Annotated in this window: 52 protein-coding genes, 1 tRNA gene and 2 pseudogenes; 32 read left to right on the forward strand and 23 right to left on the reverse strand. The window is 50.1% G+C overall.

The features are described 5' to 3' along the window. Positions 1-23: 23 nt before the first annotated feature. Together M2403_RS19185 and M2403_RS19190 are read left to right on the forward strand one after the other, a co-directional pair. Positions 24-108, forward strand: a tRNA-Leu gene (locus M2403_RS19185). 165 nt (positions 109-273) lie between these two features. After that, positions 274-1,542, forward strand: coding sequence for a phage integrase central domain-containing protein (locus M2403_RS19190; RefSeq protein ID WP_259230522.1), 1,269 nt, complete (start codon positions 274-276; stop codon positions 1,540-1,542). Between the two features lie 174 nt (positions 1,543-1,716). On the opposite strand, the gene M2403_RS19195 is transcribed toward M2403_RS19190, so the two are convergent. Genes M2403_RS19195 through M2403_RS19220 form a run of 6 tightly spaced genes read right to left on the reverse strand, consistent with a single transcriptional unit; the run spans position 1,717 to position 5,688 of the window. Next, positions 1,717-4,053: a primase-helicase zinc-binding domain-containing protein gene (locus M2403_RS19195; protein ID WP_259230523.1), complete on the reverse strand. Its 2,337-nt coding sequence runs from the start codon at positions 4,051-4,053 to the stop codon at positions 1,717-1,719. An 11-nt stretch (positions 4,054-4,064) separates the two neighbouring features. Continuing rightward, positions 4,065-4,406 (reverse strand): DUF5375 domain-containing protein, encoded by a 342-nt coding sequence (locus M2403_RS19200; protein WP_259230524.1) that lies wholly within the window; start codon positions 4,404-4,406, stop codon positions 4,065-4,067. Next, the gene (locus M2403_RS19205) at positions 4,403-4,666 is read right to left on the reverse strand and encodes a hypothetical protein (RefSeq protein ID WP_259230526.1); all 264 of its coding nucleotides are present in this window, start codon (positions 4,664-4,666) and stop codon (positions 4,403-4,405) included. The genes M2403_RS19200 and M2403_RS19205 overlap by 4 nt, the downstream gene beginning before the upstream one ends. Beyond that, positions 4,663-5,187, reverse strand: coding sequence for a host cell division inhibitor Icd-like protein (locus M2403_RS19210; RefSeq protein WP_259230527.1), 525 nt, complete (start codon positions 5,185-5,187; stop codon positions 4,663-4,665). Before M2403_RS19210 ends, M2403_RS19205 begins: the two co-directional genes overlap by 4 nt. Before the next feature lie 13 nt (positions 5,188-5,200). Then, on the reverse strand, positions 5,201-5,431 hold the full coding sequence (locus tag M2403_RS19215) for a hypothetical protein (RefSeq protein ID WP_217172779.1): 231 nt from the start codon (positions 5,429-5,431) through the stop codon (positions 5,201-5,203). Continuing rightward, entirely contained in the window at positions 5,428-5,688 is a 261-nt protein-coding gene (locus M2403_RS19220) for an AlpA family transcriptional regulator (protein ID WP_259230533.1), read from the reverse strand. The genes M2403_RS19215 and M2403_RS19220 overlap by 4 nt, the downstream gene beginning before the upstream one ends. Positions 5,689-6,246: 558 nt before the next feature. On the opposite strand from M2403_RS19220, the gene M2403_RS19225 reads away from it, so the two are divergent. The 4 genes from M2403_RS19225 (at position 6,247) to M2403_RS19240 (ending at position 9,578) form a co-directional block, all read left to right on the forward strand. After that, positions 6,247-7,032, forward strand: a complete 786-nt coding sequence (locus M2403_RS19225; protein WP_259230535.1) for a hypothetical protein — start codon at positions 6,247-6,249, stop codon at positions 7,030-7,032. Between the two features lie 9 nt (positions 7,033-7,041). After that, positions 7,042-7,215 (forward strand): ogr/Delta-like zinc finger family protein, encoded by a 174-nt coding sequence (locus M2403_RS19230; RefSeq protein WP_259230590.1) that lies wholly within the window; start codon positions 7,042-7,044, stop codon positions 7,213-7,215. Between the two features lie 886 nt (positions 7,216-8,101). Next, complete coding sequence (locus tag M2403_RS19235; protein WP_015698806.1) at positions 8,102-8,515, forward strand: protein gop; 414 nt, start codon at positions 8,102-8,104, stop codon at positions 8,513-8,515. 1 nt (position 8,516) lies between these two features. Next, positions 8,517-9,578: a beta family protein gene (locus M2403_RS19240; protein ID WP_015698805.1), complete on the forward strand. Its 1,062-nt coding sequence runs from the start codon at positions 8,517-8,519 to the stop codon at positions 9,576-9,578. 31 nt (positions 9,579-9,609) lie between these two features. Here M2403_RS19240 and M2403_RS19245 read toward each other — a convergent pair whose 3' ends face one another. Further along, complete coding sequence (locus M2403_RS19245; RefSeq protein WP_259230538.1) at positions 9,610-10,410, reverse strand: sce7726 family protein; 801 nt, start codon at positions 10,408-10,410, stop codon at positions 9,610-9,612. A 435-nt stretch (positions 10,411-10,845) separates the two neighbouring features. Here M2403_RS19245 and M2403_RS19250 point away from each other — a divergent pair, with 435 nt between their 5' ends. Further along, on the forward strand, positions 10,846-11,475 hold the full coding sequence (locus tag M2403_RS19250; protein ID WP_259230540.1) for a hypothetical protein: 630 nt from the start codon (positions 10,846-10,848) through the stop codon (positions 11,473-11,475). A gap of 684 nt (positions 11,476-12,159) precedes the next feature. Here M2403_RS19250 and M2403_RS19255 read toward each other — a convergent pair. Beyond that, a protein-coding gene (locus M2403_RS19255; RefSeq protein WP_259230541.1) for an IS3 family transposase occupies positions 12,160-13,280 on the reverse strand; the annotation gives its coding sequence in 2 pieces (ribosomal slippage) (positions 12,160-13,022 and positions 13,022-13,280; 1,122 coding nt in all). A gap of 60 nt (positions 13,281-13,340) precedes the next feature. On the opposite strand from M2403_RS19255, the pseudogene M2403_RS19260 reads away from it, so the two are divergent. Next, positions 13,341-13,472 (forward strand): annotated as a pseudogene (locus M2403_RS19260) (peptidase); the annotation flags it as partial. A 44-nt stretch (positions 13,473-13,516) separates the two neighbouring features. Here the strand turns inward: M2403_RS19260 and M2403_RS19265 are convergent. Further along, complete coding sequence (locus M2403_RS19265) at positions 13,517-14,182, reverse strand: hypothetical protein (protein ID WP_259230543.1); 666 nt, start codon at positions 14,180-14,182, stop codon at positions 13,517-13,519. Positions 14,183-14,372: 190 nt separating this feature from the next. On the opposite strand from M2403_RS19265, the gene M2403_RS19270 reads away from it, so the two are divergent. Then, positions 14,373-15,284, forward strand: a complete 912-nt coding sequence (locus tag M2403_RS19270) for an alpha/beta hydrolase (protein WP_259230545.1) — start codon at positions 14,373-14,375, stop codon at positions 15,282-15,284. Positions 15,285-15,379: 95 nt separating this feature from the next. Here the strand turns inward: M2403_RS19270 and malG are convergent, their stop codons facing one another. The 3 genes from malG to malE form a co-directional block, all read right to left on the reverse strand. Next, a complete protein-coding gene (gene malG / locus M2403_RS19275) occupies positions 15,380-16,270 on the reverse strand; it encodes a maltose ABC transporter permease MalG (protein ID WP_112286742.1) in 891 nt (296 codons plus the stop codon). A 13-nt stretch (positions 16,271-16,283) separates the two neighbouring features. Next, the gene (malF, locus tag M2403_RS19280; RefSeq protein ID WP_208950980.1) at positions 16,284-17,828 is read right to left on the reverse strand and encodes a maltose ABC transporter permease MalF; all 1,545 of its coding nucleotides are present in this window, start codon (positions 17,826-17,828) and stop codon (positions 16,284-16,286) included. Positions 17,829-17,898: 70 nt separating this feature from the next. Further along, positions 17,899-19,098 (reverse strand): maltose/maltodextrin ABC transporter substrate-binding protein MalE, encoded by a 1,200-nt coding sequence (malE, locus tag M2403_RS19285; RefSeq protein WP_259230550.1) that lies wholly within the window; start codon positions 19,096-19,098, stop codon positions 17,899-17,901. Positions 19,099-19,474: 376 nt separating this feature from the next. On the opposite strand from malE, the gene malK reads away from it, so the two are divergent. The 8 genes from malK (at position 19,475) to gdhA (ending at position 27,467) form a co-directional block, all read left to right on the forward strand. Then, complete coding sequence (malK, locus tag M2403_RS19290) at positions 19,475-20,584, forward strand: maltose/maltodextrin ABC transporter ATP-binding protein MalK (RefSeq protein WP_120133221.1); 1,110 nt, start codon at positions 19,475-19,477, stop codon at positions 20,582-20,584. Positions 20,585-20,610: 26 nt separating this feature from the next. Further along, the gene (locus tag M2403_RS19295) at positions 20,611-21,909 is read left to right on the forward strand and encodes a maltoporin (protein WP_165061444.1); all 1,299 of its coding nucleotides are present in this window, start codon (positions 20,611-20,613) and stop codon (positions 21,907-21,909) included. A gap of 226 nt (positions 21,910-22,135) precedes the next feature. Next, positions 22,136-23,032, forward strand: a complete 897-nt coding sequence (gene malM, locus M2403_RS19300) for a maltose operon protein MalM (RefSeq protein ID WP_259230552.1) — start codon at positions 22,136-22,138, stop codon at positions 23,030-23,032. Between the two features lie 222 nt (positions 23,033-23,254). Beyond that, positions 23,255-24,094: an AraC family transcriptional regulator gene (locus M2403_RS19305; protein WP_259230553.1), complete on the forward strand. Its 840-nt coding sequence runs from the start codon at positions 23,255-23,257 to the stop codon at positions 24,092-24,094. 51 nt (positions 24,095-24,145) lie between these two features. Then, the gene (locus tag M2403_RS19310; protein ID WP_165061452.1) at positions 24,146-24,583 is read left to right on the forward strand and encodes a DUF2000 domain-containing protein; all 438 of its coding nucleotides are present in this window, start codon (positions 24,146-24,148) and stop codon (positions 24,581-24,583) included. Positions 24,584-24,649: 66 nt separating this feature from the next. Beyond that, entirely contained in the window at positions 24,650-25,348 is a 699-nt protein-coding gene (locus M2403_RS19315) for a phosphatase PAP2 family protein (protein ID WP_152327267.1), read from the forward strand. A gap of 175 nt (positions 25,349-25,523) precedes the next feature. Beyond that, positions 25,524-26,009 (forward strand): methylated-DNA--[protein]-cysteine S-methyltransferase, encoded by a 486-nt coding sequence (locus M2403_RS19320; RefSeq protein ID WP_152327266.1) that lies wholly within the window; start codon positions 25,524-25,526, stop codon positions 26,007-26,009. 114 nt (positions 26,010-26,123) lie between these two features. After that, positions 26,124-27,467, forward strand: a complete 1,344-nt coding sequence (gdhA, locus tag M2403_RS19325) for an NADP-specific glutamate dehydrogenase (RefSeq protein WP_259230554.1) — start codon at positions 26,124-26,126, stop codon at positions 27,465-27,467. 70 nt (positions 27,468-27,537) lie between these two features. Here gdhA and M2403_RS19330 read toward each other — a convergent pair whose 3' ends face one another. Next, positions 27,538-29,808 carry a TonB-dependent siderophore receptor gene (locus M2403_RS19330; protein ID WP_259230555.1) on the reverse strand — a complete coding sequence of 757 codons (2,271 nt, stop codon included), beginning with the start codon at positions 29,806-29,808 and terminating at the stop codon, positions 27,538-27,540. A 233-nt stretch (positions 29,809-30,041) separates the two neighbouring features. Between M2403_RS19330 and fes the strand changes: the two genes are divergently transcribed. Next, complete coding sequence (gene fes, locus M2403_RS19335) at positions 30,042-31,373, forward strand: enterochelin esterase (protein WP_405047841.1); 1,332 nt, start codon at positions 30,042-30,044, stop codon at positions 31,371-31,373. On the opposite strand, the gene M2403_RS19340 is transcribed toward fes, so the two are convergent. From M2403_RS19340 to fepB, 4 genes are read right to left on the reverse strand one after another with little or no spacing between them, the layout of a single operon-like run. Continuing rightward, positions 31,362-32,165 carry an ABC transporter ATP-binding protein gene (locus M2403_RS19340; protein ID WP_259230558.1) on the reverse strand — a complete coding sequence of 268 codons (804 nt, stop codon included), beginning with the start codon at positions 32,163-32,165 and terminating at the stop codon, positions 31,362-31,364. The two genes, fes and M2403_RS19340, sit on opposite strands and share 12 nt — an antisense overlap. Further along, entirely contained in the window at positions 32,162-33,190 is a 1,029-nt protein-coding gene (gene fepG, locus M2403_RS19345) for an iron-enterobactin ABC transporter permease (protein ID WP_259230559.1), read from the reverse strand. Before fepG ends, M2403_RS19340 begins: the two co-directional genes overlap by 4 nt. Before the next feature lie 2 nt (positions 33,191-33,192). Next, on the reverse strand, positions 33,193-34,227 hold the full coding sequence (gene fepD / locus M2403_RS19350) for a Fe(3+)-siderophore ABC transporter permease (protein ID WP_256443926.1): 1,035 nt from the start codon (positions 34,225-34,227) through the stop codon (positions 33,193-33,195). An 11-nt stretch (positions 34,228-34,238) separates the two neighbouring features. After that, on the reverse strand, positions 34,239-35,207 hold the full coding sequence (gene fepB / locus M2403_RS19355; protein WP_259230591.1) for a Fe2+-enterobactin ABC transporter substrate-binding protein: 969 nt from the start codon (positions 35,205-35,207) through the stop codon (positions 34,239-34,241). 277 nt (positions 35,208-35,484) lie between these two features. Between fepB and tssD the strand changes: the two are divergent. The 3 genes and pseudogenes from tssD (at position 35,485) to M2403_RS19370 (ending at position 36,872) form a co-directional block, all read left to right on the forward strand. Beyond that, a pseudogene (tssD, locus tag M2403_RS19360) lies at positions 35,485-35,975 on the forward strand (type VI secretion system tube protein TssD). A gap of 1 nt (position 35,976) precedes the next feature. Then, positions 35,977-36,357, forward strand: a complete 381-nt coding sequence (locus tag M2403_RS19365; RefSeq protein WP_152327259.1) for a tlde1 domain-containing protein — start codon at positions 35,977-35,979, stop codon at positions 36,355-36,357. Then, positions 36,354-36,872, forward strand: coding sequence for a hypothetical protein (locus tag M2403_RS19370; RefSeq protein ID WP_165061471.1), 519 nt, complete (start codon positions 36,354-36,356; stop codon positions 36,870-36,872). Before M2403_RS19365 ends, M2403_RS19370 begins: the two co-directional genes overlap by 4 nt. A 311-nt stretch (positions 36,873-37,183) precedes the next feature. Here M2403_RS19370 and M2403_RS19375 read toward each other — a convergent pair whose 3' ends face one another. From M2403_RS19375 to M2403_RS19385, 3 genes are read right to left on the reverse strand one after another with little or no spacing between them, the layout of a single operon-like run. Then, positions 37,184-37,915: a hypothetical protein gene (locus M2403_RS19375; RefSeq protein ID WP_259230562.1), complete on the reverse strand. Its 732-nt coding sequence runs from the start codon at positions 37,913-37,915 to the stop codon at positions 37,184-37,186. Then, the gene (locus M2403_RS19380; protein WP_259230564.1) at positions 37,915-38,934 is read right to left on the reverse strand and encodes a tyrosine-type recombinase/integrase; all 1,020 of its coding nucleotides are present in this window, start codon (positions 38,932-38,934) and stop codon (positions 37,915-37,917) included. Before M2403_RS19380 ends, M2403_RS19375 begins: the two co-directional genes overlap by 1 nt. Before the next feature lie 2 nt (positions 38,935-38,936). Continuing rightward, positions 38,937-39,518, reverse strand: coding sequence for a phage repressor protein CI (locus tag M2403_RS19385; RefSeq protein WP_259230565.1), 582 nt, complete (start codon positions 39,516-39,518; stop codon positions 38,937-38,939). 140 nt (positions 39,519-39,658) lie between these two features. Here M2403_RS19385 and M2403_RS19390 point away from each other — a divergent pair, with 140 nt between their 5' ends. The 8 genes from M2403_RS19390 to M2403_RS19425 all read left to right on the forward strand — a co-directional run bounded on the left by M2403_RS19390 (position 39,659) and on the right by M2403_RS19425 (position 44,200). After that, complete coding sequence (locus M2403_RS19390) at positions 39,659-39,880, forward strand: regulator (protein ID WP_112152073.1); 222 nt, start codon at positions 39,659-39,661, stop codon at positions 39,878-39,880. A 29-nt stretch (positions 39,881-39,909) separates the two neighbouring features. Further along, positions 39,910-40,419, forward strand: coding sequence for a phage regulatory CII family protein (locus M2403_RS19395; protein ID WP_259230566.1), 510 nt, complete (start codon positions 39,910-39,912; stop codon positions 40,417-40,419). A gap of 9 nt (positions 40,420-40,428) precedes the next feature. Beyond that, the gene (locus M2403_RS19400; protein WP_259230567.1) at positions 40,429-40,632 is read left to right on the forward strand and encodes a phage filamentation protein Fil family protein; all 204 of its coding nucleotides are present in this window, start codon (positions 40,429-40,431) and stop codon (positions 40,630-40,632) included. Positions 40,633-40,634: 2 nt separating this feature from the next. Next, on the forward strand, positions 40,635-40,961 hold the full coding sequence (locus M2403_RS19405; RefSeq protein ID WP_259230568.1) for a hypothetical protein: 327 nt from the start codon (positions 40,635-40,637) through the stop codon (positions 40,959-40,961). 7 nt (positions 40,962-40,968) lie between these two features. Then, entirely contained in the window at positions 40,969-41,400 is a 432-nt protein-coding gene (locus tag M2403_RS19410; RefSeq protein WP_259230569.1) for a hypothetical protein, read from the forward strand. Between the two features lie 73 nt (positions 41,401-41,473). Next, positions 41,474-41,734 (forward strand): DUF2732 domain-containing protein, encoded by a 261-nt coding sequence (locus M2403_RS19415; RefSeq protein WP_259230571.1) that lies wholly within the window; start codon positions 41,474-41,476, stop codon positions 41,732-41,734. Beyond that, positions 41,735-43,891 (forward strand): replication endonuclease, encoded by a 2,157-nt coding sequence (locus tag M2403_RS19420; RefSeq protein ID WP_259230572.1) that lies wholly within the window; start codon positions 41,735-41,737, stop codon positions 43,889-43,891. 102 nt (positions 43,892-43,993) lie between these two features. Further along, a complete protein-coding gene (locus M2403_RS19425; protein ID WP_259230573.1) occupies positions 43,994-44,200 on the forward strand; it encodes a hypothetical protein in 207 nt (68 codons plus the stop codon). On the opposite strand, the gene M2403_RS19430 is transcribed toward M2403_RS19425, so the two are convergent. The 3 genes from M2403_RS19430 to M2403_RS19440 are packed head-to-tail and all read right to left on the reverse strand — an operon-like array spanning position 44,183 to position 47,309. After that, positions 44,183-44,497, reverse strand: coding sequence for an ogr/Delta-like zinc finger family protein (locus M2403_RS19430; RefSeq protein ID WP_129952942.1), 315 nt, complete (start codon positions 44,495-44,497; stop codon positions 44,183-44,185). The genes M2403_RS19425 and M2403_RS19430 overlap by 18 nt on opposite strands. After that, positions 44,494-45,525, reverse strand: a complete 1,032-nt coding sequence (locus M2403_RS19435; RefSeq protein ID WP_259230574.1) for a phage portal protein — start codon at positions 45,523-45,525, stop codon at positions 44,494-44,496. The genes M2403_RS19430 and M2403_RS19435 overlap by 4 nt, the downstream gene beginning before the upstream one ends. Then, positions 45,522-47,309 carry a terminase large subunit domain-containing protein gene (locus tag M2403_RS19440; RefSeq protein ID WP_259230575.1) on the reverse strand — a complete coding sequence of 596 codons (1,788 nt, stop codon included), beginning with the start codon at positions 47,307-47,309 and terminating at the stop codon, positions 45,522-45,524. The genes M2403_RS19435 and M2403_RS19440 overlap by 4 nt, the downstream gene beginning before the upstream one ends. A gap of 150 nt (positions 47,310-47,459) precedes the next feature. On the opposite strand from M2403_RS19440, the gene M2403_RS19445 reads away from it, so the two are divergent. The 3 genes from M2403_RS19445 to gpM all read left to right on the forward strand — a co-directional run. Then, on the forward strand, positions 47,460-48,299 hold the full coding sequence (locus tag M2403_RS19445; protein WP_259230577.1) for a GPO family capsid scaffolding protein: 840 nt from the start codon (positions 47,460-47,462) through the stop codon (positions 48,297-48,299). A gap of 65 nt (positions 48,300-48,364) precedes the next feature. Further along, positions 48,365-49,399 carry a phage major capsid protein, P2 family gene (locus tag M2403_RS19450; protein WP_259230578.1) on the forward strand — a complete coding sequence of 345 codons (1,035 nt, stop codon included), beginning with the start codon at positions 48,365-48,367 and terminating at the stop codon, positions 49,397-49,399. Positions 49,400-49,401: 2 nt separating this feature from the next. Beyond that, positions 49,402-49,829, forward strand: a 428-nt coding sequence (gene gpM, locus M2403_RS19455) for a phage terminase small subunit (RefSeq protein ID WP_259230579.1), incomplete at its 3' end; no start/stop codon positions are given.

A 49,829-nucleotide genomic window follows, 5' to 3' on the forward strand; every position in this document is an offset into this window, starting at 1 on the left:
GTTTTCCGCATACTACTTTCAGTGCCGAAGTGGCGAAATCGGTAGACGCAGTTGATTCAAAATCAACCATCGAAAGATGTGCCGGTTCGATTCCGGCCTTCGGCACCATTAACTAGTTCGAGAACGTCCGTAACAGTCCATAAGTTACTGAAGAAAAAGCCGAAAGGCTTTTTTTTTGATCCAAATTCGTCCGAGAGCATCCGTTGACATCCCGATCTTTTGGGGGTCACAATGGGGGTCAGCTTGGTTCGATAAAGGATTGACCCCCAATTTATGGCTATCACCGACATAGCAGCCCGCACAGCAAAGCCCCGCGAAAAAGAATATAAACTCACAGATGCTTATGGACTCTACCTATTAGTCAAACCTAATGGTTCTAAGCGCTGGTATCTAAAGTATCGTTACGAAGGTAAAGAAAGCAGAATCGCATTTGGTGCGTACCCTGTTGTAACGCTATCGAAAGCAAGAGAAAAACGGGACGAAGCAAGGGCATTGCTCGCTGATGGAATCAGTCCAGCAGCTCAAAAAGAGACTAATAAATTAGAAGCTATTCATGACACGCTCACCTTCGAAAAAGTTGCGCGAGACTGGCACGCTACGAACAAGAGATGGTCTGAAGGCCACGCGATAAGGGTTATGCGCGATCTGGAAAGAAATATCTTTCCTGCAATCGGTAATTGGCATATTGCTGATTTAGAAACTAAAAACCTGCTAGTTCCTTTAAGAGAGGTTGAATTAAGTGGACGTTTAGACGTTGCTTCTCGATTACAACAACGCATTACTGGAATCATGCGCTTTGCTGTTCAAAGCGGTCTAATATCTCGCAATCCTGCACAAGATTTAGCTGGAGCAATTACAACTCGTAAGGCTGTACATAGACCTGCTTTAAAACTTGAGCGCCTTCCGGAACTACTCAATCGACTTAATTCTCATAGAGGGAGAGTTTTAACTGGCTTAGCGGTCAGGTTGACTCTCTATGTATTTATTAGATCGAGTGAGTTGCGTTTTGCTCGTTGGGAAGAAATTGATTTCAAAAAGGCTCTTTGGACAATACCAGCCGAACGAGTGCCGATCGAGGGGGTCAAGCATTCGCAACGAGGTTCCAAAATGCGTACTGTCCATTTGGTTCCTCTTTCGTCGCAAGCATTATCCCTGCTTGAGCAAATTCGAGATCTTAATACAAAGAACGATCTTGTTTTTCCTGGTGATCATCATCCACATAAACCGATGAGCGAAAACACAGTAAACAAAGCTCTTCGTTCTATGGGGTTTGATACTCAAACAGAAGTGTGCGGACATGGCTTTAGGGCGATGGCATGTAGTGCTTTGGTTGAGTCTGGATTATGGTCTACAGATGCAGTTGAGCGGCAAATGAGTCATCAGGAACGTAATGGAGTAAGAGCTGCTTATATTCACAAAGCCGAACATCTGGAAGAGCGTAGGCTGATGGTTCAGTGGTGGGCTGATTACTTGGATCTAAATCAAGAGCGACATACAACTCCTTATGAGTATGCGAAGGTCACCAAACAAAATAGATCCTAAAGCTCAAATAAAAGATTTATTAGAAAAGTGTTCACAGTGTTCACTTTTCTATTTATTCATTATATTTCAATTGATTATGTAGTGACTACCTTGTGCTGAGCTGTTCATTCCTGTTCACTTTCAAGTGACCACCTACCTTGCCATATGAAAAAACCGGCCTGAGCCGGTTTCTGTTCAAACTTGATTGATGTCGCTCTTTGGCAACCAATCAGCTTCGCAGTCCTCGTTTAATATCAGATTGGTTTGCACGCCCTGATTAGTCTTTCTCTTTAAAAATTCAATCTCATACTCTTTCATCGTTTGCGGGATGAACTTACCGAAGAGTGAGAGATTGATCGGGTGTTGATGGCCGCGCGCCTCCATAAATGACAGATAGGCGTGATAGAGGTATTTGCGAGGATTTGACGGGCGTATGTTTCCGTTGCCCATATACAACCCACTGGGTGCCTGAACCGCGAGCAGGTAGCCGCAAAAATCGACCAGTGAATCTGAACTTCGTTTGATTTCCAGCGCTTCGTCGGAGTTTTGCTGTGCTTCCAGCAGTGCGCGGGCTTCGCCAGGCTCTGCAAAGCGTCCCATCAGATGGCGGACAATTACTGCGAGCTCCCCCTCTATTTTCTCGATCAGTTTTGGGTCGCGTTCCTTAGCCGATATGACTTCGGGGAAGGTAATGATCACCCGCCGACGCGATACGCCGCCGCTACGGTCGCTGAACTGCATCGGGTTGTTGTTCACTGCCAGGATCACCGCCGGAATATGTGCTGAATAAGCGTCACGGTATTTCGGGTCAATGGCTACCGCATCGCCGCCGGTGATGGCTTTAATCCCTGCACCGTCGCCGCTCCATTTCTCCTGGTCGGGTAAGATGATCAGTGAGTATCCCACCAGGGAAGCCCGTTCGCGGGAGGACTCCAACGTTTCGATGCTGGCGGAGGTGGTATTGTCATTTCCTGCAAGCATGCGCGCTATGGCTGCCATGACGCTTTTACCGCTGCCGCCTGGTCCTGTCACTTCAAGGAATAATTGCCAGTCATACCGGTTCGCCAGAACCATGAAAAGTGCCGCGAGAATGCGCTCTTGCTTTTCGCTTTGCTGGTTTGCCGCCCGCGTCAGCCATTGCCAGAAGTGAGGGGCATGCTCGGCAAGATTTTCCCCTGGCTTGGCCTGCGAATAATCCACGCTGTTGACGGTACGCAACCAATTATCTTTGCGGTGAGGGCTAAAACTTCCGGTACGGGTGTCGAAAACGCCATTGCGAAAACCAATTAAGTGACGTGCGGGCTTGCTCATTTCAGGCACCATGAGCTTTAGGGTTTCGATCATGCCGCTAATGAGGGGCGCTGAAAAAGGCGCTTGTGCTTTCTGAAATAGAGCGGCAATTTCACGGCTGAGGATCCTGTGCGGCAATACCAGCCAAGCCCCGTTCTCATAGCGGCAAAGATCTTCCCCCACCGTAGGCATAGCCAGACGGTGTTCATAATGGACTATCAGCAGTTCACACTTCTCACTCTGGCTCATGGCCTTGAGATCGGCATCACTGACCGTTTCAAAGGGGCTTTTAGGAGATTGCAGAGTAAAAGCGCGGAGCTGTTCCAGCGCTTTGTCACGACCTTCCTGTATATATACATCGTTCCAGTCACCGGTGATTAAGGGGATCGCAACTTTCCCGCTGACTAGATTTGCGGCTTCTTTCGCTTTCTTCTGTCCTGTGCCGTTATCATCATTATCTGCTGCCATTAGCAGCACGGCGTCAGGGTATTTCTCCCGAAGGCACTCAGCCAGATGAGGGAAGTTATTGGCACTCAGTGCCACACACACGGTTTCACCCGTCAGCGCATGTATTGTCAGGCCGGTTGCATAGCCTTCTGCCATCCAGATAACAGTGTTGTCGTTCCCTTCAAAATGATAAGCAGCGCCGGTAACCTGTCCACCCGCAAGCATGCGTTTTTCCCCCGACTCGTTAATGAGCTGGGCGTTGACCAGGTTGCCTGACAAATCATAAAGCGCAATGACCAGGTCACCCGCCGCGAAATCTACGCCGCCTACCCGCAGGCCGTTGCCCTGTAAGGTCAGTGCCTCCTTATCCGCCCAGCCTTTTTTCTCCAGATAGGCATTGCCTGAAGCTTTGCGGGCTGCATTTACCAACATTTTCGCCTGCACGGCTGCCTTCTTGCGGGCATCGTCTTTTTGCCGTTGAACAGCGGCCTCGTCGTGATGAACCACAAGTGGCTGAACCTCTCCCAGAATCTCAGCCACCTTCACTGCGGCCTCTTTCGTGGTGATATCCAGCGTTTTCGCAACCAGGTTTAATCCGTCACCTGCACCGCAGTGGTTACATATCCAGGTGCCTCTTCCTGCCTGATTATCGAAGCGAAAGCGGTCTTTGCCCCCGCAAACAGGGCAGGCTGAATGATGCCCGTGAGGGGCAACGGTTATACCCAGCGCGGGCAGAAGCTGAGGCCAGCGCCCTGTCGCGGCGCTCACGGTGTTTTTAACAATCATTTGTGTCATGTGCGCCTCTGTCAGTGCAGCGTGGTATCAAGAGTGGTGTGAAGACAAGGCCGGAAAAGCTCGTCCATCATGGATTCTCCCAGCGGTGTCAGGCGGGGTTTTGCCACCAGAATATCGGGCTGCACCATGTCGCGGAGCATGGCGCAGGCGATGTCCATACCCAGCTTTGCGCCGTGCTGACGGACGTAGTAGCTTTCGACTTCTTTAGCGATGGTCATTTGCAGTTCATCAAGCGAGTAGCCGGTTTCAACGCCGTAGGCGGTACAGGCGTCGAGATAAGCCTGTGCGAGGGCGCGCCGGTAGAGGGCGGTGAGCACTTCAACCGGCAGGCAGGATTGCTGAGTCGTATTCATTCGTAGACATCCTCCATTTGCGTTTTTATGGCGGTCTCGCAGGTGTCTACCACTTTGCCAAGCTGGTCAGTCAGCAGCGCAACAACGGAGGCCATGGAATTCAGCTGATCGCCGCTGGGTATATGCCCGAAGGTGTCCTGAGTATCAAGCATGTCGAGGAACATCACGCCGACGTTGTGCGCATGTTGCAGGCGCAGGAAATCAGCATGCGGAATAGGGTAATGGGTGTTGGGGAAATAGAAGGACGCGAGCTTGTTCATGCGGCCTCCTGGGCTGGCAGGCGACCGGCAAAGCACAGCACATAGTCGCGGGCTAAAAGGCGACGGGCAGAATGTTCATTGTCGGCGGCGGAGCGCAGCATACAAACCGGCGCTTTAGGTTCAGCACGGCGAACGGCGGCGAACAGGAACGTAAATTTAGGGTGTGGCGTGATGAGGGTTGTAGCCATGGTGGCAGCCTCCATTGAGTAATGGTTATTGCTACCACCGAAGTTTCCACGCTTATGGGTGGTAGCCCAGACGGGGGTGGAAATACCGGCCTCAATGAATACCGGCCAGCCCGAAGGCTGCCCCGCCTGAGCTACCATTGTTTGATAAGCACAGCGGTTAAGAAACCACTGTGCAAAAAACAGGTGCGCTGAGGCATCGACATAAAAAAACACGCCAGGCGCGTGTTGTGTCGCCATTGAGTTGCTCGGGTTTCCACGCCCGGCCGCCGATTTTGCGGCAGCACAAAAACTATAGAGCAGGGGCTCGCCAGAGAAAAGCCTTTTTTGAAGCATTAGCCGTTTCTCCTTAGCAATCGGTCAGGACTTGATCGGACTGCTGCGGATTTGATCGGAAGTGTGAATCATCCTCTGAACTAACGCCTTCGGCTGCTACGGATAACACACCCAGGGTATTGCTGGTAAACGCAGGCAAAGGGTTCTTTCTGCCGCAGGCGGCAGCTATCAGGCCTTCAGCAAGATAGGCCGCCTCTTGTGTATTGAGCTGGATATTATGATGACCTACAGACAGAGAAATCATTGCATGGTCTCCTGAGCGCGTGCGGCGATGCGGTCATTCATCCAGCCCTCTATTTCGGAAGCCAGCCAGGCCACGTTCTTGCCGCCGAGAGAAATCTGGGCGGGAAATTGCTGACGGCTGATTAAGTCGTAAAGGGTGGAGCGGGACAGGCCAGTGGTGTGGATCACTTCCGGCAGTCGCATAAAGCGATCGCGTGGGTATGCCGGTGGCATCGCAGGGGCAGAGGAAGGGGACGTATTTTGAGCGGCGGAGAGCATGGTGCTACCTCATATTTGTATCCGGCTGGACGCGACCAGTACCGGCTGTTTCGTTAAGGAGCCCCCTATTGTGAGAATATTTTTTCGTTTAGCAACAAGTGGTTGCCACTAAAACTTTTAGAAGAGAGTGCTTGTTTTTTCCTGGTGACATCAGGTGACACCAGACAAAATGCCAACTAATGCCAATAGATGCCATTGTTACCGGGTTGGTTATTTAATGAACACAAAACAAGCTGTTTTAACGATTGATCATGTACCTATTAATAGGAAAAAAGATTAATTTATTTTTGGCTAGCCAGTAAAAGACTTTTGCAGAGAGTGAATAGTAGTGAACAGTGAGTGAATACCTTCAGATGAGGTGTTCACTGCTTAACTTAATAATTTTATTATATTTTATTTTATAGTGAACAGTAGTGAATAGTATTTATAGAAATATAAACTCTCCCCGCTTACTATCCCGCCCGTTGTACCAGCGCTGAGCAAACGCCATCAGATAGAAATGTTGTGCCAGCCTCCACACAATATCCTCACATTGACAACACATTGCTGAGGTATGCCATGAAACCCGATTCAACCAAAACCGTCGAAGCCGTTATCCAGGACTTTCTTCAGGTCAAAGCCGGTCACAACGAAAATCCATCATCAGGAAACGCGGTAGGTGCTATCCAACACTTTGAGCAGGCCAAAGCGGCGTTTGCTGAGAAAAAGCGTGCACTTGATGAAATTGAAAGTTCGATTGCCCGATGCGCCCAGGAAAAAGAAGCGGCGAACAGCGAAATCAAAGAGAACGAAGAGAGTTGGCGTTCGCGTTTTCGCAAGTCACGCGGGGTTATGACTGACGAACTCAAGAACGCGCACAGTCAGCGGGCTATTCAGCAGGGATTAGTTAAAGAGTTCGATGACCTGATTGAAGAATTGAATGTCGAGAAACAGTCGGCGATGTTGCATTGTGCTAATGCTGGGGGAGCGTTAATTAGCGCCCACCGCAGCGCACTGAATGCCTATGCTGATACACAGTGGCGCATGGCCATCAACCATCTCAGTCCGGCGCTTGTGCGTGCTGTAAAACTTAAACTTCTGGCGTTATCCACCGTAAGTTATCAGGAAACACAATCCGGTCATTATGTAGAGCCCGCCAAGATTATCAGCGCTGAAATTGGCAACGCGTTAGTCGGTGCGGCTCACATCGGTCAGTTCAACATGGATGCAGAACCTATGTTGGAGAAAATCGGGATGCATTCTCCTGCGCTGCCTGGTGTCGATATGGCGCTATTGCAAAGCCCGATAAAAAGGCAATTACTGGCACAAAAACTCTCCAAGAGAGTCGATTCAAACAAGGAGTAACAGCAAATGATGCGCTGCCCGCTTTGCAGCTCGGTTTCTCACATTCGCACAAGCCGTTATATCACCGAACAGACAAAGGAGTCTTATTATCAGTGCACCAGGCTGGAATGTTCATGCGCATTTAAAACAAATGAAAGTGTCAGTAAAATCGTTAAAAAAGAAAATCTGAAGCGGAAAATATAAATTTCAGCTCGTTTTAATTCCCCAAAAAATAATCTCAAGTGCCGCTTTCGAATAAGGCGGCATTTTTCATTAATGCAGTGTAAACCCGTCCCTCCGGACAGCCTTTTCTCTGGCTAGCCTGTCCTTGTGAGCTCTGCATGCATAGGGTGCATGGTTTTGCATGCAATCCGGCGTGCTCAAAAGGGCTCAAAACCCTTGCTACACGGGCTTTCAGAGGTTTTACTTCATGCATTAAAACCAGTGAGCTAAGTCAGCAGCGGGCAGGCGGGGAGAATTGCGCGCGCCGAGGTAGAGCGATACCCAAATGATATCTGATTGGCGGGAATCCTTTGAAACTAAAGTTCTGGATTACTTATCAGAAAAACCCAAGAAGCAGATTATTAATTTAAAACATTGGATATTTAATTGCATTCTACGGTTTAAAGTATTGTTACTATATACCAGAAGGGTTCTGCAGCTTAGAAATAGAAATAGAAATAGAAATAGATTATGTGATAACTAGAGATAGTCATCTATTCAGTTAGTAAACTAAAGTGCTATGTGTCCAGATAGGAGCATGATTTATCATGTGCTACATACATATCAAAAGCTCCCCACCTACATGAGTTTTCTAGGAGTCTGTGAGGTACATGCGAGAAATAGTCAGATAAGGGTATGGAGATCGCATAGTAACTAGTTAGCAAGGTTATATTTCAATTATGAAAGTATTCAAGGGTGAGTCAGATTTGTTTAACTCAAGAGTAGACCATCATGAATTTAACTTATTGATTTTAATGATTTTATCATTTCATGGTTATACAGGGAAGAAAGTATGCACATTAAGCTTAAATATGTAATATTCTTATAAAGGTAAGTTTGACAATCTTAGGAAAAAGAGAGTGGTCGAATGATAAATCATGTCTATGGAATTGTTGGTCTAATAAGTCTATTTATAGCTATAGCAACAAGTTATATTAGAAACCAAAGTATATCTCAGTGGTTTCTTGTTAGTGCCGGCTGGTTTACTGTACTAATAATAGGCTACCTTACACAGCGCAGTATTCGAATGATAATTAAAACTAATAAAGAGGCGATGGAAGCAAAGGATATAATTACTAGGGATATACTCGAAAACAACAATAAGTTGAGCAGGGAGTTATCAGAAAAGAATCAAAAATTGATTATAGAACTAGCCTCAATCTCTGAACAAAAAGAAAAAATGGAAGGTATAGCTGCATATCTTGCAACACAAAATCCACAGATAAATGCAATACCGCGAGCTTTAGGAAAACAAGACTCTAGTGATTTGGGAGGGGTGTGAAATGAAAGTAAATTTTGATGATTACTCGTATTATCCTGCACTCAGGACGCGTGCGGCAGAAATTCTAGGTTTAAGTAAAGTTGCTAGTGATAAGAAAGAAAAAATATTACCTGTAATAACTTTAGGTAAATGGCCAAGATCGGATGAAATACAGGTCTCCTTAGATAAAACAATAGAAGCAATGGATGGTAATCCATTCATTTTGGATGTCACACAAGAAAATAAGCATCACTGTAACTCAAGTTTTGAATTACTATCACCAGATAGTAACTTTAAAAAATGGATCGATTTTTGTTCACAGAGCGAAAGTATTGTTCCTATTGTACAGATGCCTGACTCTGCAAGATTGAGAGATATTTCTCTTCAAGCCAAAATATTGGAAAGAGAGCGTGGATCAATAGCATTCAGAATTCGTAATCTGAATACTGATATTAATAAAGTACTTAGTTCATTAATCTCTCTTGATAGACCAGAAAATGCACTTGTCTTTATTGATTTGAGTTATATTAGGGGTAATATTTCGATCGCAACATCCGCTGCAATAAGTGCAATTAATCAAATAAGAACTGAGATTCCTGAGGCTATAATAAGTGTGCTAACAACTAGTTTCCCAAATTCTGTTACTAGTTTTTGTCGTGCAGATGGCCAGAGTGGTTTTATTGATATAATTGAAAGAGACTTTCATCAAGCCATTGGCGGACAAAGCGTAGCTATCTATGGTGATCATGGTTCTATCCACTCCGTTGTATACGACGAGGTTGGAGGAAGATATGTTCCTAGAATTGATGTGGCATTGGATGATGCATGGTATTTTGAAAGAAGACCAGGCATTGACTCAAAAGGATATATCGATGCAGCTAGGGCGATCCTTAGTTCATACCCAAATTATCAAGAGGATGATTCATGGGGAGCAGAAATGATACGGAATGCTTCTCTTGGTGAGATATCGGGAATGGGAAGTCCTGCTAAATGGATTGCGGTACGAGTAAATTTACATATAACGAAGCAAATAGATTTGTCAAATGCGCTAAAATATATTTCTGAAGATGATGATATATTTTGAATTTGATGTGTAAAGTAAGGGGAGAGATCCCCTATTTTATAACTCTTTTCAGTACATTCTGGGGGATGACATTGATGTCACCGCCATGCTTATTTATGAAATCCTCAACGTCAATTTTATGGAAACTCAAGTTAGATTGAGTACTAGAATTAGATAATACATTTAAGTAGATGCTCTCGAGCTCCTTCTTTTTTTTAGCTTTACTTAATAAATTAAGATCTTGGTTTGTTATTTTTTTATTTTGGATTAGCATGCCTACATAACTATCAGATGTTTCTTGATAGCGAGTCTTGATGGCTCTTAAGGTAAAGTCTCGGATTTTCGCTAATGATATATTCTCAGCTAAATTTTCAAGATAAGATCTACTTGAACCATTTTGAGTGTAAATCTCGTTTTCTAATAAAATTTTTGCGAGTTCTTTTTTTAATAAGAAACCTAAGAATATTCTCTTATTATTAATATTAGAGAGCCTACCCCGTTGAACTACCTTGAATTTAACACCTCGAATAGTATTTGAAAACTCTATAATGCCAACGTCGGGTTGTACTTTCTTTGTTACTTCATAAGTGAAGCGCGAAGAGCAAACCACGGTAACCTTTTCGAAACGAGATGTAAATGTAGCTAACTGGCCATCCAATCTTTTAAGAGTGTCAAAATCGCTTTTTATTTCAAATGCTTGTAGGTGCCCGTTGGCTATAGCTAAATCAACACGACGGCTCCAATTAGCGACCACCATCTCATTAATGAGTGTGGCATTCTCTAATAAACCTTTATTATATAGCCAATTAATCAAGGCTACTTTAATATCTTGTTCTCTCAATAAATCAGACATCTTGTATCGACCTGGTAAAATACTTTTTTTATTATAGCAAACAAAACAATCGCTATCCATTTATATTTAATTAATGCTATTAATTACAATGAGCTATAGAATAGATAGGTATGATCTCTAAAGCTTAAATTAGATGTTTTGCTGCGTGAAGAAATCACATTCAACGATATTAATAAATATTAACCGAGTGAACTAAAATCACCTAATTCTTATGGTTATTTATCGGGTTATGATTGTCCGGAATTTTAAGGGCTTAAGTTTATGTGGACATTTACATTATCTTGATTATATTGCTATTATAAAATATGTAATTTAAAGGCTAAAAGTACTATTCTTAATTTTGAAAGGTATGGTTTTTGGTCGGATATACAGTGTAACGATCGTACTGGAAGATACTATGGCATTTATTGCATCCTAATAATAAGGTGGTGTGGTATGGCAAGCTTTTTCTCGGAGCGAACAGCGGAATATTCACTTATACCAGCTGTGATTGGGGTATTGGCCAAAAATAATTCAAGGATAGTACCTATCTATTTTTGGAGAACTAGAGAAGGAAACAATATATCTTTAGCTCAGAACTTATCAGGTCGTGTTAAAGTTTTGGCAATGTTTGCTAGACGACCAAAACTCTGTGGAAAAAATGGCTATGTCTCCGGAAAAGTAAACAAAAACATTTTACGTTATGCACTCCATGCACGAAAATACGGTGTGGCTACTATTTCAGGATTTATTTCCGTTGATTCTATTATGAATCTCTCGAATGAAGATAGTTATGTTTGGTTTGATTTGAGTAATAGTAAGCATTCTATTAATGATGCTGAGTTTTTTTGTAGGGCAAACAGCAATGAGATACTTGAGATGAATGAGTTTTGCAGTGATATAAATATAATTAATAAAGATGATATATCTTGCTTGATAGACGCTATATGTAAACCATTAATATGGCAGGAGTGTATTGAAGTTATATCTGAGTTAAATAAGATAACCTATTCAGATAACAACGGGTACTTTGGTCGATTTTTGGGTGGAGGCTATAGGCCTGTTTATTTTCTGATTTTCGAATAATATATTCACGTTATGATGAGTTGATTTTTTTTGGTTTTTGATTCACTTTAATTGGTTTCATAAATTTTAGTTATTTGTAGTAGCACTCTTTAAAAAATTATTTCTAATATTTAAGGTGGTAGGGAATTTTAAACTGAGAATATCATAATTCTGAAACCTGATTTTTGAGGAATGCCAGTTTGAACTATCGTTACTTTGACTATTACAGTATGACACGTTCAATATTTGAACTGTTAAACGAAGCTATTAATTATTTATCTCAACGACTGGTAAACCTTAGTCGCCACAGAGGAAAATTACATAGTTAGTTCTGATATCAAATTTGGTGGTCATTTTGGTGGTCAATAAATTATTTTTTATGTTTTTTTATTTTAATTTCAATGGTTTGACTTTTTTATTCGAGTCCGGCCTTCGCACCATTAGTATGAAAATCAAGTCACCCACGGGTGGCTTTTTTTATACCTGAAATCCTTCCCTTCTCTTTTTATCCCTATGTGTAATATACGGAAATTAAAAAATCCATTATGTAGATGCATTTCTAGCCTGAACGATATCCCTTCTGCTATGCGGCGTGTCATGAATACCTGAGTTGAAGATGGCATGATCTATTCAAGAACAGTACAATCCCCCTATCTATTTTTGCGCGATGTCTCGCTGACCTGCCCCCAAGGTTAGATACAACGCTCAGTTAGTAATGTCGGATCCTTCACTCTCAGAATTACCCTTCCTCCAGCCCACCGCAAATTCAGACGGCGTCTGATAATTCAGCGCTGAGTGCGGGCGGCACTCATTATAATCCTGACGCCATTCACTGATAATTTTCCTTGCATGACTGACGTCACTGAACCAGTGTTCATTCAGGCATTCATCGCGAAAGCGTCCGTTAAAACTCTCAATGAATCCGTTCTGTGTCGGCTTGCCGGGCTGGATAAGTCGCAGCTCCACGCCATGCTCAAAGGCCCATTGATCGAGCGCGCGGCAGGTAAATTCCGGGCCCTGATCAGTTCTTATCGTCGCCGGATAGCCGCGAAACAGCGCAATACTGTCCAGAATACGCGTGACCTGCACGCCTGAAATCCCGAAGGCAACGGTTACAGTCAGGCACTCCTTCGTGAAGTCATCCACGCAGGTCAGGCTCTTGATCCTCCGACCGGTCGCCAGCGCATCCATGACGAAATCCATCGACCAGGTTAGATTGGGTGCCGCCGGGCGGAGCAGCGGCAGACGTTCTGTTGCCAGCCCTTTACGTCGTCGTCTACGTTTTACCCCCAGGCCACTGAGATGATAAAGCCGGTACACGCGCTTGTGATTGACATGAAGCCCTTCGCGGCGCAGCAGCTGCCAGATGCGGCGGTAGCCAAAACGTCTGCGCTCCAGTGCCAGTTCGGTGATGCGTCCGGATAAGTGCGCATCTGACGCCGGACGCTGCGCTTCGTAGCGGCAGGTCGACAGGGACAAAGCTGTCAGCCTGCAGGCACGACGTTGCGACAGACCGGTCGCATGACACATCAGTACCACGGCTTCCCGCTTCTGGTCTGTCGTCAGTACTTTCGCCCCAGAGCCACCTGAAGCGCCTCCTTATCCAGCATGGCTTCGGCCAGCAGCTTTTTGAGTCTGGCGTTCTCTTCTTCAAGCGACTTCAGGCGCTTAACCTCGGGCACCTCCATACCGCCATACTTCTTACGCCATGTGTAAAGCGTGGCATCGGAAATGGCGTGCTTGCGGCAGAGTTCACGGGCGGATACCCCGGCTTCAGCCTCGCGGAGAATACTGATGATCTGTTGGTCGGAAAAACGCTTCTTCATGGGGATGTCCTCATGTGGCTTATGAAGACATTACTAACATCGGGGTGTACTAATCAACGGGGAGCAGGTCAAATCTTACTGCCAATGGCCTCCGCGATGGATATTCCATCGGTTCCAGCAGAACTGTTCTCAAAATTCCAAATCAGCTTCTATTCAGAACCTGTTGATGCAGTTTATAAAGCTTTAGGATGAGCTAGCATAAAAGCAGACTACATAAAGTAATTCCACAGCCTCGCTTAAATTTTCGAGGCTTCGGATTTAATTTCGAGTGCTAACTCAGTCAGTGCGATCATCCGGTCATATCGCATTATTAGTTGGTAGAAAAATATTGAGATGAAGGTTAGCCCTATATACCCGTAAGCGATAGCGGTTACCCAATTATAAGCACCTGGGATTTTGATTAATGTTGCTATGGTAGCCACGACGCCAGGAAGAATACCGAACTTATCAATAGGTCCGATCATAAGTGTCATTCGTTTTTCCAGACATGTTCTTTCATGCTTGACCTCTAAAATTCCTAGTCGCAATTCTTCATTTTTCAATTTAGTGAGGTATGGGAGATATTTCCCATCTATAAAAAACTCAGATTTTATATTGAGATCAACTGAATCACGAAAAGGCAGAGCAAATGACCTCTTTATTTTTGCTCGGTGTGAGTAGATTTTATATGCATTCATGACAGGAAGAGTGATATAAGCTAGTAGAAGTAGAACTATACTTGATAATTTAATCCAATCATTTTTAGTTATATGATAGATAAAAGCAAGTGTTACAGAAATGGCAACTAACACAATACACAATAGCAGGATAAATACGTCAGAGTCATGTTTTTCTTTTTTTACTCTCTTTCTTTTTTCTTCAATCTCAATTAATTTTAATATATTAAGGTATTTAGTGCTCATCATTATATCCTTATGTTTTTTAAAATAACCGAGATATTCTATCTTATTTGATTTATTTTTGCACAATCATCGATATATATAATTTATTTTCAGATTGGGGTTGATCATTAGTTATAGTAGCTTCAAGATATTTCCTCTTTCCGATAGCCGCATTACAATCCTAAATTCCCCCCACACTCAGGAAGCCCCCATGCCTCTGGAACCCGAAATCGCCTCCCTCGTTAGTGATTTTATCGCCGCAGGTCGTCCGTCATCACGCAGTCAGACTTATGAGGCACGTCGTGCCGGGTATATTGATAGCACGGTTTTAGCAGGGGACATTGAGCAGCGCGTAAATGTTGAAGATGTGGTTATCGATGGCATTTCATTGCGCGTTGTGTCGCCTTCAAATGCGGATGAAATACTGCCTGCGGTGATCTATTTTCATGGCGGCTGTTTTGTGAGTGGCGGTTTTGCGACGCATGATAATCAGTTGCGTCAGCTAGCCTTTTTCAGCGGCTGTCGGGTGATTGCGGTTCAATACCGTTTGGCACCTGAGCATGTTTATCCGGCAGCGCACGATGATGCAGAACGTGCTGCAAATCTGATCCGGGAACATGCCGGGAGGCTGGGTGTTGATCGCCGCCGCCTTGCCTTTGCGGGAGACAGCGCGGGCGCACATATTGCCCTTATAACAGCGCTTCGTCTGCGCGATGCGGGGCAGTGGTTGCCTCAGCAATTGGTTCTGATTTACCCGATGATTGACGCCACTGCGTCATCTGCCAGCCATCAGCGTAATGGTTTTGATTACGTCCTCACCAGCGACACGTTGCTCAGCGGTTTTGAAGCTTATTATCCTGACACGGATTTTATGCATCCCGAAGTCAGTCCGTTATGGCGTGATGATTTCTCCGGGCTGCCGCCGGTGCATATCATGACAGCCGAATACGATCCGTTATGCGATGAAGGTGAAATGTTGTTTACCCGCCTGACGGAACAGGGCGTCAGCTGCACAGCGCAGCGTTATCCGGGCGTTATCCACGGTTTTTTCCAGCTTGGCGGAATCAGCCAGACGGCGCGAAATGCCATGCGCGATATCGCAGCCCGCCTCAGCACTCTGTAAGCCATGAGTTTTCAGACAAAAAAAAGCGGCCTGTCAGGCCGCTGAAGACACAGGGAATCAAACAAATGGAACAAGCGCATTAGATTTTAAAACAGTTAACCTTTCACCCCGCCTGCCGTCAGGCCGCCGACCAGCCAGCGTTGGGCTATCAGGAACACTGCCGTAATCGGGATGGCAGACAGAATTGCGGCAGCCGCGAAGTCGCCCCACAAGTAGTTTTGCGGGTTGAGATACTGCTGCATACCCACCGCCAGGGTGTAGCTGTTCACGTCGCGCAGTAACAGCGATGCTACCGGCACTTCGGTAATCGCAGCGATGAATGACAGAATAAAGACCACTGCCAGAATCGGCACCGACAGCGGCAGCAGCACCAGGCGGAAGGCCTGCCACGGAGTGGCACCGTCGAGCGCGGCGGCTTCTTCCAGCGAGCCGTCGATGGTTTCGAAATACCCTTTGATGGTCCAGACGTGCAATGCGATGCCGCCCATATACGCGAAGATCACGCCGCCGTGGGTGTTCAGCCCGAGGAACGGCACGTACATGCCGAGGCGGTCGAAGAGGGCGTATAACGCCACCAGAGAAAGGACCGCCGGGAACATCTGGAAGATCAGCATTCCTTTAAGCAGCGAGCTTTTACCGCGGAATTTCATACGGGCAAAGGCGTAGGCGCAGGTAGTGGAAAGCGCCACGATCCCGACGGCGGTGATCCCGGCGATCTTGATCGAGTTCCACAACCACAACATGACCGGGAAGGGTGGCGGCGTAATGCTGCCGTCACTGTTGGTCACTGCAATTCCCAGCGCCAGTTTCCAGTGATCCCATGAGACCTGATCGGGGATCAGGCTGCCGGTGGCGAAGTTACCCGGCCGCAGGGAGATGGCGAACACCATCAGCAGCGGGAACAGGATCAGCGCCAGAAAGCACAGCAGCAAAAGATGCGTCACCAGTAATCTGACTTTTTGCGACTTAGGTTTAACCATGGGCATTTTCTGTTTCTCCTCAGTCGAATTTCATGCGTGAAGCTTTCAGGTTCACGATAGCCAGCGCGCCCACCAGCAGGAAGATCAGCGTGGCAATCGCCGCCGCCAGCCCGAAGTCCTGCCCACCGCCGCCTTCGAAAGCGATGCGGTAGGTATAACTGACCAGCAAATCGGTATGACCGGCCGGTGTGGTGGTACCGAGCATGTCCGGGCCGCCGTTGGTCAGCAGCTGGATCAGCACGAAGTTATTAAAGTTAAAGGCAAAACTGGCGATCATCAGCGGCGTCAGCGGCTTGATTAACAACGGCAGCGTGATGCGGAAAAAATTCTGCATCGGTGTGGCCCCGTCCATTGCCGACGCCTCATAAAGATCGTCAGGAATGGCTTTCAGCAGGCCCATACACAGGATCATCATGTACGGATAACCGAGCCAGGTGTTGACGATAATGATCATGCTTTTGGCGGTCCACGGATCACTGAACCAGGCCGGTTTGATACCAAACAACGCGCTGAGCATCAGGTTGATTTCCCCGAAGCTCTGGTTGAATAACCCTTTGAAAATCAGTATCGAAATAAAAGCCGGAACCGCATAGGGCAGGATCAGCAGGATGCGGTACGCTGCTTTGCCTTTCAGCTCTTCCCACTGCACGACGCAGGCCAGCACCATGCCGACGGCGACGGTCAGCACCACGGTCAGCAGCGCGAAAACAATCGTCCAGACGAAAATAGACAGGAAGGGTTTTTGGATCCCTTCGTCATGCAGTACACGCAGGAAATTTCCCCAGCCGATCCCGACGGTAAAACCGGGGCTGAGTTGTTCGGCCTGCCATTCACCCTGCGAATTCACTGCCTGATAGAAACCGGTTTTCATGTTCGGGCGATAAATCGTGCCAGTCTGTACGTTGGTCAGCTGCTTATGGTCTTCGCCCAGCTTGTACAGCGGCTGCGTGCCGGAGAACTGGCGCAGGGAACTCATGCGCAGCGTTTCGCCGTCGGGTAAGTGAGCCGAAAGCTGGCCCAGCGCCGCCCGGTTTTGAGTTACTACGCGCAGCCCGGCTTTTTCAGCAGAAGGGGCAGTTTGCGGAAGCATCTCCAGCGTTTGTGGCGCAGAAGCGTTAAAGGCGAAAGGTGGCGAAACCAGCGTTTCGCTGTCATCGGCCGACGTCAGCGCCAGCTGCCATTTATCACCTGCCGGATAGAGGGCAAAGTTCAGCGCTTTTCCGCCCTGAAACTCACGTCCCATCAGAACGGACTGCGCACGTTCGAACGTCAGCTGGTTGGTGCTGCTGTAGTTGGTGAAAGCGATCGCGATGGTACAAATCAGCGGGAACAGGACAAACAGCCCCATTCCTGCAAGTCCAGGGTAAACGTAGCGCCATGAATACGCGTGACGGTTACCGTAAATGTATAAGCCGAGGCTGGACAGTATCAGCGTCAGAACGGCAAAAAGGGTTTCACCCTGCGCATACATCAGCACGATCAGATAACCGGTAAAGCAGGCGAGCAGGCTGATCACCAGCCATTTTAACGCAGTGCTGAACGGCCGTTTTTTTCGAGCATTCATAGGGAAATCCTTTTATTCACGGCGCGGAACCCGTGAGTCCCGCACCGTTCATTGAGCTAATGCTTCGGCATTACTTGGTAATGCGTGTTTCGACGTCTTTCAGGGCTTGAGGAACAGTCTGACGGCCATTTACTGCGTTGATGATGGCGCTGCGTTCTGCGTACCAGAAGGCGCTCATCTGCGGAATGTTTGGCATGATTTCGCCATTCTTGGAGTTAGCCATGGTAGCGGCGATGCGCGGATCTTTTTCCAGCTGTTCCTGATACGTTTTCAGCGCCACGGCGCCCAGTGGTTTGTCTTTGTTGACCAGAGCCAGACCGTCGTCGGTGATCAGATAGTTTTCCAGGAACTCTTTCGCGAGTTCTTTGTTCGGGCTGGCGGCGTTGATCCCGGCAGTCAGTACACCGACGAACGGTTTAGACGGTTTGCCGTGGAAGCTCGGCAGCAGCGTCACGCCGTAGTTGATTTTACTCTTGTCGAGGTTTGACCATGCCCACGGGCCGTCGATGGTCATCGCGGTCTGGCCTTTGTTGAACGCGGCTTCGGCAATGGAATAGTCGGTGTCGGCGTTGATGTGTTTGTTTTTCACCAGATCGATGATGAATTGCAGGCCAGCCTGAGAACCTGCGTTATTTACGCCGGTGTCTTTGATGTTGTATTTGCCGTTTTCATACTTGAAAGCGTAACCCCCGTCAGCGGCAATGATTGGCCAGGTGAAGTACGGTTCCTGCAAGTTCCACATGATGGCGCTCTTGCCTTTGGAGCGCAGCTCTTTGTCCAGCGCAGGGATTTCTTCCCAGGTTTTTGGCGCTTCTTTGATGATGTCTTTGTTGTAAATCAGCGACAGCGCTTCGACCGCAACCGGGTAGCCGATCAGCTTGCCGTTAAAGGTCACGGCGTCCCAGGTGAACGGGAACAGTTTGTCTTTGAAGGCCTGATCCGGGCTGATTTCAGCCAGCAGGCCGGATTGTGCGTAACCGCCAAAACGGTCGTGCGCCCAGAAGATGATGTCAGGGCCGTCGCCGGTGGCTGCCACTTGCGGATATTTTTCTTCCAGTTTGTCCGGATGTTCTACCGTGACTTTAATGCCGGTGTCTTTCTCAAACTTCTTACCGACTTCCGCCAGACCGTTATAGCCCTTGTCACCGTTGATCCAGATGACCAGCTTTCCTTCTTCTATTTTGGCAAACGCGGAAGATGACAGCACCAGGGTAGCCAGCGCCGAAAGTGCCAGTGTATTTTTCACGATCTTCTTAATGCTGAGGCTCATAATCCAGTCCTTTTATTCCTGTTAGGAGTCGGTTTTCTTCCCGTCTTAGACGGAAAAGGCAAGGTACGACGCCAGTGTGGATTTAACCCGTCAGGGCTTCATCATCCCCCCCTCTACGCCCCCGTCCCTCAGAATGTGATCCCGCCGACACTCTCAGGCGTTATGTGGCTTATCACTCAAAAAAATGGTTCGTTTTTTGCCATTCAGATCACGAATTTGATTTTTGACGTGAACTTTCATCCGGTTGCATGAATTGGTCATCCTCCCTGCTCCTCCCCCATGAAAAACTTTGTTACGGATGATTACGCTTAACCGCTAATCCTTCACTCTTCGTTGCATTGAGATTTCCCGCTGGCAGCAAGTACAGGAGTTCAGGATGGCGAGCGTTTCCCTTAACAGCGTGTACAAAGCCTTTGGCGAAACCGTGATTTCCAGCGACATCAATCTGGAAATCGAAGAGGGCGAATTTGTAGTGTTTGTCGGGCCATCGGGCTGCGGCAAATCGACGTTGCTGCGCATGATTGCCGGCCTGGAAGACATCACTTCAGGTGAGTTAAAGATTGGTGATAAACGTATGAACGAAGTGCCACCTGCGGAACGTGGGATCGGCATGGTGTTCCAGTCTTATGCGTTGTATCCGCATTTGTCCGTCGCTGAAAACATGTCTTTCGGCCTGAAACTGGCGGGCGCGAAAAAAGCTGAAATCAACCAGCGGGTGAATCAGGTCTCCGAAGTATTGCAGCTGGCGCATCTGCTCGACCGTCGCCCGAAAGCGCTTTCCGGTGGACAACGTCAGCGCGTGGCGATTGGCCGTACGCTGGTCGCTGAACCGACGGTATTCCTGCTCGATGAGCCGCTTTCCAACCTCGATGCCGCGCTGCGTGTGCAGATGCGTATCGAGATTTCCCGTCTTCATAAACGCCTGAAACGCACCATGATTTACGTGACGCACGATCAGGTCGAGGCGATGACGCTGGCCGATAAAATCGTGGTGCTCGACGCCGGACATATCGCGCAGGTCGGTAAGCCGCTCGAACTCTATCACTATCCCGCCAACCGTTTTGTCGCCGGTTTTATCGGCTCTCCGAAAATGAATTTCCTGCCGGTGAAAGTCACCGGCGCTGAACCTGCACGCGTGCAGGTCGAGTTGCCAAACCGTCAGCAGGTCTGGCTGCCTGTCGAAGGCACCGACGTGAAAGTCGGCAGCAACCTTTCACTGGGTATCCGTCCTGAACATCTTCTGCCAAGCGACGTCGCGGAAGTGACGCTTTCCGGTGAAGTCCAGGTCGTCGAGCAACTGGGTAATGAAACACAGATCCACATCCAAATTCCGGCAATTCGTCAGAACCTGGTGTACCGCCAGAACGACGTGGTGCTGGTAGAAGAAGGTGCAACATTCGCCATCGGGTTGCCACCACACCGCTGCCATCTGTTCCGCGAGGACGGAACTGCATGTCGCCGGTTACATCCCGAATCTGGTGTTTGAAAGCACGCGATCCCCTACAGGAGAAAATGATGATTACAATGCGTAGTTCTTCCCTGGCGCTGGCAGTGGCTGCCGGAATCCTTTCTACACAAGCAATGGCAGTAGATTTTACCGGTTATGCCCGTTCGGGCATTGGCTGGACGGGCAGCGGCGGCGAGCAGCAATGTTTCAAAGCGACAGGCGCTGACAGTAAATACCGTCTGGGTAACGAGTGTGAAACCTATGCGGAGTTAAAACTCGGTCAGGAAGTGTGGAAAGAAGGGGATAAGAGCTTCTACTTCGACACCAACGTAGCATATTCCGTATCACAGCAGAACGACTGGGAGTCAACCGATCCGGCTTTCCGCGAAGCAAACGTGAAGGGTAAGAACCTGATCGAATGGCTGCCGGGCTCCACCATCTGGGCCGGTAAGCGTTTCTACCAACGTCATGACGTTCACATGATCGACTTCTACTACTGGGATATTTCAGGTCCGGGTGCCGGTCTGGAAGATGTGGATCTGGGCTTTGGTAAATTGTCTCTGGCAGCGACCCGTAACACCGAAAGCGGCGGTTCCTACGGGTATATCGCCGACCAGCGTAACGAAGTGCCAACGTCCAACGACGTGTTCGACGTTCGTCTGGCAGGCCTGCAAACTAACCCGGGCGGCGTGCTGGAGTTAGGCGTGGATTACGGTCGTGCCAATGCGCGTGACGGGTATTCCTTCGCAGACAATGCGACCAAAGACGGTTTCCTGGTAACTGCGGAACACACGCAAAGCATCTACAACGGCTATAACAAATTCGTACTGCAATACGCCTCTGACTCCATGACCGATCCGGGTCAGGGCGCGGCAAACGGCCACTCCAACGGTGCCGCTATCGATAACAACGGCAGCATGATCCGCGTTCTCGACCACGGTGCCATCGACTTCAACGATACCTGGAGCCTGATGTACGTGGCGATGTATCAGGACGTTGACCGCGATAACAATAACGGGACAACCTGGTATACCGTCGGTGTCCGTCCAATGTACAAATGGACCCCGATCATGAGCACCTTGCTGGAAGTCGGTTACGACAACGTGAAATCGCAGCGTACCGGCGATCGCAACGGTCAGTACAAAGTCACCCTGGCGCAGCAATGGCAGGCTGGCGACAGCATCTGGTCACGTCCGGCCATCCGCGTGTTTGCAACCTACGCAAACTGGGATGAAAAGTGGGGCTACGACACTGACAGCGGCGCAAACAATGGCTTAGCGATGAACGACACCAGCACAAGAACCTTCAGCCGTGGTAATGACGATGAAGTGACATTTGGTGCCCAGATGGAAATCTGGTGGTAATTCTCTTTGTCCTTTGAGCCGCAGGTGCGTTAGCTGCCCTCACTCACCCCGGTCACATACTTGTGTATGCTCCCGGGGATGAGTTCAGTTGCCGCCTTCCTGCAACTCAAATGACGTCGAGAATCTTTGCCAGTTTTCAAAAGTACAAGCAGTAAAGAAGATGTGCTGGCTGGCAGTTGTCCGCTGATGACCGCCAGCCTTCATGGTGATTTCAAAGGAAACAATAATGAAAAAGAATCTGCTGTCACTGTGTCTGTCGCTGAGCCTGCTGGCTGCTGCACCTGCGGTCGTGAATGCTGCGCAAAATGATGCGAATACCGCTCCGGCGATTTCCAGCCAGACCTTACGCAACCTTTCATGGACGCCGCTGGTTCCGCCAGTGACGCAGGATGTGACGCTTGGAACCTCCAGCGCACAGATTAATCAGGGTCAAATTGAGGGTGCCGTCGGGGCATTTGCATTGCCTGCCGACCGGGGTTCACTTGAAATTACGCTGACCAGTATCGCGACCGGTAAAACCGTGTATGCGCCAAATGTTCTGGTGCTGGATGAGCAGATGCGTCCGGCAGCTTTTTATCCTTCCAGCTATTTCCCGTATCAGAAACCAGGCATCGTTTCCAGCGACCGTCTGGAAGGCACGCTGAAACTGACGCCTGCACTGGGCCAGAAACAAATTTATCTGCTGGTTTACACCACCCGTCAGGATCTGGCTGAAACTACGCAGATGGTGAACCCGGCGAAAGCCTTCGCCGCTGGCGTAGGTAACGCCGTGCCGGATATCCCGGATCCGATTGCCCGTCACACCCCAACCGGTACGCTGAGCCTGAAAGTCACCGCTGAACAGAAAACCGGTAACGTGATGATTGGTCAGATCTTCCCGTCATCCGCACTGGCGGCCGCTGCGCCGGTTGTGGTCGGCAGCACACAAGCTCCGGCACCTGCGGCTGCTCCGGCAAAACCCACTGAGCCCATGCTCAGCGATTCAGAAACCTACTTTAACGACGCGATTAAGAAAGCAGTGAAAGCCGGAGACGTTGATAAGGCCCTGAAACTGCTCGATGAAGCCGAACGTCTGGGTTCGAAAACTGCCCGTAAAACCTTTATCGAAAGCGTGAAACACTAAGTTTTCTTAGCTCCTCCTCCTGCGAAGGGGGAGGTTGGGAGTGGGGTTTAAGGGCTAACACTTTGTTTAAAGACATTTTAAATTCTTGATTTTGAACTTAATACTCCACCCAACCCTCCCCTTCGCAGGTGAGGGAGCACACCGTGCCATACCACAATATCTTCATTTCTTTTCCTCCCTTCTATTTGTTACCCTGTTGTTAATTCATTCAGCGGGGGATCTATGGCGTCTGCAAACTGGGTCGATTTATCGAAAGATAAAGACAGCGGGATCGAGACGATCCACGCCCATTTCGAAGGCCATGCGTACGATCCTCACTGGCACGACAGCTATTTAGTCGGCGTTACCCAATACGGATTACAGCAATTCAGCTGCCGTCGTCAGAAACATCAGAGCCTGCCGGGTAAAGTGTTTATGCTCGAGCCGGGCGAAATTCACGACGGCGATGCGGTGCAGCCTGGTGGTTTTACGTACCACATGTTGTATCTCGACCCGCAATGGCTGGGCCGCGAACTGGCGGCACGACGCGATTCCCTTTCTTCTGCCGGTGACCCGAGTTTCGAAAATACCTTAGCGCAGGATCCGCAGCTGGCGCAGGCGACGTCACTGGCGTTTCAGGCGCTGCATGGCAAAGACTTGCGTATCGTCCGCCAGACTGCGCTCGACGGATTGCTCAGTGCGCTGGGCGGGCATCTCACCTGGCAGCCACCGCGTCCGGAGGGCGAAGCGCCGTGGTCACGTGTGGCGCATCAGGCGCGGGAATATCTGCACGCGCATTTGCACGAGGATATCGGCCTTGAGCAACTGGCGGCGGCGACCGGTGAAAGCCGTTTTGTGGTCAGCCGTGCGTTTAAAGCCGAATTCGGATTGCCGCCGCATGCGTATCTTATTCAGCTGAAACTCACCCGTGCGCGGGAGGGGCTGGCGCTCGGACACACGCCGGCCACCGTCGCAGCAGATTTAGGGTTTGCCGATCAGAGCCACCTCGGGCGCTGGTTCCGCCGTGCTTATCAGCTCACGCCAGCACATTACCGGCGTCTGTGCACAAATCTTCCAGATTGAGAAAAAGTGACGGGTTAAGCTCAGATTTCAACTGAAACGGAGCCTGTCATAATGAATACGCCTGCCACCCCTTTATCTTCGCTGCCCGAACGCTGTGTGATTGTCATCAACCAGCAACTCGCCGCCGGACATGCCGCTAATGCCGCCGCTGTACTGGCGCTGACGCTCGGACAACGCCATCCGGCGCTGGTGGGCGCGCCGCTGATTGATGCCGATAACCGTGAACATCCGGGGCTGATCCCGATCGGTATCAGCGTGTTAGTGGCCGATGCGGAGCAACTGACGCAACTGCATCAGCATCTGCTTAATGACGATGATATGGACGGCATTATTTTCCCAGTCGAAGGTCAGCAGACCACTGACTATGCGGCGTTTCGTGAAGCGGTCGCCATCGTGCCAACCGGTGATTTAGTGCTGCTGGGGATCGCGCTGGCGGGGAAAAAGAAAGTCGTCAGAAAGCTGACCGGAAAACTCGGCCTGCTGGGCTGAATTTGTCATTTAACCGTCATATTCCTTCTCTATTCTCCTGATATTCAAAATATCAGGAGTTTCACCGTGCGTAAGTCACTTGTCGCTTTACTGCTTTTCACTCTGGGTTCGACGTTTGTTGTTCAGGCTGCTGACGAAGCGAAGCCGTTCATCACTTCTGAACAGCTTGATCTGACGAAGTATTTGCCTGCGCCACCAGCTGATGATTCCGCTCAGACCAAAGCCGAGCTGAAAGAATTACTGGAAATTCAGGCGACCCGTACGCCGGAACAGGAAAAAGCGGCGATTGCCGATGCTGAAGAAAACGTCTGGCGTTATGCCGATGTGATGGGCCCTGATTTTACAGCCGAAAAACTGCCGAAAACCGCCGCGCTGTTTGACCGCGTCGTCGCGACGGAAGACGTGGTGGACGATCACGCCAAGAAAGCGTTTAACCGCCCACGCCCGTATATGCTGGATGAGCAGATTCATCCTTTGCTGAAAAAGTCCAAATCCGGTTCATGGCCTTCCGGGCACTCCACCATTGGTTACCTGATGGCGACCGTGCTGGGCGAAATGGTGCCGGAAAAACGTAATGCGCTTTTCACCCGCGCCGCCGGTTATGCCGAAAATCGCCTGGTGGCCGGTTTTCATTACCGTTCTGATACCGTGATGAGCCGTACCGGTGCCGCGCTGATTGCGCAGAGAATTTCTGAAGAGCCTGAATTCAAAGCTGAATTTGACGCCGCAAAAGCCGAGCTGCGGGCACAGATGGGCCTGAAATAACCACATTTCTCTCCGGCAGTATCCCTACCCCTGAAGCGTTACATTCAACAATGTAACGCTTTCATTTTTCGAAGATTCTCTGGAAGACATCCCGCAAATCCCTGTTTTGCCTCTTGGTCTGTTTCGCGGCTTTCCGGTAAAGTGGACAGCGTATAACAGGCTGAGGAAAGCACAAATGGAATACAGATTTAAGCGGGTAGAATCACCGGTCGGATTACTCACACTGGCGGCAAAAGGCGACAAGCTGACGGCTATCTTGTGGGAATGCGAAATCGATGGCCGGGTGAAACTGGGCGAAATGATGGAAGACCCGACGTTTCCCATTTTGCTGAAAACCGAACAACAGCTGAATGAATATTTTGCCGGTAAACGCACGCGCTTTGAGCTGGATCTTGATTTCACCGGCACCGAGTTTCAGAAAGAAGTCTGGGCGGCACTGCTGGAAATTCCCTTTGGTGAAACGCGCAGCTACAGCGATATCGCCCGACGTATTGGCCGCCCGAAAGCCGTCCGTGCCGTGGGTGCCGCCAATGGCCGCAACCCGATTTCCATTGTCGCGCCGTGCCATCGGGTAATTGGTGCGTCCGGAAAACTCACCGGTTTTGCGGGTGGTCTGGATAACAAAGCATTATTACTTAAGCTGGAAGGCCGTAAATCCTAGGGTTTTTATCGGGTAAATAAATCACTTGATGTCCGCTTGTCAGTCGATGCATAGTCAAAAAATAAGCAGCAAATAACAAAGACAACATCACTTACGAAACGGAGTTTTACCCTCATGGATCAAATTCATTCCCTCGAACAGTTCTTATCCTCAGTTCAGCAACGCGACCCGCATCAGGTCGAGTTTTCTCAGGCCGTTCGTGAAGTCATGACCACGCTCTGGCCGTTCCTCGAACAAAATCCGCAATACCGGCGTTCTTCTTTATTAGAACGTCTGGTGGAACCGGAGCGCGTGATTCAGTTCCGCATTGCGTGGGTTGATGACAAAAATCAGGTACAGGTAAATCGCGGCTGGCGCGTGCAGTTCAGCTCGGCCATCGGCCCGTATAAAGGTGGCATGCGTTTCCACCCGTCGGTCAATTTATCAATTCTGAAATTCCTCGGTTTTGAACAGACGTTTAAAAATGCGCTGACCACGCTGCCAATGGGCGGCGGGAAGGGCGGCAGTGATTTCAATCCGAAAGGTAAAAGCGAAGGCGAAATCATGCGTTTTTGTCAGGCGCTGATGCTGGAGCTTTATCGCCATCTTGGGCCGGACACGGACGTACCGGCGGGCGATATCGGCGTCGGTGGGCGTGAAGTCGGTTATATGGCGGGGATGATGAAAAAACTCTCCAACAACACTGCGAGCGTGTTCACCGGTAAAGGCCTGTCGTTTGGCGGCAGTCTGATCCGCCCGGAAGCCACCGGTTATGGCCTGATTTATTTCACTGAATCCATGCTTAAACGTCACGGTCTGGATTTTGAAGGCATGCGTGTGGCGGTGTCCGGCTCGGGTAACGTGGCGCAATATGCAATTGAAAAAGCCATGTCGCTGGGCGCGCGTGTGATTACGGCGTCAGATTCAAACGGCACCGTGGTCGATGAAGCCGGTTTCACGCGGGAAAAACTGGTGCTGCTGACAGAAATCAAAGCCAGCCGCGATGGCCGCGTATCTGATTACGCGCAAAAACTGGGGTTGACGTATCTCGAAGGCCAGCAGCCGTGGAATGTGCCGGTAGACATCGCGCTGCCGTGCGCTACCCAAAATGAGCTGGGCGTGGAAGCGGCCCGGGTGCTGATCGGCAACGGCGTAAAAGCCGTGGCGGAAGGCGCAAATATGCCGACGACCATTGAAGCCACTGACCTGTTCGTTGAAGCGGGCGTGTTGTTCGCGCCGGGTAAAGCGGCCAATGCTGGTGGCGTGGCGACGTCCGGGCTGGAGATGGCACAAAACGCCGCGCGTCTGAGCTGGAAAGCTGAAGAAGTGGACGCACGCTTACGTCACATCATGCTCGATATTCATCATTCATGCGTGGAGTACGGCGGTGAAGGCAGGCAGACGCAGTATGTGCGCGGCGCCAATATCGCCGGTTTCGTGAAAGTCGCGGATGCCATGCAGGCGCAGGGCGTGCTGTAACCTGAAAGTCCGTTGCAGAAACAATATAGCCACCTTTGCAGGTGGCTTTTTTACCGGTCAGAGGCTGAGCTTAGAAGTGCGTGTTCAGACTCATGTAAAAAGTCCGGCCCGGTTCGTTGTAGGTTGCTGCACCCGCACCGTACATATAGGCGTTGGTGGTGGCGTTACCCACTGTCTGGGCATTGCCCGCACGGAACTGACGCTTGTCGAACACGTTATCAATACCGGCGGTTACGCTGACATTTTTAGTCGCAACGTAGGTGCCGCTCAGGCCGACCACTGAATACGGGCTGACTTCATTCTTCTCACTTCCGGTTACGGCTTCACCTTTGTAGTTGTATTTTTTCGGCTTCTGACGGCCATACCAGGTCAGGGTGGACTGCACGGAGAAATCTTCCGTTGCCTGCCAGCTCAGCGTGGAGTTGACCGTAAATTCAGGGATGATCGACAGATAATCGCCGGTCTCTTTGTTTTTACTTTCAATCATGTAAGTCCCGTTGTTATTCCAGGAAATGGTACTGGTGACCGGAATATTCAACGTCCCTTCCAGACCCTGAACGACGGCTTTAGGAACGTTTTGCCATTTATAAACGTCAGTGGTGCCCGTCGTTGATGTGCCGGTTGGCAGATAACCCGCCTCGATTTTGTTGCGGTAATCGTTACGGAAGTACGTCACGCCTGCCTGATAGCCGTTGCGGTGGAACTCAAGACCGATCTCTTTGTTGATGCTGGTTTCTGCATCGAGATCTTTATTCCCTACCAGATAACAGCCACCGCCGCTGGCGGCACAACCCTGGCCTTTACTGTAAAGCACGTAGTTCGGGTTGGTCTGATACAGGCTTGGCGCTTTGTAGGCACGCGCGATCCCCATTTTCAGCGTGAAGTCATCGCCCAGTTCCTGAGACAGGTTCAGGGAAGGACTCCAGTTATTGCCGACAATAGAATGATGATCGAAACGAAGGCCCGGAACCAGCATCGTGCTGTCGGTCAGTTCGATGTTATCTTCCGCAAACAGCGAGAAGATTTCCGCCTGCGAATACGGGCTGCGACCGGTGCTGTCGATACCGTCAATGGCACCGCCGAGCATAGACTGAACGTTGGAAGACGGGTCTTTCATCTTTTGCTGGTTCCATTCAGTGCCCAACGTGGCGGTTTGCGGCACGCCTAAATCAAACGGAATACTGACTTCGCTGTGCGCAAGAATGTCGCCCAGCGCGATGGTGTTGAAGCTGTCGTCAGAGAAGATCCCCTCCGTGCCGCCCGCCAGACCTTCATCCATGCGTGAGTTACGGGTTTTTTCGTACTGCACATAGTTGGTGGTGGAAATGCCATTGTCCCATGCGCCTTTGTACGTCAGGGCGTAGGACTGGCGGTAAATACGGTTGGTCTCTTTGCCGTACATACTTTTAACCAGCGCACTGGTATTGGTGTTTTGCGTGTCACCGGCGTACAGGTTGCCCTGACGGCTGTTGGACACCTCAAACTCAAGTGACTGCATGCGGGCGAAATCCCAGTGCAGCATGGCGTCGATATTTTTATTGATGACGCCTTCGCGACCGGCCGGAACGGTGTCGGCATAGGTGCCGGTGCGTTCGGACTGATGGCCGTCGTTGATATACTGCGAATCAGCCTGTGTTTTGCTGTAGCCGCCAAACAGACGGAAACTGAACTGGTCGCTGAGCGGGCCGGACAGGCTGAAATCGGTGCGTTTCGTTGAACCTTCTTCTTTATGCTGTGGCGCGTTCATGTAGGTATTCCATGAGCCGTGCCATTCGCTGGTGTCTTTTTTGGTGATGATATTCACCACGCCGCCCGCCGCACCGTTGCCATAACGCGCGGCCGCCGGGCCGCGGATCACTTCGATGCGATCAATCATATCTGGCGGAACCCAGCTGGTATCGCCGCGGGTATCACGCTCGCCGCGCCAGCCCTGACGCACGGAGTTACGGCTGTTCACCGGTAAACCGTCGATCAGGATCAGGGTGTTTTCCGGGCCCATGCCGCGGATATCAATCTGGCGGTTGTTCCCGCGCTGTCCGCTGGTGGAGTTACCGGTCAGGTTTACGCCGGGCATGGTGCGGATCAGTTCGTTGATGTCGCGTGCCGGTGGGCGTTTTTGGATTTCATCAGACGTAATGGTGGAAACACCCGGAGCCTGAAGATTTTGCTGTGCAGCGGTGACGACCAGCGTGTCTTCGGTTTTTTTCGGCGTTTCAGCGGCCGTAGTCCCGGTTTCTGTTGCGGTTGTTGCGGAGGTTTCTGCTGCGCTGACGGGGAAAGTAAGCGCTGATCCCAGCCCGATTAAGGTTGCCAGCGAATAATGTGGTAGCCTGCTTTTCATGTCGGATTCTGCCCTGAAATTCCATCCTTTCCTGAAAAATAGCGAGATTGAACAGGAGGATGGCCTGTTGTGTGTGTAGTTTTTGTTGACCCGCGTTACGGGCGGTAACACACTATTGCAAATAAAAACAATTATCAATTAGATTCCCATTCCTAATTTGTAGGGAAAGTGTAAAGCGCCATACCGGGAATGTTTTTTCTTGTCTGCCAGAAGGCTGTAAAGCGTAAAAAATGATGAAATATCAGCATCCGCAAAAACCTGCGGCTCAGGTCATGTTGTTGGAACCTCTGGCTGGAAGTGCCGCGTGGTGGAATGAAATTGCTGCGCGGGGAACGCCGTGGACGGAACCTTCGCGCGAAGGTTTTTATCGTGTGACGTTCTTCTGGCGGGATCCGCAGGGCAACGAAACGACTTCGGAGACCCAGCGTGTCTGGATCAACATCAACGGCATCACCGATCACCATCAGTCGTCGCCGCCGCAGAGTTTGCAGCGGCTGGCCGGAACGGATGTCTGGCACTGGCAGACCGAATTGCGTGCGGACTGGCGCGGAAGCTACAGCCTGATCCCACGTACCGAATCCGGTGCTGAATTTCCGCAAAATAACGATGATTATCAGAGCATGCTTGCCGCGCGTGAATGGTGGAAAAACCTCTTCCGCCACGCGACGCACGATCCGCTGAATCCGCATCGCCCGTGGCCCGGTGCAAAATCCCATGCGTTGTCCGGCCTGCATATGCCGGAAGCGTTGCCACAGCCCGCCTGGGAAGAGTTTGATCTTGATGGCCCGAAAGCGCCGCAAGCTCCGGCGGCGTTACAAACATTCCGCTGGAAAAGTGCGCGTCTGGGGAATATGCGAAACGTCTGGGTGTTTACCACCGGCGAAAGCCAGGAGCCTGCCTTGCGCCCGCTGGCGATCCTGCTCGACGGCCAGTTTTGGGCGAAACAGATGCCCGTCTGGCAGCCACTGACGCAGCTCACGCGCGAAGGGGCGCTGCCCGACGCGGTGTATGTGCTGATCGATGTTATTGATATTCAAACCCGCAGCCGCGAGCTGACCTGCAATCCGGAGTTCTGGCTGGCGGTGCAGGACGAGTTATTGCCGCAGGTGAAAAAACGGGCCGCGCACAGCGATAACGCGCAAAAAACGGTGGTCGCAGGGCAGAGTTTTGGTGGCCTTTCGTCGCTGTATGCCGGTTTGCACTGGCCTGAACTTTTCGGGTGCGTGCTGAGTCAGTCGGGGTCTTTCTGGTGGCCGCGCCGCCATCGTCAGCAAGCCAGTGATGATCAGCAAGAAGCGGAAAGCATCCTGTCGCAGGTTGAAAAAGGACTGGGGGAACGCAGCCATTTGAAAATCTTTATGGAAGCCGGCAGAAACGAAAAGCTGATTTATGACGTGAATAATCAGATGGAGGCGCTGCTGAAACCGACCCCCAATCAGGTGCGTTACCGGGTGCTGGAAGGCGGGCACGACGCGCTGTGGTGGCGCGGCGGTTTGCTCGACGGCCTGTGCAGTCTGTGGGATGAGACACAGTGGGCCGCCGGAGATCCTCCGTCAAACGGCTAAATTGCCGAGCGGAATAATTAACGGCGTATGTGACACCGGGCAGTCGATGATTGAGCAACGCAATCCGAAAACCTGCTCAATCAGTTCCGGCGTCACGATATCGGCAGGCGCGCCTTCTGCGAGGATTTTTCCGTCGCGCATGGCGATAAGATGCCCGGCGTAGCGGCAGGCCTGATTCAGATCGTGCAGCACGACGACCAGCGTCCGGCCATTTTCCTGATTCAGGCGACACATCAACTCCATCAAATCAATCTGATGGGCGATATCCAGCCAGGTCGTCGGCTCGTCCAAAAGCAGCAACGGCGTTTGCTGCGCCAGCACCATGGCAATCCACACCCGCTGCCGCTGCCCGCCGGACAGTGAATTTACCGTGCTTTCCGCCAGTTCATAAACTCCGGTTGCCCGCATCGCGTCATCGACTGCCTGCGTGTCCTGCGCATTCCAGCGGCTGAACAGATTCTGGTGCGGATAGCGCCCGCGACCGACCAGATCGGCCACCGTGATATCACCCGGCGCGGTCGAACTTTGCGGTAATAAGCCCAGCCTTTTTGCCACGTCTTTCGTGCCGTAATCGCTAATCAGTTTTCCGTCGAGAAAAACCGTGCCGGACTGCGGCTGCATCAGGCGGCTCAGCGTACGTAATAACGTCGATTTCCCGCAGGCGTTAGGCCCGATAATCACCGTTAGTTTTCCTTCCGGGATCGACACCGATAAATCCCGCACAATGACTTTTTTGTCGTAACCGAGCGTCAGGTTCTGCGCATACAGCGGTGAAAAATATTCAGTCTTCATGAACGGCGGGACTCCCGGATGAGCAAACCAATCAGATAAATACCGCCGAGACTGACGGTGAGCACGCCGACGGGCAGTTGATAAGGGAGGAAGAGACGTTGCGCCGCGACGTCTGCGGCGAGCAGCAGCAGTGCGCCGGTCAGCGCGGCAAAAAATAACGCGTGCTGCTGGCTGGCGCACAGGCGTCGGGAAATCTGTGGTGCCACCAGCGCGATAAAGGAAATGGGTCCGGCCAGCGCCGTCGCGGCGGCGGTTAATGCCACACCCGCCAGCATCAGCAGCAGGCGTGAACGTTCCACCGGGACACCCAGCGCGCACGCGGTATCGTCACCCATTTCCAGCAAACGCATTCGCGAGGAAAGCAGCCGGGCGAGGAACAGAGCCAAGACAATCAGGGCGATCACCGGCAGGCTTTTTTCCCATGTAATTCCGTTGAGCGAACCCGCATGCCATAACCCGGCGGTGAGCGCAGACTCAAGCGAGGCGTTGATAATCAGCCAGGTATTGCCCGCAATCAGCAGTGCACGCACACTGATACCGACGATAATCAGGCGGAAGGTTTCGACGCCCTGACGCCATGCCAGCGCATAAACCAGCAGCGCACTGACGATGCCTCCGGCCATGGCGCAGATCATGGTTTCAGCCGCGCTGGCGTTGAATAGCACGATGGCCAGCAGAACGCCGCTGTAGGCGCCGGTGTTAAAACCGATGACGTCCGGGCTGCCCAGCGGATTGCGCAGCAGAGACTGGAAAATCGCGCCGCTGACGCCCAGTGCCGCGCCGGTGATCAGTGCCATCACCACGCGCGGCAGACGCCACTGGGTTACAATGATGTGCAGATTTTTTGGGCCATCGCCGAGAAGGGCGCTGACGACCTGAGCCGGTTTCAGCGCCAGCGTGCCGCTGCCCAGCGCAAATATCGCCAGTAAGAGTGTGCATAAAGCTAACGCCAGCGCTGTCAGAAATGGCCGCGAAATTAGCGGGTTTTTTTTCAGCGTGCGGGATTCAGATAATATCTGGCTCATGGCTAACCTCTGCGCAATCCGCCGGGGCGGCGAACCAGAAAAATAAGCACCGGCGCGCCGATAAAGGCGACGACGACAGAAACCCGCAACTCACCGGCGACCAGTAGCCGTCCGGCGATATCTGCCGCAAGCAACAGCGTCGGCGTGAGGACCAGCGTCCACGGCAACAGCCAGCGGGGATCCGCACGGCAAATCCAGCGCGCCATATGCGGCACCATCAGCCCCACAAATGCGACAGGGCCGACGGCTGCTGTCGCGCTACCGCATAACAGCGTGATGGCCAGTAATCCCAGCAGTTGGGTCGTGATGATTTTAGTGCCCAGCGCGGTCGCCAGTTCACTGCCCATTGTCAGATTATTCAGGGAACGGGTCATCAGCAAGCTGAGGAAAATGGCGAAAAGGATCGGCGGTGTGACGGTGCGGATCACCGCCATGTTGCGGATATCCAGCGAACCGGCCTGCCAGAAGCGAAGCTGATCGTAAACCTGCGGATTCAGCAGGGAAATCCCCGACGAGAATCCTTCCAGAACGGCCGCCAGCGCAACGCCTGCCAGTGTGAGACGAACAGGGTCAAGCCTTCCGCGCCCGAGTGCACCAATCATGGCGACCAGCAACGTCGCTGATAAAGCTCCGGCAAACGAGAACCACAGATAACCGCTGACATCGGTGACACCAAAGAAGGCAATTCCGAGAACGACCGCAAACCCGGCACCGGCGTTAACGCCAAGAATACCGGGGTCGGCCAGCGGATTGCGGGTCAGGATTTGCATCAGCGCGCCTGATAATCCGAGCGCCATTCCCGCCAGTAAACCTGCCAGCGTTCTCGGCAGCCGGGCGTCGGTCACGATCACGCAGTCAGCACCGGTGCAGTGCCCGTTGAGTGCTGAAATCACGGTGCTGAAAGAAAGGGATTTCCCGCCCAGCAACAGACTCAGCGCCATCATCAGAACAAGCAGCAGCACGGCAAACAGTATTCCGGTGGCCTGTCGCGGAAATTGCCCCGGCGATGAAACGCGAGGCGCAGGAATTGCGTGCATACGACGAGTCATCAGCGGGCGGTGAACAGGGTTTCAAGCTGCGTCAGCATATTGCTGGCGCTGTAATAATCCAGCCTGAAAGTATCATCGCCCATCGCATAAACGCGCTTACCTTCTACTGCGGGTAATTTCGCGAGGAACGGATTGGTCAGCAGACGCTCAGCGTCGGTTTGACTGGCAGAGAACAGCAGCAGGGTCTGGCCGTTTAGCGCGTCAGGCATTTTCTCGCCGGAAAGCTGAATGATGTCATGACGTTTGCCCTGACTCAGGCTGGCGGCAATATTCAAAGGCACCAAGGCCAATTTAAACCCTAACTCTTGCAGCAACTGTCCCTGCGGTGAGGCGGGGGTCCAGAGATTTGCTGTTTTGCCATCGGCGCTGTAAACCAGCGCAGAAACAGGCTGCGGTGGCAGTTTTATGGCTTTTTTTAATGCAGCTTCGCGCGCCTCAAACCGGGCAATAACGGTAGCAGCATCGGCTTCCTTGCCGGTTGCCTGACCTAATTCCTTCGCCAAATCCTGCCAGCTTTTGTCGTCATAATTAACCACCATGACCGGCGCAATCGCGGAGAGCTGAGCATAAAGCTTCAGGGCGGAATCACCGCCGGTGGCCGCAATAATAATTAAGTCCGGAGCCTGACCGGCAATGGCTTCGGCATTCGGTTCGCCGATGTACAGACGTTCAACTCCGCGCTGTTTCGCGATATCTCCCCACTGGCGGAAGAAGCCCTGCTGATCGGCAAATCGGCTGTTTGGCCCGGAAGCCCCGCTGGCAATCACGGGCGCGTTGATGGCCAGCAATGTCCCTGTGACCGTCACGCTGGTGGACACAATTCGCTGCGGAGGTTGCTGCAATGTGAGGATGCCATGAGAAGTTTTTATCTCGCGAGGCCAGCCTTCCGCAAAGGCGTGAGTGGTGAAAATCAGTGATAAAAACAGCCCGGCAATCCCTGCAAAAATGCGAAAACCAGCGCTAATCATTGGATCCATTCCCTAATCTTTAATGTTAATGGTTCTCATTATTATATTTGAGCGAGGCCGGGTCAATCGCGGGAGGGGAGAATGAGGGTAAAGGTCTGGTTAAGAAGGGAGTTATGGTTTCTCGCTTAGCTTCTTTGAATCTGATTTTTGTTCCTATGCAAGATGCTTAATTCGCTAACAAACATCTGAAAATTTCAATTTTTTGAACTTGCATGCTGATGAACATTTCAGCAGGCGTATGTTTGCACAACTCAATAACTTACAGCAGATGTTAAGAATGGCTATACCCATTTATTTATGGCTCAAAGATGATGGTGGTGCTGTGATTCGTGGTGGCGTAGACGTCAGGGGGCGGGAAGGGAGTATTGAAGTAACGGAAATTCAGCATAATGTTGTGTTACCGACGGATCGCCAAACAGGAAAAATAACCGGTACACGAATTCATACTAGTTATTATTTTGAGAAGGAAATTGACGATTCCAGCCCGTATTTATATAAGGCATTAACCACCGGGCAGCGATTGAAAAATGCCGAATTCAGGTTCTATTCGATTAACGATTCCGGTCAGGAAGTCGAATATTTTAATACGCTTTTAGAAGGTGTGCGCGTGACTTCCATTATGCCAGTAATGTTGGATATCAAAGCCCCTCTCTTTGAAAAAAAAGGCCATATGAGTGTGTAGAATTCGTATATGAAAGAATAACGTGGCGGTACGTTGACGGTAATATCATTCACTCTGATTCGTGGAATGAAAGGAAAGGAGCTTAAGATGGCATGGGAATATGACCGCGCAAGCGGAACGTTAACGCATAACGGCACGGTGAAAACGACCGGTTATTCTGGCAAGGGGCGCTACAAAAATCATCCTGAAACGGAAGCTATACACGCCCCGCATGGAAGTCCTGACGCCGCTCCACTTCCCTCCGGCAGTTACACCATCTCGGCGCCGTTTAATTCACATGTCACCGGCGCTTATGCTATGCGCCTGAATCCAAATAGTTCGAATACCATGTTCGGGCGGGGTGACTTTGAAATACACGGAGATAGTCGTCAACATCCGGGCGAGGCATCGGAAGGCTGTGTTGTGATCGCGCCATCCGTCCGTCGAGAAATCTGGGCAAGTGGTGATCGTACGTTGAAGGTTAAATGATGAGGAAAATAACGCTAACGTTAATTGCCAGTCTTTTGCCACAGATTGGATATTGCCAGACGTCGTCGGATAGTCTGCATGAACGAGTCATATTTGCTATTGCTCATAATGACGCTGCCGCCTTAACGAGTCGTGACTATGAGGAGATTCAGAATAAAATTACACGCGGAGACACCGAATACATATCTCTTTATCCTGAATTAACTCAGGAACCGTTTTTAGGTGCCGCTGCATTTCAGGAAGGCATCGATACAGCATTGGCGCTGGCGCTGACAGTTAATACGCCAGCAACTTTAAAGCAGGTTACGCCGCATAATATTAACATTGTCTGTGGAATGCCATTTATAGAACCCACGGAAAAAATGATTGAGCGCTATTACACCAGCGCACACGCGCAGTTAGCAGGAACAGGAAAGAGCGGAGCAGCGTGTCTCGATATTCTCGAAGGTCAGATGAAAGATATCAAAGCAGCGGATAAAGCTGGAAAAATGGAATGGGGAGAAGATGAGTACTGATCACTCTCACTGTAATCGGTCAGAAGAGTGGATAGGTTTTATTGCAGTCAACAACCGGTAAGCACTCTGATTATCCGTGCAAAAATCTCCGGTTTAAACTTTAAAAAAACAAAGGACTCACGTTTTTGACGCAAGTCCTTGTTTAATTTGGTGGCCCTTGCTGGACTTGAACCAGCGACCAAGCGATTATGAGAACCGTGAAAACAAATTTAAAACAATGAGTTACTGATTGTTTAAGGGAGTGGCGCATTAATATAAGTCAATATAGGCCAACTTTCCTTTCTTCGTGCGACAATTTTGCGACACATTTACTAGGGCGTTAGATCTTCTGTAGTACCGAGACAATCATGTAACTCTTTTGGTGCATAGCTAAAGTTACTCCAGAGATCTCTAGCTACAGAATGGTGGAATTTTCGAACAAAACACTCAAGCCAGAATCTTTCAGTATTTGGAATCATTCCTCTGAAAATTGCTTTTGCTCTTTCTTTCAGTAAGCCATCTTCAATGAAGTGTATCCTAATGATTATTTCATGAAGTATCCCTAATTCGTTTTCAAATAACACAATCTCATTATCCGAAAATTTATTAATGGATCTTTTATAAATTTCATCCTCGCTTCCTGGCGGCATCCTTGTTAACTTAGTAATCATGGTAGTGTTTAAAAAAGAAAAAAAATATTTCCTATCAGGAATTAATATATTCTTGTCTATGCAATTACTTAGCATCTCAGTTAATTTGATAACATCATTTATCGCCTGCTCACCTCTTAGATGCTCCAGGTTAGATTTGTTGGATTGATTTATTTCAATTACGGTTATTACTAGCACAAGTACACTAGCTAATGTAAATACAGGCCCGTATACTCCGCCAATATATGATCCAAATGCTGCCCATTCGTTTGAATTAGACGATAAATCTTGATGAAATTTAAAGAAGTATAAAAACAATGGAGTGCCACATATAATTAATATAGCTAAAGAAAGTATTGCGGTGTACCAGGGGTGTTTTTTTATTAATGTTGTGGCCTTTTCAAGGGTAGTCATTATTTCACCATGGGATTATATTTTAAAATATCTTCAAGATGGTCAGGTGCAAAATGAGAATAACGCATAGTCATTTTAATGTCAGTATGTCCAAGGATGCGCTGCAGCACCAGAATGTTGCCGCCGTTCATCATAAAATGACTGGCAAAAGTATGACGCAAAACATGCGATAACTGGCCATCAGGAAGGGCGATTTTAGTTCGACCTAATGCTGAGCGAAAAGCATAGTAACAAGGTTCGAAGAGCGCTCCACTCTTCTTCTTAGGGAATGATTCCGCAAGTTCATTACTAATAGGAACGGTTCTGTTTTTCTTACCTTTAGTTTTCGTGAAGGTAATTCGGTCATTAGACACTTGTGATTTTGTCAAACTTTCTGCTTCGCTCCACCTCGCACCAGTGGAGAGACAAATTTTTACAATAGTTTCTAAATCTTTGGCGCTGCTGCTTTTGCATTCTTCTAACAGAGCGGAAATCTGCTCTTGAGTAAGATATGCCATCTCACTTTCTTCTGTACGAAAAGCTCTTACATTCTCCAATGGGTTTGGTAGTAACCATTCACCAAGTCGTCGGAGTTCGTTAAATGCCGCTCGAAAGTAAGATAATTCTAAATTTATGGTGCGTGGTGTGACTTTTGAAACTCGCGCTGTCCTAGCGAATTCACCTGATAATCGTTTGGCACGATAAGCGGAAAAAAGTTGTGCATTGAATTCGGTCGCTAGCGGTTGCCCCATACATTCCGCTGCCCATTCCATAGCATCTAGTCTTCTTTGCCCATCCTTCAAGGTTGTACCATGTTGGTCATACCAAAGTTTGGCAATATCTTTTAATCGCCTGGTTTCTTTCTTTTCGCCATTCCAGGGAGTGTTCTGTGCTTTCTCTAATGTATAACGCTCGAAAGCAAGAGCTTCGCCTTTGGTGCTAAATTTCTTGCGAACGCGTTTACCGCGTTTCCCCGCACTGCGATTCTCAGTATAAAAATCGGCTTCCCATTGGCCGTTTTCAAGCTTTCTGACGGGCATGATTATTTACACGTCATAACAACGCGGCCGAACACTGTAATGTCGTCCAGGTTGCAATCAAAAGCCATGCCTACGCCACTAACCCGAACTCTTTTCACCGGGACTCTTGTCAGTGTTCTGATACTTACCTTTCCTTCAATATCTACCAGCCACTCACCATCATAAATCTCAGGGAATTTTTGCTCGACGATGAATTGTGTTGAGCCATCAATTACGCAGATAGGTTCTTCTGGAATCTGAGAACCAGGGAGGAATAAAACTTTATCGAACAGCAAATAGCCTGACTCATAAAGCTGGCCTTCTATTAGCTTTTTGCGAGGGAATCGCATGATGTCCAATTCGCTGTCTTCAAATTTCTTGCCGTGGCCAGTAGCAAGCCACTCAAGATTTGCACCTGTCTCGGCAACGCACCGCACTACGATATCTGCAGGAAATCCGCCGCGCTTATAACGTCCCGCCAAACTGCTCGAAGCAATACCAAGATGTTCAGCCAGTAAAATTTTGGAACCAAAGCCATAGGCATCTAAAACGCGATCCAATACGGGGGCGCTCTCGCCGTCAAAGTTGAAGATAAATTTAGACATGATTTCACAAAGGATAATCGCTCAAAAAGCTACATAAATATTGATTTGTAGTTTTTTGCGAGTTAACCTAGCTCCGTTTTGTAGTTATTAACGATTATTGACGGATATTGCCGTATCCAATCAAAACAGGAGTTTGCCTTATGCGTCCGAATATTACAATTGTCATCCCCGAACCTTACTTACCTCTCGCTGAATATTGCCGTCGCACAGGTATGGCAGTCGAAACCGCTCGTAATTTGATCGAATATGGGAAGCTTCCAATCAAGCCAAAAGGTTTACAAAAGAAAGGCTTAATAGAAATTAATATGGCTGCTCTTACTGTCCAGGCGTTGAGTGAATGCAACATTGCGCTTTCTGCCTAATAACTTGCCCAGATTAGGGGAAAGCGACAATGTTTGATTATCAGACCTCTATACATCCATATCTGGATACCGCTTGCCGCCGCTTCTCTTTGGCGCACAACCTAACTGAGGTTGCTGCTGTTATGGGGATTTCTGCCCAGGTGCTACGCAACAAACTGAATCCAGAGCAGCCCCATCGTTTAACAGTAAACGAACTGATCATGCTGACAGATATCACTGATGATTCGGCGGTTCTGGATGGTTTGTTGGCACAACTGAAATGCTTGCCTGCTGTACCGGTGAATGAAGCAAAACCAGATAATTTATCGTTGCACACCTTAAGTGCCACGGCTGCAATCGGCGTTATCGCTGGTGAAGCCATATCAGCTGCGCCTATGACGCAACTCCGTAGAAACGCCATTTTAGACCGAGCCAATCAGGCGATCCGCGATCTGTCCTTGCTCGTTGTGTCTGTTGAGTCGCGTTTTCACACCACGCCTGTGCTGGCATCTGCAATGGACGTTTTGGGTTCATGCGGCGTCATGCCTGGGCTGACCTGAGGCTATTCGATGAAAGTTTTCGCACAACTATTAAAGCAACAATCGCCAACGATTCAACTGCAAAGCTATGGCCACGGCTGGCTTGAATTGCCGAACGGTCAGCGTTGGCAACCGGCAGCCAGCAAAGTGGCGTTTCTAAGTGGTTGCCGTCACCCGATGGTGAAGATTAAACGCCGTCCGTGGTGGACTCGCCTAATGGGGTTAAGGGGGTAAGCGTGGAACAGCAAATGCCGAAATGGATTAGTGAAGCCCGAAAGATGATTTCAGGGGCTGAAAACCGGGTGAAACATTATTGGGAAAATCTTCCAGAAGATGAACGCCGCGATCTTTGTTTCCTCTCCCAGCTGAAAAGCCGCCATGTGAAATGTGCCTGGGAAGATTTGACCGAGGCGGAAAAAATCGCGCTGTGGCAGGGCGTTTTGAAGGTCAGAAAAATGCAGCAACAAACCCGTTTGCTGACGCCGGAAGATTTCAAAGGCGTTGTTGTTTGTAGTGTTAGCCGTCGAGCTGACGAACAAAAAATTCCAAATCCAATGCACTGAGGGAAGTATGAAAATTATCACCGTAGACGAAATTGGTTTGATCGAATCATTCGCAGCTTTTGGCGTTAAGTTCAATTACAGCCGTTTATTCCTGAGTAAATGCCACGTGTCAAAAGGCCGCGTTGCGCTGACGCCTTTCATGTTCAATGACACGGTTCACCTTGATAACCCGCACCAATGGTTTGCGGCCAATACTGCGTTTTGGGTTCGCGCCTACCGTGAGTCTGAAACGTTGGTCGAACAAGTCGAAACAATGGCCAGCATTCGCGCCCTGTATTTTTTGGCCGGTTCTTTGGGGCAAGGTCATGCTCATGCGCTGATCAGCACCTGGTTTGATACGACCAAGGAATTGCACGGCATGGGGGCGCTTAACCTGTCACCGCTTGCACCGCTTCCTAAAAAATACGAAACAACGATTTCCCCGCTTAGTTTTCATTAATTAAATCCTTCGAATGCTCGCGGCTTCCGTCAGGTTGCCGGGGTTTCTTGCTGCCAAAATTTGGAGTTGTCCCATGAATCTATCCCGAAATGACCGCCCGAAACGCACGCCAGTGCTGCGGAGTTTTGACCAATCATCACCGGCTTATCAGGACGCTGAAAGTCTGGACAATATTTTGAAGAATGCCCGCGCAGAATCGATGGCCGATGCAGCTGTGAAATACTCCGGCCGTTTGGAGCGTTTGGCTGCATATATTGCGACTGAGGGATTAAACGCAGCGGAAGCCGTGGAATTGCTGCGGCAGGAATCCGAACAGTTTGATCGCGCCTTATAAATGGAGCTTTTTGCCTTTAACGGCCAGCATCATGAAACCCGCCAGTGGCAGCAAGAGCAATTTGCCCCTGGCGCACCTGATGAAATCAGCCTGACTGAGCGGCAGTTATGGCATCTCAATAAGGCCGATCACGATTGGCGTGCTGAGTATCTTGGCGAAATGCCGGATTTCTTGGCACGCTATTTTGGCGATCGCTACAGCAAATTATTGGAGGGTGGCCATAACGGCCGCCGCCGTGCCAATACGTTTTTACGTACTACGGTGGGTAAGAGCGTATTGCCACGTCTACGCAATGTCTGCGAACAGTACACGACAAAACACCAGGCTGCGGGGGTGATCCCTTTCCCATTCCTGGCTGACCTTGAAAAACTTCCCACCTTTGGGCGTGATGAACTGCGTAACCTTGCGCACCGCGTCGCTGATTTTATGTCTGAGTCATTCACCGATTTTATTGATCTGGCTTTTGACGGCGCAGTTGCTGATCAGAAGGAAATGACGCGCCGCACTTTTGCCACCTTTGAGCACCTGGGCAAGTTGGCCAAAATGGCCGGTATCACGCCGCCGTACTGGCAGCAATTTCTTTCAGGTCGCACTTTCACAACTCGCACCGCGGAATCCGGTTTATTGCGTATGGTGGCACCGGAATGGTGGCGTACTAAGTTGAAGCGCCGCCGTGATCTGCAACGTGAGCATATGGCCATCGCCGTTGGCCAGGTGCAAAAGGCGGCATCGGCCTACGTCAGCCGTTCCACGCAAGGGGAATGGGTGGAGCAAAAGAAACGTAACCGGGAGTTTTTTAAATCGTGTGATCTGCAAAATCAGGAGACGGGGGAGCGTCTTTCCCTGGCTGACATGGTGGACGGCAGCAATGCCAACCCGGCAAAGCGTCGCTGCGAACTGATGGTTCGTATGCGTGGGTTTGAAGATTTGGCCACTGAAATGGGGATGGCCGGAGAGTTTTACACGATCACCGCGCCGTCGAAATATCACGCCGTGCACAGCAAGGGCGGGTTCGTGTCTCAGTGGAACGCGGCCAGCCCGCAGCAAACACAAAAATACCTTTGCGGCGTATGGGCAAAAGCCCGCGCTGCGTTTTCCCGCGCCGGGATCCACGTCTTTGGTTTTCGCGTAGTCGAACCGCATCACGATGGGACGCCGCACTGGCATATGTTGCTGTTCATGCGCCCGTCAGACGTGGCCGAGGTGCGAGATATTCTCTGTTACTACTCCCGCTTTGAAGACTCCGAAGAACTGCAATCCGAATACGCGCTTAAGGCGCGTTTTCACGTTGAGCCTATCGATCCGGAGAAGGGCAGCGCAACCGGCTACATCGCTAAATACATTTCCAAAAATATCGATGGGTACGCGCTGGACGGGGAAGCCGATGACGAAACCGGCGAAAATTTAAAAGACATGGCCAGAGCGGTATCTGCCTGGGCAAGCCGCTGGCGGATCCGTCAGTTTCAGCAAATCGGCGGTGCGCCGGTAACGGTCTGGCGTGAGTTACGCCGCATGCGTGATATCACCCTGGAAAACAAATCTATGGATGCCGTGCTGGCTGCGGCGGATGTGGGGTGCTGGGCATCCTATACCCAGGCACAGGGCGGGGCGTTGGTGGCGCGTCGTGATCTGGTTGTGCGCCTGATGTATGAAATCACTGAATGCGGCAATGAATACGGAGAAGCCGTTCAGCGTATCCAGGGGGTTTATTCGCCGTTATCGGGTCAGGAATCAGAGGTATTAACGCGCCTGGCTAAGTGGGCGATTGTTCCGAAGTTGGCCGACAGCGAAGCGGAGGTTGCTTTTCCTGGCGGCATCGCCGCCCCTTGGAGTTCTGTCAATAACTGTACTCAAAGTACGATCACCGAATTGAAAAAGGGCATCGGTATTCAGTCACAGGATGCTGGCCAGATGGCCAAAGCGCTGGCCAGGGGCAATATCGTGCCGCTGGATCGGGAAACCGAAATGCAATTAGAGGGCAACCGGCTGGTGGTCAGGCGACGGAAAGCATATTGCAAGGAGTGTGGGGAGGTTATCACGCCCGAAAATGAGTCATTTGATTCTCCTGGCATGTGCTGGGTGTGTGCCGATGGACATGTTTTGCAGGTGGATCAGAGTGATGCCGTTAACCGGGCGTTTGAGGCATTAGGGATTTAATGCAAGCTGAAAACTCGCAAAAGCACGCGCAGTTTGCTTTTATTCTGTAACATTTTGAGATACTGTATATTTATACAGTTAATATATTAAGGAGGTTGGGGGATGCAGGATTTATTTTTTGAGACAATCGCCGTGCAGCGGATGGAAATGATGTCTCGTCTGGTATCAGTAGGAGCATGCAATCAGGAAGATAAAGCTATCGCACTTGATTGGCTGGCTGAGTTAAATGCGGAATTGCTGAAAAATTTGATTGAGAAAGATAAGAAAAACCCCCAAAACGGGGGCAGTGATTCAGGCTTGTTGCAGTAGCGAAAGCAACATTTGCTTATCGTCGGATTTCAAAGACTCCACTAAGCCACGCAGTAAACTGCCCTGGCTTTTCGCGCTGGGGCTAATAGTGTGCGAAAAGGTCATATTCATTACAAAGGTATGGCCACATTCGAAGTCAGAACACGCACAATACAGGTCTGAAATCTGGCGGTGTTTGCGTGACGTTTTTTTAATGACTGAGTTCGCGCCGCATTCGGGGCAGATGACTTTCATCACGCGCATGTTGTTGGCTCCGGGGAAGTGATAACCCCGTGATTTTAGCCTGTTGCGGCTCATTTTTCATCCTCTGATGTTGTGTCAAAGGCGAAGTTAAGCCGCAGATGTAACGGAATTTCCGGGTCACTGTTGACCGCATTCATGATCATGCGCTGCAACGGAATGACTTCATCCTTTCTATATGTCGTTCGTGACTTATCCGGGTCAGGTAAGCCGCCCGTATTTTGCGGAATAATGCCCGCCAGGCCAGCCGGGAACCGGTGGGCGTTCAGCACATCCTGCGCGCTGATGTTCTTCACATTGTTGAATTCATCGTTCGCGCCGATATCCCCCACCGGAATAAACTGGATCGCCTTTTCCCCGCCCTGGGGAATGTTCACAAAGATGGTGGAGAAGTTCCCGATCCCTTTGCTGCTTTCCAGTCTCTGCGCAATTTCTTCCTCTACTTCATCGGTCATGTTCGCGTCGTTGGTGTAAATGATCCCCCCGGTGTGCGCCCCGTTGTGATAGTAGCGGCGGCGGAAAATGGTTGCTTCACTGTTGAGTAATGCCGAGTGAATGCCGCTGATATAATCCGGCAGGCCGTAAATCTGTTGCTGCGGGTCGTACTGTTTGAGGAAAATCACATCATCCGGGCTGTATACCAACGGTTCGCCGTGCTGCAGAACCACAAATTCCCCTGTTTTACGCACGCGCAGATACAGCGACGGCAGCGGCAGCAAATCCACCACGTCACCCCAGCCCGAACGCACTTTCAGAATGGCCAGGTCGCCGCAGGATAAATAATCAAACACGCCTCCGCGCAACTGCTCATGCGTTAAACCGCCGCCCAAGTAATCCGATGCCACCATGTTGTGACGGGCATAAATCACGCCGCCGTGCTGACTGTTTAGGTTCGTCAGTTGGACCAGTGCCAGGCGGTCAATCGGCAAGGTGTAGTGATCGAATTCATTGTCATACCAGATATCCTGGTAATTTGTGCCGGTGGTCAGGATGGGTTCCGGGCGTCCCATGCTGATGATGCTCATTCTTATGCTGCTGTCTCGTTGTTCTTTCTTTGCCTGGCGGGCGGGCTTGTGTTTACTCATGCTGCTTTTTTCCCTAAGTTCCATTTAGATTTACGCTTATGCTCAAAGTTGATCGGCTCGTTAATAACGGCGTGCGCGATTGCCCAAAAGGCATCGGCGTGGCCGGTTTCCACCGTGCGATCGGCTTTGAACGTCATGGCATTGCCGCTGGCCGTGCTGGTGTGTCGGATGGATAAGAAAGACGCGGCAATTTCCCGGTTGTCTTTGTTCCATTCCAGGCGTTTTGCGCCGATTACGTCGATCATCTTCAACACCAGCCGGGTTTTGGTTTCCATGCCGTAGTGAATGGCCACCGCTTCACGTAGGGCAAAATGTTCAATCAGTTCAAATACGCCCCGGCCAATGCCGGTGACGTCTACGCCGATGTAAGTCATGTTGTACTTCCCGAACAGCTTTTTGATCTGCGCGGCCTGATAGGCGAAATTCATCCCTTTCCAGTGAAAAAGGCAGAGCACGCGGAATTTCTCCACGGCATAAAGTGGTGGGGCAACGATGGCAAACGTGGAGGTATCGCCAGAACGCGCCGGGTCAAAGCCTCCCCATACCTCACGGTTACCAAACGGCCGCTCGGCGTTGGGGTCATGGTCTTGCCAATCGGCCACGTCCACGCCGCAGATTTCCAGATCACTGAATTTGAAAACGCTGTCTTTGCTGTCCACAAACACGCACATATACAACATGTTGAACGTGTCTCGGTTGTAGCGGTTGCGCAGCTTCTCGATGCTGGCCAGGTTAAACCCGCCCTTAATCGCATCTTCCATCGTGATGATGTACCGCCACTGGCCATCCGGGCAGAGTCGGCCGCCGTTGCGCATTTCATCAAAGCTAGGGAAAACGGCGTTTTGACGTTCTTTGTCTCCCTGCTTCCATTCTTCCCCCGTCCAGAAGGGATAAGCCTGGTGCGTTTTGGCGCTGGGCGTTGAAAAGTAGGTGGTTCGCCAATGATCGTGCGTGGCCATTGCGCTGGCCACCTCGTTAAGCTTGGCGAAATTCGGCACCCAAAAGTATTCGTCGCAGTACAAATGGCCGCTGTATGACTGCGCGGTGTTTTTGTTGGTGGATAGAAAGCGCAGCTCTGCGCCGTTGCTTAATCTGATCGGGTTGCCGGTCAGCACAATGCCGAAATACTGCTCTGCGATGTTGACGATGTAAGAGCGGAACACTTCCGCCTGGGCTTTGGAGGCGGAAAGGAAAATTTGCGGGTCACCGGTCATGACCGCATTTTCGAATGCCTCAATCGCAAAGTACCAAGTGGCACCAATCTGGCGGCTTTTCAGGATGTTCCTGATCTGCTGTGCCAGGTTGTTGCGCAGGTGCTTCTGATAACCGAATAAATGTTCCTCTGCGAAAGCGTCAAAATCTTCCTGTGATAACCCGGAGATATCGTTTTTCTTATATTTTCGTTTCTTCACCGGCTCTGCGCCGTCACCGTTCCCGCCCTGGTTGTCATAGCCTCCCTGATTGCCAGATTTAGCGGCGGCCATTTTCTCTTTATGTTTATTTGTCTGAGCACGCAGTTTCACCGCGTGAGCAATCAGCACATCTATCTCTTTTAATTCCAGCTCTGTTTTTTTGTCCCGGCCAACTAATAATTGGTAACGGCGTTCAATGGCTTCCTCTGTTGATTCATGGCTGAGTAAGTCAGCCCAATTCCCTTTTTGCGCCCAGTAGTAAATGATCCGCGCATTCGGCAGATTTAAATCCTGAGCAATTTCCCTTGGCGTGGCACGGCGCAAATATAAAGCGCGTGCGACGTCTTTTAGTTCGTCTGTGTATTTGGCCATTCGGTAATTATGCGGGGATGTTTCGGCTATTTCGTTAAGTAAATATCTGATGTAATCGGATATAGGGTTATATCCGAATTCTGCTTAATGCGGCGGGCTTAATTATTGGCGATACTGCATTCCACGGAAACAACGGAGGTTAATTCCGGTATGTCAGATTCACATTTAATGACGAATTGGCTCTGTATCGCAACCGAAGGGGAAACGGTTGATAAGCGTTTTTTAACCAGGGATATGTTAATTGACGCGGCGGAAACATATGACCCAAAAAATATGTATACCGCACTGCTTTGGCCAGAGCATGAGCGCTGGTGCGGTAATGCCGGTGAAGTTCTGGAAGTTGCGGCAAGCGAAGATGACTCAGGATTAGTAAAGCTCTATGCACGGTTGTGTCCTTCCACTGAACTGGTACAGGCGAATCGGAACGGAAAGCTTTTATTCACGTCAGTGGAGTTAACGCCTGATGGCAACTTTCGCGGAACCGGCCGTTATTATCTTGAAGGGCTGGGCGTTACAGATGAACCCGCAAGCGTAGGCACTACGCGAATGCGATTTAATAAGCGGAAAGACAATTACTTTATCGGAAATAGTAATCCGCTGGTAATTAACGAAGTTAAGGAAATTAACATGGCAGGGAAGGACAAAAATAAATCGAAATGGCGCAGCCTTTTCAGTATTGAAGACGAAACACCGGCACAGGAAGAAACTCCCCAGGACGGCGATAAATTACAGGCGCTGGCCGAGGTAGTTGCTTCGTTGGAATCTCGTATCACTGCGTTGGAAACAAAAACGGAAGCAACGGATTCAACCGTTGAAGATATTCAGACCGATGTTGAAACCGTGAAAGACGTGGTGGATACGGAAGAATTCGCCCGCCTGCGTGAAGAGTTGCCGAATATCGTCAGCAAATTTAGCAAGCTGGATAAAAAGGTGACCACGTTGCCGAATAAGAATCCGAAGGGTTCACGCAAACCGTTCCAGTTCTTATAAGCATTTATCAGGCTTTCGCCAGGGAAAACATTAACCGCTGAGTAGCGATTAAGGATGAGTAAATAATGATTTTAAATGCAAAAGCGCGTGGCTTTTTAAAGCAATTCGGCGCGGGACTTGCGGCGGCTAACGGTCTGGATGGTGGCGAGGAAAGTAATTATTTCTCTCTGTCTGATCCGAAGGAAACGCAGCTACGTGATGCGCTGCTGGAAAGTTCGGATTTCCTGAACTGGATCACTGTGGCCGATGTTGACCAGCTTTCTGGTCAGGTGGTGAGCGTGGGCTCGTCTGGCTTGCATACCGGACGTATTGCTGACGGGCGTTTTCGCCGCAACGTAGGCGTTAACGGTAATGAATACAAGCTGGTTGAAACTGACTCCTGCGCCGCGCTGCGTTGGGATCTGCTTTCCATCTGGGCGAACGCCGGTTCGGAAGAAGAATTTTTCCAGCGCGTCACCGCGTTTACCACACAGACCTTTGCCTTAGATATGTTGCGTATCGGCTTTAACGGTAAGTCTGTGGCGACGTCTACCGACTACGAAAAAAACCCGAACGGCGAAGATGTGAATATCGGTTGGCATGAAATTGTTCGCAAAATTCGCGAAAAACAAATCATGACCGATGCGGTCACGCTGGATCAGAACGGTGATTACAAGTCACTGGATGCGATGGCGTCAGACCTTATCAACGCCAAAATTCCGCAGGAATACCGCAACGATCCACGCCTGGTGGTGCTGGTGGGTGCTGACCTTGTGGCGGCTGAACAGTATCGACTGTATCAGGCGGCTGACCGTCCAAGCGAGAAAATCGCCGCGCAGATGTTGCAGGACTCCATTGCCGGGCGTCAGGCCATTATTCCGCCATTTATGCCGGGTAAGCGCATGGTGGTGACCACGCTCGCGAACCTGCACATCTATACGCAGCGTAATACCCGCCAGCGTAAAGCGGAGTTTGTTGAAGACCGTAAGCAGTACGAAAACAAGTACCTGCGCAATGAAGGTTACGCGGTGGAATACCCGGAACTGTATGCGGCGATCGATGAATCCGCCGTGACCATCGGCACCGTTGCCGAGCCATCCGAACCCGTAGGCGGAGAGTAAACATGAGCCTGTCACCCGCGCAGCGACACAATGCCCGCATAGCGGCAGAAACGAAGTTAAGACAACGCCAGGCACTGGAAGGGGCAGACAGCTTGCATGTTCTGAGTGCGGCGCTGGCCAACGATGTGGATATGTTGCACGGGCTGACATTGGCGCAAAAGGTGGCGTTAAAGCGTGATGAATTATTACCAAAATGGATGCCCACCGTTGAAAAGTACCTGAATGGCGGTGAGGTGTACCGTAATCCGATCCTGGCATGGTGTGTGATTTGGCTTTTTGACGTGGGCGACATGGACGCCGCGCTTAATTTGGCGGATATCGCCATCGAGCAGGGACAGGAAACCCCGGTTGAGTTGAAAAGCAATTTCCCCACCTTTGTGGCGGATACCGTCCTGAAATGGGCGGAAGTACAGGCCAGGGATGGCCACCC

It is taken from the genome of Rahnella sp. BIGb0603 (assembly GCF_024808755.1).
In the GTDB taxonomy this organism is placed as follows: domain Bacteria; phylum Pseudomonadota; class Gammaproteobacteria; order Enterobacterales; family Enterobacteriaceae; genus Rahnella; species Rahnella contaminans.

Excerpts from the sequence above, each read along its gene's own strand:
- M2403_RS19190 (WP_259230522.1), top strand. The coding sequence starts at position 274 with ATGGCTATCACCGACATAGCAGCCCGCACAGCAAAGCCCCGCGAAAAA.
- M2403_RS19195 (WP_259230523.1), bottom strand. The coding sequence starts at position 4,053 with ATGACACAAATGATTGTTAAAAACACCGTGAGCGCCGCGACAGGGCGC.
- M2403_RS19200 (WP_259230524.1), bottom strand. The coding sequence starts at position 4,406 with ATGAATACGACTCAGCAATCCTGCCTGCCGGTTGAAGTGCTCACCGCC.
- M2403_RS19205 (WP_259230526.1), bottom strand. The coding sequence starts at position 4,666 with ATGAACAAGCTCGCGTCCTTCTATTTCCCCAACACCCATTACCCTATT.
- M2403_RS19210 (WP_259230527.1), bottom strand. The coding sequence starts at position 5,187 with ATGCTTCAAAAAAGGCTTTTCTCTGGCGAGCCCCTGCTCTATAGTTTT.
- M2403_RS19215 (WP_217172779.1), bottom strand. The coding sequence starts at position 5,431 with ATGATTTCTCTGTCTGTAGGTCATCATAATATCCAGCTCAATACACAA.
- M2403_RS19220 (WP_259230533.1), bottom strand. The coding sequence starts at position 5,688 with ATGCTCTCCGCCGCTCAAAATACGTCCCCTTCCTCTGCCCCTGCGATG.
- M2403_RS19225 (WP_259230535.1), top strand. The coding sequence starts at position 6,247 with ATGAAACCCGATTCAACCAAAACCGTCGAAGCCGTTATCCAGGACTTT.
- M2403_RS19230 (WP_259230590.1), top strand. The coding sequence starts at position 7,042 with ATGCGCTGCCCGCTTTGCAGCTCGGTTTCTCACATTCGCACAAGCCGT.
- M2403_RS19235 (WP_015698806.1), top strand. The coding sequence starts at position 8,102 with ATGATAAATCATGTCTATGGAATTGTTGGTCTAATAAGTCTATTTATA.
- M2403_RS19240 (WP_015698805.1), top strand. The coding sequence starts at position 8,517 with ATGAAAGTAAATTTTGATGATTACTCGTATTATCCTGCACTCAGGACG.
- M2403_RS19245 (WP_259230538.1), bottom strand. The coding sequence starts at position 10,410 with ATGTCTGATTTATTGAGAGAACAAGATATTAAAGTAGCCTTGATTAAT.
- M2403_RS19250 (WP_259230540.1), top strand. The coding sequence starts at position 10,846 with ATGGCAAGCTTTTTCTCGGAGCGAACAGCGGAATATTCACTTATACCA.
- M2403_RS19265 (WP_259230543.1), bottom strand. The coding sequence starts at position 14,182 with ATGAGCACTAAATACCTTAATATATTAAAATTAATTGAGATTGAAGAA.
- M2403_RS19270 (WP_259230545.1), top strand. The coding sequence starts at position 14,373 with ATGCCTCTGGAACCCGAAATCGCCTCCCTCGTTAGTGATTTTATCGCC.
- malG (WP_112286742.1), bottom strand. The coding sequence starts at position 16,270 with ATGCCCATGGTTAAACCTAAGTCGCAAAAAGTCAGATTACTGGTGACG.
- malF (WP_208950980.1), bottom strand. The coding sequence starts at position 17,828 with ATGAATGCTCGAAAAAAACGGCCGTTCAGCACTGCGTTAAAATGGCTG.
- malE (WP_259230550.1), bottom strand. The coding sequence starts at position 19,098 with ATGAGCCTCAGCATTAAGAAGATCGTGAAAAATACACTGGCACTTTCG.
- malK (WP_120133221.1), top strand. The coding sequence starts at position 19,475 with ATGGCGAGCGTTTCCCTTAACAGCGTGTACAAAGCCTTTGGCGAAACC.
- M2403_RS19295 (WP_165061444.1), top strand. The coding sequence starts at position 20,611 with ATGATGATTACAATGCGTAGTTCTTCCCTGGCGCTGGCAGTGGCTGCC.
- malM (WP_259230552.1), top strand. The coding sequence starts at position 22,136 with ATGAAAAAGAATCTGCTGTCACTGTGTCTGTCGCTGAGCCTGCTGGCT.
- M2403_RS19305 (WP_259230553.1), top strand. The coding sequence starts at position 23,255 with ATGGCGTCTGCAAACTGGGTCGATTTATCGAAAGATAAAGACAGCGGG.
- M2403_RS19310 (WP_165061452.1), top strand. The coding sequence starts at position 24,146 with ATGAATACGCCTGCCACCCCTTTATCTTCGCTGCCCGAACGCTGTGTG.
- M2403_RS19320 (WP_152327266.1), top strand. The coding sequence starts at position 25,524 with ATGGAATACAGATTTAAGCGGGTAGAATCACCGGTCGGATTACTCACA.
- gdhA (WP_259230554.1), top strand. The coding sequence starts at position 26,124 with ATGGATCAAATTCATTCCCTCGAACAGTTCTTATCCTCAGTTCAGCAA.
- M2403_RS19330 (WP_259230555.1), bottom strand. The coding sequence starts at position 29,808 with ATGAAAAGCAGGCTACCACATTATTCGCTGGCAACCTTAATCGGGCTG.
- fes (WP_405047841.1), top strand. The coding sequence starts at position 30,042 with ATGAAATATCAGCATCCGCAAAAACCTGCGGCTCAGGTCATGTTGTTG.
- M2403_RS19340 (WP_259230558.1), bottom strand. The coding sequence starts at position 32,165 with ATGAAGACTGAATATTTTTCACCGCTGTATGCGCAGAACCTGACGCTC.
- fepG (WP_259230559.1), bottom strand. The coding sequence starts at position 33,190 with ATGAGCCAGATATTATCTGAATCCCGCACGCTGAAAAAAAACCCGCTA.
- fepD (WP_256443926.1), bottom strand. The coding sequence starts at position 34,227 with ATGCACGCAATTCCTGCGCCTCGCGTTTCATCGCCGGGGCAATTTCCG.
- fepB (WP_259230591.1), bottom strand. The coding sequence starts at position 35,207 with ATGATTAGCGCTGGTTTTCGCATTTTTGCAGGGATTGCCGGGCTGTTT.
- M2403_RS19365 (WP_152327259.1), top strand. The coding sequence starts at position 35,977 with ATGGCATGGGAATATGACCGCGCAAGCGGAACGTTAACGCATAACGGC.
- M2403_RS19370 (WP_165061471.1), top strand. The coding sequence starts at position 36,354 with ATGATGAGGAAAATAACGCTAACGTTAATTGCCAGTCTTTTGCCACAG.
- M2403_RS19375 (WP_259230562.1), bottom strand. The coding sequence starts at position 37,915 with ATGACTACCCTTGAAAAGGCCACAACATTAATAAAAAAACACCCCTGG.
- M2403_RS19380 (WP_259230564.1), bottom strand. The coding sequence starts at position 38,934 with ATGCCCGTCAGAAAGCTTGAAAACGGCCAATGGGAAGCCGATTTTTAT.
- M2403_RS19385 (WP_259230565.1), bottom strand. The coding sequence starts at position 39,518 with ATGTCTAAATTTATCTTCAACTTTGACGGCGAGAGCGCCCCCGTATTG.
- M2403_RS19390 (WP_112152073.1), top strand. The coding sequence starts at position 39,659 with ATGCGTCCGAATATTACAATTGTCATCCCCGAACCTTACTTACCTCTC.
- M2403_RS19395 (WP_259230566.1), top strand. The coding sequence starts at position 39,910 with ATGTTTGATTATCAGACCTCTATACATCCATATCTGGATACCGCTTGC.
- M2403_RS19400 (WP_259230567.1), top strand. The coding sequence starts at position 40,429 with ATGAAAGTTTTCGCACAACTATTAAAGCAACAATCGCCAACGATTCAA.
- M2403_RS19410 (WP_259230569.1), top strand. The coding sequence starts at position 40,969 with ATGAAAATTATCACCGTAGACGAAATTGGTTTGATCGAATCATTCGCA.
- M2403_RS19415 (WP_259230571.1), top strand. The coding sequence starts at position 41,474 with ATGAATCTATCCCGAAATGACCGCCCGAAACGCACGCCAGTGCTGCGG.
- M2403_RS19420 (WP_259230572.1), top strand. The coding sequence starts at position 41,735 with ATGGAGCTTTTTGCCTTTAACGGCCAGCATCATGAAACCCGCCAGTGG.
- M2403_RS19425 (WP_259230573.1), top strand. The coding sequence starts at position 43,994 with ATGCAGGATTTATTTTTTGAGACAATCGCCGTGCAGCGGATGGAAATG.
- M2403_RS19430 (WP_129952942.1), bottom strand. The coding sequence starts at position 44,497 with ATGAGCCGCAACAGGCTAAAATCACGGGGTTATCACTTCCCCGGAGCC.
- M2403_RS19435 (WP_259230574.1), bottom strand. The coding sequence starts at position 45,525 with ATGAGTAAACACAAGCCCGCCCGCCAGGCAAAGAAAGAACAACGAGAC.
- M2403_RS19440 (WP_259230575.1), bottom strand. The coding sequence starts at position 47,309 with ATGGCCAAATACACAGACGAACTAAAAGACGTCGCACGCGCTTTATAT.
- M2403_RS19445 (WP_259230577.1), top strand. The coding sequence starts at position 47,460 with ATGTCAGATTCACATTTAATGACGAATTGGCTCTGTATCGCAACCGAA.
- M2403_RS19450 (WP_259230578.1), top strand. The coding sequence starts at position 48,365 with ATGATTTTAAATGCAAAAGCGCGTGGCTTTTTAAAGCAATTCGGCGCG.